Origin of the sequence: Kitasatospora sp. NPDC058478 (assembly GCF_042720345.1) — a bacterium.
GTDB lineage: Bacteria > Actinomycetota > Actinomycetes > Streptomycetales > Streptomycetaceae > Kitasatospora.
On record NZ_JBHXML010000018.1, the window covers coordinates 57,672 to 115,205 of the forward strand.

Sequence of the window (57,534 nt, forward strand, 5' to 3'; positions counted from 1 at the left end):
CGTGGCCGTCGGGCGGTAGGAGGGAGGCGAAGTCGCAGTCGGCGGGATCGAAGATCTCGTGGGCACGCTGGTAGGCGAGGTAGCAGGGAGCGGCGGGTCCGGCGGTGGTCATCCGGTCGAGGAACTCGCCGAAGGGCAGCTCCCGTTCGTACCGTCGTTGGTCCTGGGGGAAGAGCACGCCGGTGGCGGGGAGGTCCATCAGGGCCGTCACCCGGCGCTCGGGGTTCCGCTTCGTGAGCTCCGCCGGGTTCCAGGCCGTGCCGGCAGGCCAGTCATCCATCAGACCGGAACAGACCAGCGGACCGGAACGGGCGGCGACGCTCCGGCGGAGGGCGCCCACATCAGCCACACGCGCGCGTTCGACGGGCCGGACCGTGAGCCCGGCCGCCCGAAGGATCGGTGCCACCTCACCCGCCATCCCGGACGGGACGCCGGTCGGCTCGTGCCCAGCCGATGACTGTCCCGCGCCGGACCGTTCGATTGGGGTCATGACACCCCAGGGTCTGGGAGATCGAGAGTTGTGCATAGACCCGTTCACGCCGAGATTGCTGTCGGGTGTCCGGCTTTCGGCCACCCTTGACGCCACCCGCCCCACGGAACGGTGTTGGTACGATCATTGCTACAACAGCTCCAGGATCTCGCTCATCTCCTGGGCGGTGGGAATCCACTGCCCCGCTGCCGCATTGGCCCGCACCTGGTCCGGATTCGTGGCCCCTGCTATCACCGAAGTGCAACCCGGGAACGCGGCGAGGCAACCGATCGCGATCTCCAGGAGACTGCGACCGTTCTTCGCGCCCCAGGCGGTCAGCGCCTCCACGGTGTCGAGCCGTGCCTCCGTCACCTGGTACGCGCTCTCCTTGATGCGGGTTCCCTCCGGGAGGGCCCTGCCGCGCCGTACCTTGCCCGTCAACAGTCCGTTCGCCAGCGGGAAATAGGGCAGTACCCCGAGGCCGAAACGGCGTGCGGCCGGGAGGACCTCGTTCTCGACATCCCGGTTGAGCAGTGACCAGTGGTTCTGGGCGGATACGAAGGGCTCGAATCCCTGGGAACGGGCCGTACACGCGGCCTCGGCGATCTGCCAGCCGGCGAAATTGGAGCTCCCGACATAGCGGACCTTCCCTTCCCGGACCAGCTCGGTCAGGGCGGCGAGGGTCTCCTCCACCGGAGTGTGCGGGTCGGGTGTGTGGATCTGATAGAGATCGATGTAGTCCGTACGGAGACGCCTGAGGGACGCTTCGACGGCGCGGCGGATGTACGCACGCCCACCCTTGGCGCCGGCTGCGGGGCCGTACGCCATCGCCAGTTTCTGATGGCCGAACTTTGTTGCCAGGACGACGTTCTCGCGCTGTCCCCGGAGGCATTCGCCGAGCACGGACTCGGAGTCCCCGTAGACGTCGGCCGTGTCGAACAGCGTCACCCCGGCGTCCAGCGCCGCGGTGACCATCGGGCGGGCGCGGTCCAGCCCCACGGACCTTCCCAACTCGTTGCATCCCAGGCCGACTGCGGAGACCCGCGTACACCGAGGCCGCCGCCGCGCGCGCGGTCACCCGGGCGGTCCTGCCCGGGGGCGAGTCCTGCTGGCTGGCCACCGGTCACGCCGAGGTCCGCACCATCCTGTCCGACCGCCGCTTCAGCGCGGACGCACGTTACCCGGCCTTCCCGATGCGGGTCCCGGGCCGCCGGGAGCTCATTGCCACCGACCCCAGCTTCCTGCGACTGGACGACCCGGAGACGCCCGGCTGCGCCGGGCGTGCTCCGGGGACTTCCTGGTCAAGCGGGTGGCGGCGATGCGGCCGGACATCCAGCGGATCGTGGACGAGGCGCTGGACCGTATGACCGAGGGCCGGGCGGAGGCCGACCTGGTCGCAGACTTCGCGCTGCCGGTACCCTCGCTGGTCATCTGCCGGCTTCTCGGCGTGCCGTACGACGACAGGGACCACTTCCAGAACCTGAGCCGGACGCTGCTCAACACTCTGGAGGAACTCACCGCAGCCCAGGAAGAGATCTTGGAGTACATGCGCGGCCTGGCAGCGCGCAAGCTGGAGCAGCCGGAGGACGACATCCTCAGCCGGCTCGCCGCGCGCGACAACCTGACCCTGGACGACGTGGCCAACACCGGGGCCCTGCTGCTGGTTGCCGGGCACGAGTCGACTGCGAACATGATCTCGCTCTCGACTGCCCTGCTGCTGGATCAGCCTGAGCAGGCCGCCAGGCTAGCCGACCCGGCCGCGGTGCCTGGCGCGGTGGAGGAGCTGCTGCGTCTCCTGACGATCGTGCACACCGGGCTTCCCCGAGTGGCGTTGGAGGATGTGGAGCTGGGCGATACGACGATCAGGGCCGGGGAGGCCGTAATGGCGCTGCTCTCCACCGCCAACCGGGACAAGGCGTGTTCGGCGGCGCCGGCTCCCGCTCTGTCGACGAGCTAGACCTGGACCGGGAGGCCCGAAGGCACATGGCCTTCAGCTTCGGCGTGCACCAGTGCCTCGGCCAGCCGCCGGCCCGCGCCGAGCTGCAGATCATCCTGGCCACCCTGTTCAGGCGACTGCCCGGGCTACGACTGGCGATCCCCCGCAGCGAACTGGCGTTCTGTACGGAGTCGTTCATCTACGGCATGCGATCACTGCCCGTCACCTGGTGACTCACCCAGTCCGGATTCGAGCCCTGGCGCGCACAGCACCGCTCACCCGGCGGGCCCCGGCATGAGGGCGAAGGCAGGCTGGAAGGACGAAGGGGCCCCGGCCTGTTCGGTGACGCGGGCGTCGCCCCTTGTGGCCTGTCAGAGCCGCGTGGGCCTGGTGCAGCGACTCCGCCGAACGGTCGACCCCAATGAGGCAGTCCTGCGGTGCTTCTCGGCTGACAGCCCGAAGCGCCGGCCCCGTAACACACCCGAGATCAACAACCTGGTCGAATTCCTGCGGGCCGGCCAGCTCCTCAAGACGCGCATGGAGACCCGCCGCAACGGCGTACAGGTGATCCTCATCGAGCCGGGCGCCGTCGCGACCCCTTTCTGGCAGCGGGCCCAGGACGACCTGCCTGCCCTCCGCGCCGCCGATGCCGGTGCCTACGACCGTGTCGCGAGACTCCTCACCCGCATCCAGCGCTCGGCCGGTGGCCCGCACCATCGCCAGGGCTCTGAGCGTCCGGCGCCCGCGCGCAGGTACACCGTCGGCATTGACGCCCACCTGGGCACCGCCCTGCAACACGCCACGCCCCTGTGGCTCAGCGACCACCTCAAGAGCTGCCTGTTCGCCCTCCACACCCCGGCCGCCGCTGTCCCCACCCCGGTCGGGCAGGCGAGCGATGTCTGACTGTGCATCAGAATCCTAAGGCACCTCACGAACACCGTTGCGGCCCGTAGGCCTCGGCACCCACGTGACCGCACACCGCCGTGATCGTTGCACCAGGCCGGGGACCTGCTGACCCGGTTCCCCGGAAGCCCCTCGACGAGGTACCTGACCGGCGGAACGGGCAGGCTCGGCGTCCGGCGATCTCTCGAGCACGCCGGTCTCCGTGATGCCACCGCGCCGCTGGTCTCATCCGAACCCGTCGAGAAGCCTGCAACTCGGGTTCAAACGCCTCGGCCCCTGAGGAGGCCTCGTTCTCTCGCGGTCGTACCGCTGCCGGTTGCACGATCCGGCGCTTTCTGGCGATGCGTCAGAATGGCTCGATGCCCGGCGGCGTTGCCGGGCAGATCACCGGAGGTACGGCTTCATGACCCGCTACAGCATCGACCCCGAACGGCTCGAGCTGCTCGCCAGCTGGGGAACGGGCGAGGGTGATCTCGCCACCCGTATCGCCGCCGTCCCGGCCGGTACGGACACGGCCGCGCTGATGCGCCTGGCCCGCGCCCTCACGCACCTGTCCGAGGCCGCGTGGCGCACCTACACCCACCCGGCCAGCGCCGCCTCCTCCATGGAGCCCAACTCCGAGGGCTGGCGTCGCGCGGAGGAACGCAAGGCATTCGACGAGGTTCCCGGTGCCATCGCCCGGCCCAACCTCCCCCAGGACGGCATGCTCGACGTCTCCTACAGCCCGCTGGTCGAGTCCGCGCACCGCGCCGGCCGCGCCCTGCACGCCCTCGACTACGCGGACCTCACCGACGCCGTCCTCGCCGAGGTCGCCACCGAGCTCGCCGCCGTGGAGAACGCCGAACTCGGCGACCTCGCCGGCCGCGCCCGTCAGGCCGTCCTCCTCAGCCGCGAAGGTGCTTCCCCTGTCCAGGTCGCCGCCGCCGACCGCCTCCTCGAACAGGATCCCTTCGGCCCCGCGGCACTGTTCACCGACATCGATCCCACCGCTGCGGCCGTCGCCGCAGCTCACTGGCTCGCGGCAGCAGCCGAGGTCACCGCCGAAGCCACCGGGCACTCCCCCACCACCGTGCTCTTCGAAGCCGACAACATCGAAGCCCTCCCCCACGAAACCCCCACCCTCGTCCTCCAGCTCCTCGAAACCGGCGCCTCCCCGTACGACGCGGTCACCGGCCTCGTGCGCCATGCCCTCCACATCGCCGACGGACTCCTCCCCGACCCCGCCGGCCTGCGCCGACAACTCGAAGACCTCGACGACGACCTCGCCCAGCACACCGGCCCGGACACCGACCCCGAGGACACCGGCCTGCGCCTGACCCCGCTCGACCCCAAACGCCCCGCCCCCGACCTGCTCGAAGACCTCCTCGCCGGCATCCACGGCTGCTGGCTCTTCCACGACGAATACGACGAACTCGACGACGAAGACGACTTCGGCGATGACAAGGACTGGGACGACGACGAACAGGCCGGCCAGCAGCAGGACCGCAGCCGCAGCGACTTCGCCCAACTCGTTCGCGAAGCCGCAGCCGCCCACCGCAACCGGCTCATCTGAATCGCCTGCCGCAACCACCCATCGCGGATCAGGGCACCCTGACCTCGGCGGCCCGCCCACTTCAGCCCAGGGCCGCGCACGGCCGGCCAACCCGACAGGCCGTTCACGCTGCGTAGCCGCGTCGGGGGCAGGAAACAGCCCCCTGCCGCCCGCGCGTGCCTCCAGATCAAGGCCCCAGGCAGTCACGTACGGTGACGGCTTCCGCGCGCCGCGGTCCAGCGATCGGTCCAGCCCGCCTCAAGACTCAGCTTCTCCGTGCAGCCGCCGAAGCCACGGTGAAGGTGCGCGAAGCCGGCCAGGTCGAGGGGGTCAGACCATCCCGCAGCCGATCCGGCACCGCGTCCCTTCGCCGCACTACATCCGTCAGGAACTGCCGTGGCCACCTCGCAACACCCCCGCCGGGTACGTCACTACACGGGGTCAACCTACGGTCATCAGACCACCGCAGTGCTTGGTTGCAGTGCCAAACCACCTGAAAGGTCATTCCTGTGCCGGGCTGGTCCTGGGGTTCCGGTGCCGGGCCGACCGCCGTACCTACCCCGGGTGCTGGACCAGGACTTCCCATAGCGGTTCGTGGTCGCCGCGCACCGAGGTTGCAGTTCTGGATGGCACAGCGGCGCCCGAGCGTGTTCAACGAACATGCTCGCACCCTCGTAAGCGCCCACGCATCTGGCTCGGTGGACGGAGTGCGACCCTCCCGGTGCCGACCTCCGGAGCTTCCCTTCAGAAGCCGAGAGCTCGTCATGTACACCCGGCGCGTACCGGATCGACCTCGGCTCGCGAACCCCGAGCAATCCAACTTGTGTGCCATCACGTGGCACCAGGCATGAGAGGAGTACCCGGCCAACAGCAGAATCGGTACATTTCGATGCTCGACCTCCGCCCCCAGAGCCACCAGGCGGTCGGATTCTCAGCATACTGGAGTAGATAAGGCGAGGTCATGTAGCCCAAGCGGTTCCCGCGAGCCTGCTTCTCACAGCCCATAACCCTGGCATCGGAAGTGCAGAGTTCCTGGATCGCTGCGTCCGGTTTGCCTTATGCCCCATCACGTGGTGGCCCCCACTGGGCAGTTTGCCCGGACGGGGCCTCGGCCAGGTGTGCGATATGTCGTGGGCTCACCTCCGCGTCCCGCTCCGGAAATGACCGTGTTGTCCGAGGTCGGCTCGGTTACGCCAGGAGCAAACAGATTTAACTGATCATGATGGGTCTTCAGGGGTTCTGAAGACCCATCATGATTAAAATGCCGAATCACGGACCCTGGGCCGCGAATCGCCTGGGCAGCCACCTGCCGAGGAGATTGGGCATCGGGAGAACCCGGGTGATGCCGCACAATCAGCAGCCACACTGCCGACCCTTCCGATCCCGCCGGAGGGCTGAGGGCCCCAGCGCACGGCCGTGATCCTTCTCAGCGCCAAAACCTGTACCGGAACTACTTCACGCACAAGGCCATTGCGCTCTCACCGGAAAGGATAGGGGGCGCTGCGAGAGCACGCCGTCTCAGCTGGTTTCGATGACGACCGAGAGATCGGCGGTCGCACGTCCGCGCGTGTAATCGTCACCACTGCCCGTGACCGTCACCTGCTGGCCGGTCTTTACGTGACCGACGTAGTGGACCGCGTACGGGCCACCTTCCTTTGAGGTGATCGTGCGATTAACCTTCTCTTCGCCATCCACCTTCAAGATGATGTCCGAGGTGCTCCCGCCCGCTCCTGCGGTATTATATTCGGCAAAGAAGACGAGAATTCCGGTGTGCTCGGACTTCTCGTTGTAGGCGAGCACGTCGGCCGACTTCAGGACGACATCTTCCAGGGCCACTATTCCTCCAGTGGATTAGATGCGGATACACATTATCGCGAGTGCGAATGTCCGCCTCTTCCACTCTAGATAATTGCAACCCGGCGCGCAAGCCAGTCATCAAAAGAATCGTTTATGCAAGAGAAAAAGATCGTCTTCGAACTTTTATCATTCCGGCCGGGCCGGCCCCTTCGGCGTGCCAGGAGGGGCTCAGTCCTCGCCGGCACCGGGGTCGCGCAGGGGCCGCAGCGTGTACCTCGCCGACTTCACCCACGCCTCCGAAGCCGAGTCCCGCATGGACGACCTGGAACTGTCGGTGGCCGCCGTGCTCACCGCGGAGGCCACCAACGTCGCATGGAGCCGATCGTCCACGACGGCGTCGCAGCCCTCAGCCGCGACCGCCTGTTCTGGACCGAGCTGAACTACCTGCGCTCCCAGACCCTCTTCTCTGAACTGCGAGGTTCTGGTGGCGATCGGGGTGAAGGTGGGCAGGCCGAGGTGGACGACGGCGGATCGGCGGGCGAGTTCGGTGTCGAGCTGGGTGAGCTTGTCCTCGGCGGCGGCGAGGCTGATGCTGAGCCCGTCGACTTCGCCGAGCCAGCCTTCGCGGTGCGCTTCGGCGATCCGCGCGACGAGGTTGACCCGGACCTCTTCGAGGCGTGGCCGCCTGCTGACCAGCTCCGACCCGCACCTGACCGCCGAGGAGATCGCGGTCGGCTACAAGGCGCTCCTGGAAGCGGAGCGCGGATTTCGCGGCCTGAAGACGGTGCTGGAACTGCGGCCGGTCTTCCATCACCTGGAACACCGCATCCGCGCGCACGTACTGCTCTGCTGGCTCGCCCTGCTGCTGATCCGCGTCGCCGAACGCCACACCGGCCAGACCTGGAACCGGATCAGCACCGAACTGGGCCGCGTCCACGAGGTCACCCTCACCGGCGACGCCGGACAGCTGACCCAGACCACCCCGCTCACCAGCGAGCAGGCCACGATCTACCGCGTCTGCGGCATCAAACCACCACCCCGGTCACCGCCGCAGACCCCGCCTGACCAGCCACAACGCAACCGCGTGGGCACACGCCCACCCGGCCACGTCCCGCATGTTCCCGCAGCTCAGACCCCATATCGGACGCCTCCACATGCCTTCCAACTGCGGAAGTCAGGCAGCTTTTCCTTCTTTTTGCGTCCACGCTGATCACAGGCTCACCCGCGGCCTAGTGCTCCTTGACCTGCTCGTTTGTGTAGCGGAACTGCGCGTCACGGTCGGGAGGTTGATCGCCCTCCAGGGTCTTGGCGGTGCCCTGCAGGCTGAACCCGTGCTCCCTCAACAGCTGGCCCACCGTGGGCGCGGTGATGCGATGCCCCTGCCGGGACAGCTCAGCGGCCAAGTGCCGAAGCGCCTTCGTCGTCCAGCGCAGCGGCGACATCGGATCACCGCGCTCATCCGGTTCGACCAGCGCCATCAGCGCCGCGACGAGAGACGGGTCAACGGCCTCGGCCCGCATCCGCCCACCGCCGGGGCGTCGGGCGCGCCCCTCGGGCAGCGGATCGACACCGGCTTCGAGCTCGAAGACGCCCTTGCGGACCGTCGTCTCGCTGACCCCGGCCGTCCGCGCGAGCAGGCGCACACCCCCGTGGCCAAGCAGTCGGGCCTCGGCCGCCAGCGCCAACCGCTGCTGACGCTCGTTCAAATGCGGGAGCAGGACCTCGAACCGTCGCGCCAGCTGACCCCGAACCTCGTCGGATATTCGCACACCACATCAACGAGATCGTATGCTCCGAAGAGGTTCCCGGAGGGACGGGCCGCGGGCGGATTCTCCACCGTCCGAAACAAGTACAGGGGCGAGGCGAGGTCCGGGTGGTGCCTGCGTACGTACAATCCGAGCCCCGGCGTCACCGTCGGGTACCGTGAGGCCCGGGGCGGGCCGGCCGACTCCACCTCCATGCGCCGGTGGGACCCGGCTGCTTTCACCGGCACCGTCCGCGCCACCGGCCCGTAGGTGCGTTCGATCTCGCGACCACGCCGGAGCCCCGCTGCCGTGCGCGCGGTGACGTCCGCGTTCCCCGTTCAAGTCACCGCAGCTCATGGACGAAACAAAGAGGTGTCCGTCGTTCGCGGACACTGCGCGCCGTGAACGGCTCCGTACCCGCACCTCTTGGAGCTTGCATGCGCCTGCGCGCACGCTGGGCCTCGACGGCCCTCCTACTGCTTGCCCCCCTGACCGCCACCGGCGCCGAGGCCGCGGCCGACACCGCGGCGAGCCCTCTGCCGGTCGAGCGTTCCTCGGGGGCGATCCCCGGTGAGTACGTCGTCAGCCTGAAGCCGGCCGTGTCACCGGCCGATGTTCTGAAGCGGATCGGTGTCAAGCCGATGTTCGTCTACCAGAGCGCTCTGGTCGGGTTCGCCGCCAGGCTCTCCCCGGCCCAGCTCACCGCCGTGCGTACTCTTCCCTCGGTCAGGGCCGTCGAGGAGAACGCCACGGTCGGCGCCGACTCCGCGCCGCCGGTAGCGGTACCGGCCCCGCAGGCGCGGTCCGGTGGCCGGGCGGTGCCCGCGGCGAGCTGGGGACTGGACCGGATCGACCAGCGCCACCTTCCGCTGGACGGCCGGTACGACGTCACCGGGACCGGCCGTGGCGTGACCGCGTACATCGTCGACACCGGGATCGACCTCGCCCACAGTGAGTTCGGCGGTCGGGCCACCGCGGGGTACGACGCGATCGGCGACGGCCGGAACGGGCAGGACTGCCACGGCCACGGCACCCACGTCGCGGGCACCGTCGGCGGCGCCACCTACGGAGTGGCACGCGACGTCTCACTCGTGTCCGTCCGGATTCTCGACTGCAAGAGCAGGGGCAGCACGGCCGGTGTCCTCGCCGGCTTCGACTGGGTCGCGGCCAACGCCCGGCAGCCCGCGGTCCTCAACGCCTCCATCGGCGGCGGCGCCTCCGCGTCGGTCGACGAGGCCGTCAGCGCCGTCGCGGACCGGGGCGTCCTGCCTGTCGTCTCGGCCGGCAACAAGGCCAAGGACGCCTGCGACGCCTCACCCGCCCGCGCGGCGAAGGCGTTCACGGTCGGAGCCACCGACCGCGACGACCAGCAAGCCCGCTTCAGCAACTTCGGCGCTTGCCTGAACACCTTCGCCCCCGGCGTCGACATCGTCTCCGCCCGCCTCGGCGGCGGATCCGTCGCCATGAGCGGCACCTCCATGGCCACCCCGCACGTCACCGGAGCAGCCGCCCTCCTCAAGGAGCGCTACCCAACCGGCAGTCCGCAGGACATCAGCGGCCGGCTCACCGACACCTCCACCCAGGATGTCGTCAACCTCATCAGCCCCGGCTCACCCAACCGCCTCCTCTACACCGACGGGCTGTGAGCACCCCCGCGCGTCGGTGACCGCGCGCACGCACCCGACTGCCCTGAAGCGAATCGCCGTTCGCCGGTTCGCACGGCGCGGATACGCCGCACGTAAGCGACTGTTGAGGAGTCACCAGATCCGGTGACGTATCACCGAAATACGGGACACCCTCGGTGATCTGAGGATAATTCGAGGGCAATCACCCTTCGACTGAACGGAGAACGCTCATGGGCGCCAAGGATGAACCCCAGGACAAGGCCGCGCAGGGCAACCAGGACGAGGAGGCCCGAAACGGCCAGGCCGAGGAGACGGACGACACCGGGGAGTTCGGCGCGGACTCCATCGGCGACCTGGCTGACTGATGACCGTCGAGGCAGTACCGGGGGTGTGCTGAGCCCGGTCCAGCAGTGACGAGGGCGTTGCCCCAGGACCGTACGTACCCGGGGCGACGCCCTCATCACTGGGGGCCTGTGGAGTGTTGGAAGAGCCTTTCAGGTGACCAGCATGGAGTCGCCGAAGTAGTTGAAGCGGTAGCCGCGGGGGACGAGTTCGTGCCAGTAGGTGTCCATGAGGAAGTCCCGGCCGGTGAGGGCGGCGGCCAGGACGAGTTCGGAGGAACGGGGCTCGTGGAGGTTGGTCATGAAGGCGTCGCAGGCCCGGACACGGTGTCCCGGGGTGATACGCAGGCGAGTGAGGCCGGTCGCGGCGGGGACACGCCCGTCGGCGCCGGTCGCGGTCTCCAGCGTGCGCAGTGCGGAGGTGCCGACCACCAGGATCCGGCCGCCGCTCGCACGGCGCTCATTGATCAGGTCGGCGGCCTCTTCGGTGATCTCGTAGCGTTCGGCCGGCGGGAAGCCGGAATCGGCGCCGAGACAGGTCGTACCGTCGAGACAGGTTGCGTCGTCGAGGCAGCTCGCGTCGGTGCGGCCCTCGGCCGCCGGGTCACCGGCGTCACCCCGCGCGACCATCGGCGGAACATCCGGCGCACCTCGCGGCCCGTTCGGGCCGCGAGGAACAGGGTGACCTCTGCGACGGCGACCCCCCGCTCGCGCACCTCGTTCAGCTTGTTCTTTAACCACTGGAGCGGTCTTCGCTGCCAGAGGTGTCACCAGCCTCTGCTGATTTCGCTCAACTTCCTTGATTTCAAGGTAGGTTGCTCCGGCCATGGGGAGTCCGCTGCCCGAATCCGGTGGCACGGCCCAGCGGCCGGTGACTACGGTCTCGGCATGACCAGCCAGAGCGAGCACCCAGCCCGGCCCGATCTCGCCGCCATGCTCACCGGCCAGACCGCCGCCTGCGCCCCGGCGCGGGAGGCCCTCCTGGCCGGCGGCAAGCTGCGGTTCTCTGGCGGGGTCGCGCCCGACTGGATGGTGCGCGGCATCGCCGCCACCCGGCTGGGCTGGGCACGCAAGGTCGGCCTGGTCACCCTCGGCCTCGACGAGTCGGTCGAGATCCTCTCCCGGCACCGGGACGTATCGTTGCGTACCGGCCTCCTCGACGCGCCGGACCGGTCCTGGTTCTTCACCCTCTACCTCGACGCCACCGGCACCGAACTGCTGGCCTGCAGCGCCGTCAAGAACCAGCCCCCGACCCGGAAGGCCACCCGGCGGCCGAGCGCGTAGCTGCCGCTGCTCCTTCCTGCGCATTGTCAATGCAGGTCAGGGTCCCGTGTCTTACGAGCCTTGCCGTGGTGGTTTGATCCGGTCGCGTTCGATGATGGTCTCGGGGCGCCGGACGGTTTTGCCCACGTCGTAGCGGGTGGCTGGCCGCTGGTTCTTCGAGCCGAGCGGCCTGCCGGGGCCAGGTCGGGTGGGTTTGGGCGCACGGGCCGGGCATGGCAAGGTCGGGCGGAGGTTCCTGAACCCCCGGCGGACCCGGGCAGGTGTGAGTTTGTTCGGTTCGACCGGTCTCTCCCAGGGCCGGCGGATGTCCTCGGCGAGCGGCCGGGCGAGGCGGAGCTGGGTGTGCGCGACGATGATCAGCCACGTCCACCGGTCCGCCGCCTGCGGGGTGCGGAGCTTGGGGCGGGTCCAGCCGAGGGTCTGCTTGATCATCCGGAACGTGTGCTCCAGGTCGAATCTCCGCAGGAACGCCTGCCAGCGCAGATCGACGTCGCCGGTGCTCATGCCGGTGGCGGAGGACCACAGCCACAGCGGGAGCGGATCCCCGCCGCCGGGCAGGCGGTCGACCTCCAGGCGGATCAACGTCCCCTCGATGATGGGTAGTTCGCCGTCGTGGTCGATCCACGCGGAGCGAGTAGTGAGCCGGGGGTGGAGACGGTCCCAGGCCATCGCCTTCGCGGTGCCGTAGCGGTCGGTGACCTGGACGGTGGCCGTGTCGGGTTCGCCCCAGGTCTCGGGTTTGGCGAAGCGGAACTCCTTGCCGTGCTTCGGCGGCCGCCCGCCCTGGGGATAGGCCCGGGCGTACTCCAGCTGCGTGGGTGTCGGCAGGCGCATCACGCGGTCCGAGCGCATCCGCCCCAGGGCCTCGACGGGCAGTCCGTCGAGAAGGTGGGCCATGCGTGGGGCGTCGTAGCCGGCGTCGAAGACGACCAGGACGTCCGGATCGCCCTCGCGCCACTGTCCGCCGGCGACCAGGTCCTCGACCACACGGCGAACCTGGCGGGCGGTGACCTTGGCGACGTCGTCCTCGGGACCGAGCCGCACCGCGTCCAGCAGCTGGCACCACGAGGTACGGCCCGATTCGAGAGCGGCGACGAACGAGTACGGCCAGCCCGGGATCATCAGGTGCTGGTCCCGGCCACGGCCGTAGGTGTGGCAGAACAGCCTGTCCGGGCTGCACTCGGCGTCCGGCCGCAGCCAGTTGCTCACGTCCACGGCCAGGACGAGCCGGTTGTCGGCTGCCTTCGGCTGGGGCAGCGCGGCCAGCGTCCGCCGCAGCCGCACCGGGTCGAGGCGGCCACGGTTCAGCGCGTCGTACATCGCGCCGTGCCCGCGGCGGTGCTCGGCCAGCAGCGTCAGGGCCACCGGCGCTGTCACCGGCCCGTCCGCGCACAACAACGCGTCCGCAAGCTCGAACAGCTCATCCCGCCGCGCGGTCAGACACGCGAAGAAGTCCTCCCGGAAGTGTGACGCTTCAGCGAACGGCTCCCGCCGGACATCGTGGTGCAGCAGACTCATTCCCCCACAGCCTTCGTCGAGTTCAGGTGCGTCCTTGGTCGGAGCACATGATCAGACGAAGGCCGTGCCCACGTCCGGTGAACACCCGGATGAGCGATCCCGTTCGAGCCATCGTTCGAGGTCGGAGCATAAAGAACAAGCTGAGCGACCAGGAGATCAGAGCGCTCCTTGCGTATGAATGGCGTTCCCGACTGACCGCTGCGTGGTTGGTCGGCGTGGCTCGGCGGGTTGAGTGGCGTGAACGCATCGGCGGCCTTCTGCTGGCCAGTGAACTCACCTATGCAGGTCAGGGTTACTGCCTTGCGCTCGCCCGGTTCGGCAGCCAAGATGATGCGGACATCCTTGTGTCCTATTTAGACCGGTATCTTCCGCAGTTGGAATGCCGGTATGACCAGGGACCCGCCCTTGGAGCTCTCATGAGGCTGGATTCCCAGCTGGGCACAAGTCACTCCGCGCGATTCGTTGCTCCGGACGGCCTCTGGGAACGGTGGGTCGGTGCGCTTCCGCATACGCGCGGGACCGCGACCGCGTGGGCGGACAGCTCCCGAGCAGCGATCGACGCATGGTGCGGGCCTTGGGACGCTTGACCTGTCGCTCATGACGCGGAGAACGGTGTCGGCCGTCAGCTGTCGGTGGCGCGTCCCGCGATCTGGTTGAAGGTGGGCATCCCGAGATCGACCGCCGAAGCCGCGCGGGCTGTGGCGGCGTCCATCTGGACGAGCTTGTCGTTGGCGCCGGCGAGGCTGGTTTCGAGGCCTTCGACTTCGCCGAGCCAGCCTTCCCGCTTGGCCTCGGCGATGCGGTCGATAAGATTGTCGCGGATGTTGAGATCGGCGAGTTTGAGACCGTCCGCCACCACCGGACGGCCTTCACCCCGCCCTTCCCGCTCCAGGACACCCAGGCCTACACCATGGCCGGCGAGCACATGATCGTCACCGCGTTCCGCGGCACCGAACCCGCACAGCTCCGCGACTGGCTCACCGACGCCACCACCCCGCCGTGGCGCGGCCCCGCCCGCACCGGTTACGTCCACTACGGCTTCGCCGAGGCACTCGACACCGTCTTCCCCGCCGTCCGGGAGACCATCGCCGAACTGCGCACCGACGGACAGACCCTCTGGTTCACCGGCCACAGCCTCGGCGGCGCCCTGGCCGTGCTCGCCGCCGCCCGCCTCCACCTGGAGGACCCGCGCCTCCTGGCCGACGGCGTCATCACCTTCGGCCAACCCCGCACCTGCGACCGCCTCCTGGCCGCCGCCTACGACAAGGCCTTCACCAACCGCGCCTACCGCTTCGTCAACAACAACGACGTCGTCCCCCAACTGCCCCCGGAGCCGGCCTTCACCCACACCGGCACCCTGCGCCACATCGACGCCGCCGGACGGATCCACGAAAGCACCGGCCTCCTCCCGAGCCTGGCCAACCGCACCAAGGGCCTGACCACCGCTGCCTTCACCCCCACCGGCGAGGGGGTGCGCGACCACTTCATCACCAACTACCTCACCGCCCTCGAGAAGATCCTCACCTGACCAAGCCCCCGCGCACTGCGGCGCCCTCCTGCTGGCCGGAACCCGATCCCGCGGGGTTGTGCGGATACTGCGACGCCTCCCACGATGACACCGCGGCTCGGGCGTCCGGCCCAGGACCTGCCTCGCGGTCCTCAGGCGGCCGGGGAGGCGGCTCGGCGCACTGCGATCGGCGACGGCACGGGAGGACACGGGTGATACCGCACGTACAGCTGCCGGGGCACGCGGCCGGCTGGACCCCGAAAGACCGCGCGGCGCTCGCTGCCGACATCGGCGGCCACTGCCGGCTCAAGGGGTTCTTCTTCGTCCACGGCCACGGCATCCCCGCCGACCTGATCGGGGACGTCTACGCGGAGACCCGGCGCTTCTACCGGCTGCCCCTGACGGAGAAGAGCCGCTACGACGCCACCGAGCAGTCCCAGTTCCTTGGGTATCGCAGGCTCGGCAGGGAGCGAAGCCGCACCCACGCCGGTACCGAGGCGTGCGAGCAGTACCGGGTCGGCAACACCACCGACGAACTCCCCCTGCCCGCCGCGGTGGACCTCTATCACGAGCACTTCCCGAAGTCCCTTGAACTCTTACGGCACTTGACCCACCTGGGCGACGGGATCCTCGCCACCTGCGCCCTGGACCTGGGCCTGGAGGAGAACTCGTTCACGCCCTACCTGGCGGGCGGCCCGCTGCACCGCCTGGGCCTCAACCACTACGGCGCGAGCCGCCCCGCCGCCATCGGCTCCACGGCCGGCCACGCGATGTCGCCGCACACCGACCTGTCCCTGCTGACCGTCCTGGACCAGGACGAACCGGGCCTGGAGGTCCGGGACCGCGACGGCCGGTGGCTGGAGGTCCCCACCGTTCCCGGCGCCCTGTTCCTCTTCCTCGGCGACTACGTGCAGCGATGGTCGAACGGACGGCACCGGGCGGCACCGCACCGGGTCCGCGCGGTGCGCCGCGACCGGATGTCGATCCAGTACAAGCACCGGCCGGACTACGCAGTCGTGGTCCGGCCACTGGACGCGCTCACCGGTCCGACCGATCCACCCGTGTTCGCACCGTTCAACACCGGCCCCGAGTACCTGGCCGTGCTGAGGTCGATCCTCGGCAGGTGACCTTGCCGGTGAAGCTGGGCAGGAGTGCCGGAGCGGATCGGCAGACCCGGGCCGAGACCCGGAGAGCACGCCGTGCCGTCGGGACGGGGGCGGTGCTACAGGCCGTCGGTGAACAGGAGCAGGTTGGGGGTGCCCTCGCGCACGTCGGTCAGGACGCCGGCGGTGGCGGTGCGCTTGAGGAAGGCTGCGGTCTCGGCAGGGTCCGCGTTCGGGTGCTGCGCGGTGTAGAGGGCGGCGGCGCCGGTGACGTGGGGTGCGGCCATGGAGGTGCCGCTGAGGGTGGTGCTGCCGCCGCCGAGTCCGGCGGACTCGGTGGACTGGCCGGGGGCGTGGAGGGTGACGCAGGGGCCCCAGTTGGAGAAGCCGCTCTCCTGGTCCTGCCGGTTGGTGGCGGCGACGGTGACGACCCGGTCGGCGGAGGCGGGGGAGGCGGTGCACGCGTCGGCGGCGTCGTTGCCGGCGGAGACGACGGGCAGGACGCCCTTGTCGAAGAGGGCGGTTGCGGCGTCGTTGAGGGCCCGGGAGCGTTCCTCGCCGATGGAGGCGTTGAGGACGGCGGGGCGTTGGGCGTTGTGGGCGACCCAGTCCAGGCCGGCGATCGTCTGGGCCTTGTCGCCGTTGCCGGTGCAGTCCAGGACGCGCACCGCGACCAGGCTCGCCTGCGGGGCGACGCCGTAGGTGCGGCCGGCGACGGTGCCGGCGACGTGGGTGCCGTGGCCGTGGCAGTCCAGGCCGTTCCTGCCGTCGCCGACGGCGTCGAAACCGAAAACGGCCCGGCCGCCGAACTCCGGGTGGCCGTAGTCGATGCCGGTGTCGAGGATGTAGGCGGTCGCGCCGGCGCCGTGGCCGCGGGTGGTGAACTCGCCGTCCAGGGGCAGGAATCTCTGGTCGATCCGGTCCAGGCCCCAGGTGGCGGCCGGTGCCCGGGTGGCGCGGCCGGCCCGGCCCTCGGGCTGGACGGCGGATTCGGGGGCGGGTTCGGGGACGCTGATGGCGGTGTTCTCCTCGACGGCCTCGACGGCGGGGCTGGTGCGCACGGCCCGTAGCAGGAGCGGGTCGAGGGTGGCGGCGAAGCCGTTCAGCGCGTCGGTGTAGGTGAACCTCGGGGTGATACCGAGCGCCCGCAGGACCTCGCCGGGGGCGCGGCCGTGCTTGAGGGTGACGATGTACTGCCCGGGCACGGCCCTGGCGGAGTGTTCCACGACCACAGCAGCAGGTGGCTCGGCGGCGGCGTGCGAGGCGGGGGTGATGACGGGCATGAGGGCCAGCAGTAGAGCCGCTGACGCCCGGCGCAGGGACAGGTGCACGGACTACTCCGATCGGTCGGATCGCCGGGCCCAGCGGCCCCGGGACACCCGGATCATCGCCGGTGCGCAGTCCGCATCCGTGCCGACCTGCCGGGCACGGGAAGCGGACAACCCGCACGGGGCAGGCTCCGAAGCGAAGTGCGATGAGTCCCTCCCCGGACGGTGCCTCGGCTGCTGCGAGGGTCCGTTCCGCCGGACTTCTGCGAAGTGCCCGTGACGGGCGGCTCTGCACTGACGGGTGCCTTCTCCCGGGTGTCAGGACCGAGGAACGGTGGAGTACGGGCAATCCGCCCAGAACGGATATCTTGGGCGGCGGGCGTTCCGGGGATGGTCGAGCCTGAAGGGCCGGCTGCCTCCGAGCAAGCCGACATAGGTGCAGGTCCAGGACGCACCGAACATTCGGTCCATGGCCCTGCCCGGATCAGAGGAGATCCCGGCGGTCCGATCCGCTAGTCTGCCATCGGTCAGTCGGCTGTCCCTCTGCGGACACGGTCGCCACCCTTCTCCAGGTGTCGCCCGGAGCGCCAGCCCACCGCCTGACCAGGGCGTTTGTTCAATCTGCCCGAAGCCCTGCGTCAGGGTTTTCGGCAAGGTTTTCTACAAGCCCCGCTCCTGGACCCAGAAGTCCCCGCCCCCGGTGCTGCCGACGGCCGGATACGCGGGACGCGCCCGGGTCAGACTTCCACCCACTGGGTGAAGTTGAGCAGGACCGCGGCGGGCGTGCGGTCGTGGTTCACCGTGAGCCGGCCGGAGCGCAGGTTCTCCTCGGTCCGGCGGAGGTTCTGCTGCCACATGTCGTGCCAGCTCAGTGGACTTCCGGTATGCCGGACCTTGTCGGCATCCGTGTTGCGAATGGCGAACGGAGCCTGCTGGGGCGCTCGGACGACGCGCATTCCGCGGGCCTTGGCCCGGTCCATCAGGTCGAGGTCCTGGCAGCCCATCGGAAGCAGCCGCTCGTCGTACCCGCCGAGTGCGTCGAAATGCGCGCGGGGCAGTCCGATGCGGCCGTACGACCCGTTGCCGCCGTCCGGTCTGCCGTCGGGGTTGGGACTGAAGCCCCAGATCAGCAGGTCCGGGTCCGCCGTCCAGTGGGTGCGCCAGGTGGGGATGGTGTCGCCGATGTGGTTGTCGGCGTCGAGGTTGACGAGGTGGGTGCCGGTGGCGGCGAGGTGGGCGAGGTTCTTGGCTTTGGAGGCGTGGAAGTGGGGTTCGGTGCGCTGGTGGAGGTAGCGCAGTGTGCCGTTGTCGATGTGGGGCTGGAACTGGCGTACCCAGGTGTCGAGTTCGTCGTCGGAGTGGTAGTTGACGAGGACGATCTCGCTGTTCCCGTCCTCGGCGACGCGCCGCAGGTTGTCGGGGAGGGTCTCGCGCAGCTGCCAGAGGCGGTTCTTGCACGTCGTGCAGTAGGAGAGCCGCCCCGGCGGGGACGAGGTGACCGGCATCAGAACGCGGCCTCCTCGGTGAAGTTCAGCAGCACCTTCACCGGGGACCGGCCGGGGTTGGCGATGAGTCTGCCGAGGCGGAGGTTCTCCTCCGACCTCTGCTTGTTCAGGTTCCTCGCGTCCCACCACTCCAGGGCGATCCCGGAGTACCGCATGGTCTCCCGGTGGCTGTTGCGGATCGCGGCGCTCCCCGGCTGCGGGCGGCGAACGGTGGGCAGACCGGCGGCTTCGGCCCGGTCCATCAGGTCCCGGTCCTCGTGGGCCGACGGCAGGAGCTGCTCGTCGTACCCGCCGAGCGCGAGGAACCGGGTGCGTGGCAGTCCGATCCGTCCGTAGGTTCCGTTGCCGCTGTCCGGGCGCAGCCGCGCCGCCTCTTCGGCGGAGCGTTTCGGGCGGTTCCTGTCGGGGCTGAAACCGTGGATCAGCAGGTCCGGGTCCGCCGTCCAGTGGGTGCGCCAGGTGGGGATGGTGTCGCCGATGTGGTTGTCGGCGTCGAGGTTGACGAGGTGGGTGCCGGTGGCGGCGAGGTGGGCGAGGTTCTTGGCTTTGGAGGCGTGGAAGTGGGGTTCGGTGCGCTGGTGGAGGTAGCGCAGTGTGCCGTTGTCGATGTGGGGCTGGAACTGGCGTACCCAGGTGTCGAGTTCGTCGTCGGAGTGGTAGTTGACGAGAACGATCTCGCTGTTCCCGTCCTCGGCGACGCGCCGCAGGTTGTCGGGGAGGGTCTCGCGCAGCTGCCAGAGGCGGTTCTTGCACGTCGTGCAGTAGGAGAGCCTTCCCGTGGATTCCGGCATCGTGCCTCCTGATGCGTCCTGCGGCTCAGCGGTACATGAACTGTTCGGCCAGGCCCCGGGGAACGGCCCCGTCCTGGAGGGCGAGATCCAGCAGGCGCTCTCCTACCTGGTCGAGCGACTCGGTGCGGGGGCGGGTCGGCAGGTCCCGGACCGGGCCGGCCTTGAGCGCCCGGCCGATCTGCTCCGCCAGGTCCTCCGGCGCAGTGCTCCGCACCAGCTCGCAGGCGTGGTGGGCGGCGAACTGTTCGATCCGGCCCCGCTGGTCGTCGAAGTTCCGTTGGGCGGGATTGGCGAGAACCCTGGCGCCTCCCGCCGTGGCCTCGTGCAACGAGCCGTAGCCACCGCGGCAGATCACCACGTCCGCCGCGGACAGGATGTCCGGCAGGTTCCGTGCTCCGCGCAGCACGGTGAGGCGGTGCGGGAATTCCACGGGGATCTTCACCCAGGGGCGGAACATCGGCCCGAGCACCAGCATGACCGACAGCCCCGGTTCGGTGACCCGGGACAGCGCGGCCAGAGCGAGATCGAAGTGCTCGCGCGCCTCGGCCCCGTTGCCGCGCCCCCCGCCGGACATCACCACCACCATCCGCTCCTCGGAGGAGACGCCCAGCTTCTCCCGGGTCTCCGCCGGATCGGCTGCTGCGGTCCGGAAGACCGGTCCCGTCCAGATCGCGTCGATTCCGGCCGCTTCGAGCCGGTCCCTGAACTCCGGGTGCGCGGCCGGGTCGTCGGGAACGAAGACGAGGTCCATCCGCGGCAGCGGGCAGTCCGGTCGGGCCAGGTAGTCGGCGAGGTCCCGGCGCGGTCGCAGACAGATCGCCTGGCGGGCGCCGAGCAGCGCCGCCGCCCGTTCGACCGTCGGCCACACCAGGGTGTCGTGGACGACCACCCGGGGTCGCAGGCCCGCCAGTGCCGCGTGCGTCATCGCCGTGATGGCGGTCAGCATGTCGGGATGGGCCGGTTCGCTGCGGTACCGCCCTGCCCTTCCCATCGACGGCACCTCGATCACCGGTACTTCGCCACAGACCTCGTCCACGGCGGGGCCGGAACCGAGGATGACCGGGTCCAGCCCGGTTTGCCCCGCCCGCAGATGCCGGGCCAGCGCGGTCTGGCGGGCCAGGTGACCGGCTCCGATGCCGTTGATGGCGTGAAGCACGATACGGGCTGCCGCTCGCGGTTCCCGTGGCCCGGGAACACCGTCCGCTTCCGGCCCGGGCGAGGATGAGATGCCGACCATGGCCGCCAGCATGGCAGAAAGTTCGGCCGCCGACCCATGACTCTCAGTTGTTCAAAGGTTACTGGCCGTTCCGTCGACGAGATCCGGCCATGAGGACCGACAGTGCGTTGAACCCCGCGGAGAACGGGCACCGTTGACGGCGGAGTAGGCCAACTGATCACGGCCGGCCGTCGTCACGGCCGGGGCGCCGGAGGACCGTTCTGTGCCATCGCTCGTACCGCACCTCCTGGCCGGCGTGCCGTTCGCCGCCCTCGCCGGCTTCAGCAGGGCCGTGCACCTGGTCCACCGGCGGGTGGGCCGCCGCTACCGGCCCGTCACGGCCCCGTGCCACCAGCCACTCGCCGTCGTCTCGCCCGTCTACCGCGAGGATCCAGTGCTCTTCCGGCGGGCGCTGGAATCGTGGCTGGCCGACGACGTGTCCGAGATCGTCTGCGTCATCCACCAGGACGACCTCGCCTGCCTCGACGTGGCACGCCGCTGTCCCGTCCGCGTCCTGACCACCGACCGGGCGGACAAGCGGGAGGCGCTGCGGCAGGGGTGGCAGGTCGTGTCCGCCGACCTGGTCGCACTGGTCGACTCCGACGTCGTCTGGGCGCCCGGCGTGGCTGCCTCGGTCCGCGCCCCGTTCACCGACCCCGAGGTGGGCGGCGTGGCGACTTCCCAGAGCGCCCTCGACCCCCACAGCATCTGGGAGTTCGCGGGGGACCGCTTCAAGGGGGAGGGCCGGCTCCCCGCGTTCACGGTCGCGGGCCGGGCCCAGATGTGCCTCATCGGACGCACCGCGGTCTACCGGCGATCCGTACTCGTGGAGGCCGCCGACGCCTTCGTCGACGAGACCTTCCTCGGCCGCCGGTGCGTCGTCGGGGACGACACCCGGCTCACCGAGCTGACGCTGCGCGCCGGCTACCGCACCGTCTTCCAGGGCAACGCCACGGTGCGGTCACGGTATCCGGGAACCGGCCGGGAATTCCTCGGCCAGCGACTGAGGAACGCCCGCAACTTCTGGCGGGTGAGACTCACCGCCCTGGTCACGGGCTGGGTCTGGCGTCACCCCTACCTGGCCTTCGGCACCCTTGCCGACGTCATCGCCCGCAGCGGGTTCTGGCTGTGCGAGGCCTACCTCGTCGTGCTGGCCGTCAACGGGCATGTGCTCGTGCCGGCGATCGCCGCGGGCTGGTGTGTCCAGCACCGGGCCCGCGCGGCACGTAGGTTCGTTCGCCGGCGGGCCCTTCCGCGGTGGCACGTGCCTGCCCAGCTCGCCATCGACCTCGCCCTGAAGAACCTCGACCTCCTCGGCCTGCTCACCATGCGACGCCAGGCGTGGCTCACCCGCCGGGAACCTACCGGGGCGACGGCCCCGACGTCGAAGCCGTCCGCTCCACGTGAGGTCGGCCCGCAGCCGGCCGAGGGCCCGAATCCTGTTCCTTGACGGGGCACCAGCAGGGCCCGAGCGGCGGGTTGTTCGCCCGTGCGGGTGAACCGGTGCACCCCCGGGTCGGCTGGCCGTTGACCGGACCATCGAGACGGCAAACTTCACGCCGCCCTGCCGCCTCCGCAACACACCGACCCGCTCTCGTGTCTGCCCACCCTGCCGGGCGGCAAGAATGGGCCACGCCGGTGCGTTGTGGCGCCGCGACAGTCCTGGAGGTACGAATCCGTGACCCGGCACAGCATCGACCCCGACCGGCGTGAGCTCATCGCTGCGTGGGGAACGGGCGAGGGCGACCTCGCCACCCACGTCGCCGGCCTCCCCACCGACACGGCCACCAGTACGCTCCTGAGCCTGGCCCGCTCCCTCACCCAACTGTCCGACGCCGCCTGGCACACCTACACCCACCCCGCCAGCACCGCCGGTTCCCTGGGGCCCAACAGCGAGGGCTGGCGCCGCGAGGAGGAACGCAAGACCTTCGCCGAGGTCGCCGACGCGATCACCAAACCGCCCCTCCCCAGCGGCGGCACGATGATGATCTCCTACAGCCGCCTGCTGGAGTCCGCGAACCGCGTCGGACGCGCCCTGCACGACCTCGACGACCCGGACCTCACCGCGGCCGTGCTCGCCGAGGCAACCGCCGAACTCGCCGCCGTCGAGAGCGCGGAGCTCGGCGACCTCACCGGCCGCGCACAGCAAGCCGTCCTCCTCAGCCGCGAGGACGCCTCCCCCGTCCAGGTCGCCGCCGCCGACCGCCTCCTGGAGCAGGACCCCTTGGGCCCCACCGAGCTCTTCTCCACCATCGACCCCACCGCGGCCGCCGTGGCGGCCGCCCACTGGCTCGCCGCCGCGGCCGAGGTCGCCGCCGAGACCTCGGGACACGACTCCACCCAGGTCGTCCTGGAGGCCGACAACATCGAGGCACTCCCCCACGAGACCCCCACCCTCGTCCTCGGCCTCATCGAGGACGGTGCCACCCCGCACGATGCCGTCACCGGCCTCGTCCGCCACGCCATGCACATCACCGACGGCCTGCTCCCCGACCCCACCGCCCTGCGCGAACAACTCGACGACCTGGAAGAGACCGTCGCCGAATACACCGGCGAGGACGAACCCGACCTCGCCGACATCGCCCTGCGCCTCACCCCGCTCGACCCCAAGCGCCCCGCCCGCGACCTCCTCGAAGACCTCCTCACCGGCATCCACGCCTGCTGGCTCCTCCACAGCGAATACGAGGACCTCGACACGGACGAAGACCTCGGCGACGCCGAGGACTGGGACGACGACCAGGCCGAGGAACACCAGAGGCGCAGCCGTGAACGCTTCGCCCAGCTCGTCCGCGAAACCGCCGCCCACCACCACGACCGCCTCATCTGACCTGCGGCCCCACGGGCGGGACACGCCACCGACCGGCGACCGGCCGCTTCTCCCTTCGCCGCCGGCCAAGGGAGAACCACAAGTCACATGTTCAGGTGGGGGCTCTCACCGAGAGTACGCAGGTCACAGGTCTGGTTCTGCATTGGTGATCGCATGGTGGTCGCACCCGGCCACCCGCACGTGCGACCTGTAGCCTCCACGGCTGATCAAGGAACCGGGACTACGGGAGGCCGAGGAAGTGCGCAGTTCAGGACGACGTGGACGTGGACGGGTCTACCGCCGGTGCGGGTGCCGTGACACGGATCGGCGCCAGCTCGGGGCCGGGTGCCCGGGTCTTGCCGAGGAGGGGCACGGTACGTGGACGTTCGCCGTCGACATCCCCTCCCTCAGCGGACGGCGGCGCACCGTGCGCCGGGGAGGGTTCGAGGACGCGTGGACGGCGGAGGGCGCGTTGCGGCGCTTCCTCGAAGGCCGCCGGCTGGGGTTCGACGCCGACCCGCACGAGACGGTGGCCGCCTACCTCACCCGGTGGCTCAAGAGCATGGAGTTCCTGCTCAAGCCCACCACCTACGCCCGCTACCGCACCTACGTACACGGCGAACTCATCCCCGTCTTCGGAGAGATACGCCTGGAGGAACTCGCCCACGACCACATCGCCGCCTACGCCCACCAGCAGCTCGAAGCCGGCCGCGGACGCCAGGCCGTCTACCACTGCCTCGCCACCCTCTCCAGCGCCCTGGGGACTGCCGTGCGCACCCACCGGCTCCCGTTCAACGCCGCCCAGCCCATGCCGATCCGCAGACCCCGCGCGGACGAACGCGTCCCCTGGAGCGCCGAGCAGGCCGTCGCCTTCCTCGCCCACTGCCGCGAGGAGGACCCCGCCTTCGCCGATGTCATCGAGGTGATCATCGGCACCGGCCTGCGCAAGGGCGAGGCACTCGGCCTCCAGCGCGCGTGCGTACGGATCGACGACCGCGTCATGTTCATCCGCCACACGCTCTCCGCGATCGACAACCACGAACTCGTCCTGACCGCGCCCAAGACGAAGAAGAGCCGCAACTGGGTACCCCTGTCCGAGCGCGTCGCCACAGCCCTCCAACGCGCCATCGCCAGGAACACCTCCACCGACAACGACCACGTCTTCCAGGACGCCGACGGCAAGCCCCTCCACCCCGCGGCGGTCCGCCGGCGATTCCACGAACTGCGCAAGCAGGCCGGACTGCCCCACGTCACCATCCACGACCTGCGCCACCTCGCCGCCACCCTCGCCCTGGAGGGCAACGTCTCCATGGCCGTCATCTCCAAGACGCTGCGGCACTCCACACTCTCCACCACCGCGAACATCTACAGCCACCTGACCTGGGACGTCGCCATGGCCGCCGTCCACACCATCGAAGCCAGACTCCGCCTCGTCGAAGCCCGCTCCCGAGCCGGCACCGACGCCATCGCCCAGAACAGCCCCGCGCCGAACCCGCTGTTCAGCCACGCAGCCTGACACCTGCACGACCGAAGCCACCGAAGGCCCACCGATGCCACTCGAACTGCCCGGCATCACGATCTGTAACTGACACACACCCAGCCACACGGCCCGTCACAACAACTGGTGCCACGGGCCCCACAGCCATGCCCAATTCGGAACCACGCCCGCTTCAACGACGGACAAGGTCTCAATCGCCCGATGAACACGCTCAGTCACTACAGTCGAGCGAACAAAAGGCGCACAACGGGCATGCAGGAATGCGGCGATACGCCGAAAACACCCCCCGAGGCGACGTGAACGAGCGTTCACGACCACACTGCGACCACCAAAACAAAAAGGCCGCCCCTACCATGCGGTAGGAACGACCTCCGACCTGCGAAAACGCCGGTCGGGACGACAGGATTTGAACCTGCGACCCCTTGACCCCCAGTCAAGTGCGCTACCAAGCTGCGCCACGTCCCGTGGTCTCGGTGCCCGGTAGCGGGGCCTGGGGGGCTCTGCTGTGGGCTTCTCGACCTTGTCTCCGGTTGTCCCGGCGACGTGGAAAACAATACAGCACGTGGAGGGGTGCTCGCTGCCGGGTTGGGGGGTGGGTGGGTCTGGGCAGGTCGGGGCGGGTCAGGGGGTGGGGTGGCGGGCGTCGTAGGCGAGGAAGGCGGGGCGGCGGGCGGCGAGGAGGACGACGGCGGCGACGCAGGCGAGGCCGCCGGTGATCACGGAGGTGGCGGGGTTGGTGAGGGCGGCGACGGCGCCGGACTCGAAGTCGCCGAGGCGGGGGCCGCCGGCGACGACGACGATGAAGATGCCCTGGAGGCGTCCGCGCATCTCGTCGGGGGCGGCGACCTGCATCATCGTGTTGCGGAAGATCATGCTGACGGTGTCGGCGCAGCCGGCGACCGCGAGCAGGAGGAGGCCGAGCCAGAGGTTGTGGAGCGCGCCGAAGGCGGCGATGGCGAGGCCCCAGGCGGCGACGGCGACGAGGACGGCGGCGCCCTGGCGGTGGATGCGGCCGACCCAGCCGGAGAAGAGGGCGCCGGTGAGGGCGCCGACGGCGGGGGCGGCGACCAGGAGGCCGACGGTGCGGGCGTCGCCGCCGTAGAAGGTGACCGCGATGGCGGGGAAGAGGGCGCGCGGCATGCCGAAGATCATCGCGGCCAGGTCGGCGAGGAAGCTGGTGCGCAGGTTGGGCTGCTCGCGCAGGAAGCGGAGGCCGTCGAGGACGGAGGCGCGGCCCTTGCGGTCGCCGAGCGGGCGCATGGCGGGCAGGCGCCACATCGCGTAGAGGGTGCCGGCGAAGGCGACGGTGTCGACCAGGTAGGCGGCTTGGGTGCCGTAGGCGCCGATGAGGACGCCGCCGAGCATGGGTCCGACGGTGAGGCCGAGGTTCATGCTGACGGTGTTCAGCGCGTTCGCCGCGGGGAGCTGGTGGCTGGGGACCAGCCGGGGGATCATCGCGGAGCGGGCGGGCGAGCTGAGGGCGAAGAAGCCGGCCTGGGCGGCGACGGCGGCGTAGAGGACGGCGACCTGGCCGAGGCCGGCCAGTGCCTGCACGGCGAGGACGGCGGAGACTGCGGCGAGCCCGGCCGAACCGATCAGGCCGAGCTTGCGCCGGTCGACGGTGTCGGCGATCGCGCCGCCGTACAGGCCGAAGGCGACGATCGGGAAGAAGGAGAAGAGGCCGACCAGGCCGGTCGCGAAGGCGGAGCCGGTCTCGTCGTAGACCTGGACGGAGACGGCGACGGCCGTCATCTGCTGGCCTATGGAGGAGACCGCCTGCCCGAACCAGACCCGGCGGTAGTCGGGGTGGTCGCGCAGTGGGCTGAGGTCGGCGAAGGCCCGCCTGTACCAGGGGAGGGTCTCGGTTCCGGCCGACGGAGCGGAGACGTCGGAGGGTGGCTCCTCCGCCGGAGCAGCGGCAGGGGCGGCATCGGACGTCGGGACAGGGGCAGGCGTCGGAGCGGGATCGGACGCCGGGGCGGGATTGGCAGGATGATTGGTCGACACAACCCTCCATGGTCCGCCCCGGCCTCCCCGCTCCCCGCACCGGGGCCGGACAGCGGCCCGTCCTACCTGGTCAGGACCTGCTTCTCCCCTGCCTCCACCGCGAAGTCGAGCCGGTTGCCCGGCGGCGGGAACGGGCAGATGAAGTGGTCGGCGAAGGCGCACGGCGGCAGGTAGGCCCGGTTGAGGTCGAGGACGGTGCGGCCGTCCGCGTCCGGGGCGGGGAGGGTGATGAAGCGGAAGCGGTAGGTGCCGATGCCGCTGGTCGCGTCCGCGATGACGCCGGTGAGGCGGTCGCCGGAGCGGCTGACGGTCAGCTCGCGGTGCTCGCCGGCGACGGTGAAGGCGATCTGCCCGGTGACGGCGAGCGGGCGCTCCTTGCCGTCCGCATTGGGGACGAGCACGGACTGGGCGCCGTCCTCCTCGAACGGGGTGAAGACGGCGGGGACGGCCCACTCCGGCGAGTACGGGTAGGCGGAGATGCCCGCGAAGGCCGTCCGGCGCGGCGAGGCCGGATCGAAGACCCGCAGGGCGAGCTCGCCCTCGCGCTCGATCGGGACGAGCAGGAGGTCGCCGAGGGTGGCGGTGTCGGCGGCCGGATCGGTGTCGGGACGGAGCAGCGCTTCGCCGTCGACCGGCCCGTCGGCGCCGCCGACGGTGATGCCGTCCGCGGCCGCCGCCCGGACCCGGACGCCCTCGGCGTCGGCCCACCAGCTCCCGGGCAGGCCGACGATCTCGACGGGTCCGGGCTCCAACCAGTGCGTGCCGGTGAGTGCGAGCTGGCCGTGTGGCGAGCTCACCGACGCCGCCCGGCCATCGCTCCAGCGCTTCCAGTCCTCCGCGGCCGTAGCCGTCATCGGTACACCCTCCCACTTCGGTCCTCGGGCGGCCCGCTGTTCGGGCCGTCCACCTCGGTCACCCACCACAACGCCGCGCACCCGGACGGATCATTCCCGCCTGCCGGAACCGCCACAGGGCGGCAACATGGCGTCACGACGGCAACACCACGGACACGACGCCCGCCAGGACGACGGCCGGCCCGCTCGGCCGACACCCGGCCGCCGACACCCTGCCGCCGGCACCCAGCACCCGACGCGCCCACTCGCCCACGCGCCCACCCCGTCAGCTGCCGGCGCCCAGCGGCCGGAACAGCCCCTCCTGCACCACCGACACCACCAGCCGCCCGCTCCGGTCGAAGATCTGCCCGCGCGCGAGGCCGCGCCCGCCGTGGGCGATCGGGGACTCCTGCTGGTACAGCAGCCAGTCGTCCGTACGGAACGGGCGGTGGAACCACATCGCGTGGTCGAGCGAGGCCATGTCGAAGTGCCGGGTGCCCCAGAGCGGCTCGACGGGGGCGCGGACGGCGTCGAGCAGCGTCATGTCGCTGGCGTAGGTGAGGGCACAGACGTGGATCAGCGGGTCGTCCGGCAGCGGGCCGTCCGTCCGCAGCCAGACTCCGCTGCGCGCCTCGACCCCGGCCAGCTCCTCCTTCGTCCAGCGCAGCCGGTCGACGTAGCGGATGTCGAAGGGCTGGCGGCGGCTGATGAACGGGGGGAGTTCGCCGAGCCGGGAACCGACCTCCTCCAGCGCGCTGGGCAGGTCCTCGGGCGCGGGGACGTCCGGTATGGGGTGCTGGTGCTCGATGCCGCCCTCTTCGGGGCGGTGGAAGTCGGCGGTGAGGGCGAAGATCGACCGGCCGCCCTGGATGGCGAGCACCCGGCGCGTGGTGAAGGAGCGGCCGTCGCGGATCCGGTCGACCTGGTAGACGATCGGCACGCCGGGCACCCCGGGGCGCAGGAAGTAGGCGTGCAGCGAGTGGACCGGGCGGTCGCCGTCCACCGTGCGCCCGGCCGCGACCAGCGCCTGCCCGGCGACCTGGCCGCCGAACGTCCGCTGCAGCGCCTCCTCGGGGCTGCGCCCGCGGAAGATGTTCAGTTCGATCTGCTCCAGGTCGAGCAGGTCGACAAGGTCGTCGACGGGGGTACCCATGCGTGCGCTTCCTCTCCAGGCCCACGGCCCCGGCGGAGGTCTTCCGCCCGGCTCCGGCGCCCGTCCTGATCGAATTCTCCAACCCACTGGAATTCTCCGGCGACCGGGGTCATTCCCGCTCACCGGGCCGAAGGAGCCGATTCACTCGAACGAGTAAGCGAGCAGTAGGGGAAGAGCGGAAGAGCGGTCACCAGGCGGACGGACGAACGCCCACCCGGACTCAGGCCTCCCCCGCCTCTCCCGCCGCCAGCCCCGACTGCCGCACGGTGATGTTGAGCCGGCCGACCAGACCCAGCGCCGGATCCGCCGTGCCGGGCAGCGTGCGCACCACACCGTGGTACGCGAACCGGGCCGGGCCGCCGAACACCAGCAGGTCACCGCTGCGCAGTTCCAGGTCGGTCCACGGGCGGGTCCGGGTCTCGGTGTTCCCGAGCCGGAACACACAGGCGTCGCCGAGCGAGAGTGAGACCACGGGCGCGTCGGTCCGCTCGTCGCGGTCCTGGTGGAGGCCCATCTTCGCGCCGTGCGGGTAGTGGTTGACGATCGCGATGTCGGGTTCGTACGACGCGGCGCCGGCGATCTGACGGGCGTCCGTCCCGTAGGCGTCGGCGACGGCCCGGCGGGCGAGGCGGTCGAGTTCGGGCGGGAACGGCTTGACGGGCGTGCCGTCCTCCGCGTCCTTCCGGTAACCGTACGGATACCAGTGCCATCCGAGGCTGACCATTCGTACGGACATCATCCCGCCGGTGGGCATCCGCACGGCGTGCAGGCCGGCCGGTGGGCGGGCCCACTCCCGGCAGGCGGCCACCAGGCGCAGTTGGGCATCGGCGTCCAGCCAGCCGGGGAGGAGGACGGCACCGGGGGCGGGCTCGGCGCGCCCGCGTGCGGCAGCGGACCCCGACCGGCCGCCCGGGACGGCACCGGGCAGGTCACCGAACAGTTCGCCCTGGATCACCCCACCATCCTCCCGCACCGCCACGGCCGAAGCCCAGCCGGCCTCAGGAACCCGGCCGGCCTCGGGAGCCCGGACCGCTACCGGGGGTCGGGCTGCCGCCGGAGGTCGGACCGCCACCGGAGCCCGGACCGCCACTGGGGGTCGGCGATCCGCCGATCAGCCCCAGCTCCCGCGCGCAGTCCGGCCACGCCTCCCAGCCCTGCCGTCGGAGGATCTCCTCGCCGACGGTCGTCTGCTCCCGGCGGCTCGCGTGGTCCGGCCGGTCGGCGAAGCGCAAGCCGCCGGCGACCTCCCAGGTGGGCGGCCAGATCTGCAGGCCGCCGTAGTAGCCGTTGCCGGTGTCGGCCTGCCAGTCGCCGCCGCTCTCGCACTCGGCGAGGCCGTCCCACACGACGTCCGCGACCCGGGCCGCCGCACCGGCCCGCTCCCAGGGGATCGCCGCCGCCCCCGCCAGCAGCACCACGGCGACGCCCAGTCGAAGCACGACCCGGCACATACGCTCGTCACAGGGAAGCGGCACAGCAGCCGACCCTAGGCCGGTCTCCTCACGGCCCTCCCCAACGACACTCCGAACGCGCCGAACACACCAGAAACGCCGGGAACACCGGAAGCACCGGAAACGCCAACGGCCGCTCCCCCGCGCAGCGGAGAAGCGGCCGTGGTGTCAGCACACCGCCGGGGCCGGGAGGCCCGCTGAACCGACCTCAGGCCGGGGACGTCGGACAGCCGACATCAGGCGGCAGACCCCGGAGAGCCGGTGTCAAACGCTCAGACACTCAGTTGCTCAGAGGCCCAGGTGCTCAGGTGCTCAGACGCTCAGGGTCTGGCCCGGGAGGATCAGGTCGGGGTTGCCACCGATGACCTTGGCGTTGTTCTTGTACAGGTCGTGCCAGTCCAGGCCCTGCGCGGCGGCGATCGAGCTCAGGGTGTCACCGGACTTGACGGTGTAGCTGTCGCCCTTGGCCGGCTTGGCGTCGTTCGAGCCGGTCCAGCCCTTGGCGCCCTTGGCGGCGTCGTTCTTCGGCGCGGCCTTCGGCGCGACGTCAGCCTTCGGCGCAGCGGCGGCCTTCGGAGCAGCGGCCTTCGGCGCGACATCGGCCTTCGGCGCAGCGGCGGCCTTCGGGGCCTGGGTCTGCGCCGGCTTGGCGGCCGGGGCAGCCGGCTTGGCGGCGGTCGAACCGGCAGTCGAGCCGGTGGTCGAACCGGCCGAGGTGTCGACGGCGGCCGGGGTGCCGCCCTTGGTCAGGCCGGCCTTGACGGAGCACACGGGCCAGGCGCCCGGGCCCTGCGAGGCGAGGACCTTCTCGGCGACGGCGATCTGCTGCGCCTTGGTGGCCTGGTTGGCCTGCGAGGCGTAGGCGGTGCCGCCGAAGGCGGCCCAGGTGCTGGAGGTGAACTGCAGTCCGCCGTAGAAACCGTTGCCGGTGTTGATGGCCCAGTTGCCGCCGCTCTCGCACTGGGCGACGGAGTCCCAGGTGGAGACGGAGGCGGCGGAGGCCGAGGTGGCCGTGACGAGGCCGGCCACCGGCAGGGCCGCGACAGCGGCGCCCGCCACGACAGCCATCCGGACGCGGTTGCGCTTGGTGGCCGTGGAGGTGGTGGCAGCGGCGGTCTCGTGACGGAAGGTCATGGGGTTCCTCTCGAAAGCCCCGGGCGGGCATGCGGAACCAGGCCCTGGAGAGGGCCGCGTTCACTTGCCGCGTCCGTCGGGCGACCGTGCACGTGTCGGACGTGCCGCTTGCCGCCCCGGCCACCCAGCCGCTCACCGGCGACCTTTTCGAGCGATCGCGTCGGCGGGCACCTGCCGCATCCGGCGGGGAGCCGGAGGGGCGGTGCGTCGGGGGTGAACCCGGGTGGCGCTCGTTGCGCCGCCAATGAAGCTACGAGCCGGTCGGCGGGGAAACCAAAACTCCACCGGTCTGCCCAGCTCAGCCAAGGGTTACCGGCGGTAGTACCCGCACAATTCTGCCCGAAATGCCCGTTTTAGCCGTCGATTCGTAGATCAAACATCACGGTGGCGTGACTCACCTCACGGTTTCATTCCGGCAGGCCTGCCACCGACATCGACACATTGCGACCACGAGAACACGCGGCGCGGTCGGATCAGAGGCAATTCCCGTCAGCCTCGTCGACCACCCGTGACGCCTGACACAAGGGCCCGTTGGTCATGGCGACCTCCCCGTATCCGCCCCCGACCGCCAACCGCACCCACCAGAGGAGAACCCGTGCCGCGCATGCTCGACGTCAGCGACGAGGTCCGGTCCGAGATCGGCGACGACGAGGCGGACCGCCTCCTCGGCGGCGACCGCGCACCCGACAGCTACGAATGCACCTCCTGCCGCACCTCCGGCGACACCCACGCGGAGCCCACCAGCACCGTCCTGTTCGTCGGCGAGGAGACCGCCGTACTCGCCTTCGCCCACGCCCGCTGCATCCCGTCCCAGGTGGTGCCGGTGGCCGAGGAGCAGTTGGTCGGCGCCGTCCGCAGCATCAGCCAGGCCCAGACCGGCGCCCCGGCCGCGCCCGCGCACCCGCTGGTGCCCATTCCCGCGCCGACCCCGGCGACCGTCCCCACCGCCCAGCCCAGCGCACCGGGCCAGGCCGCCATCCTCGGCATCACCTGCGGGCTGGTGCTGCACGGCAAGGTCGGGCACGCCTCGCTGGTCGTCGAGCCGACCGGCCCGGTCGGGCGCCCCGGCAGCACCTCGGGCGAGGACGAGTTCCTCGACCTGCTCCAGGACGCCGGCTTCCAGGCCATCACCGACCTCGACGAGACCCCGGACCAACTGGGCGGCTGGTCGGTCCTGGTGGCGATGGGCAAGCTGCACGCGATCCTGCAGCCCGCTGCCGCCGGCGGCAGCACCGGCTGGTGGCAGGCGCACCAGCCGCTCCAGGTCACCGATGCCTGGCGGATGGCCGCGAGTCAGCTCTCCGAGGTCACCATGTACGCCGTCCCGGCCGGGATGGTGGGCCGTCAGCCGCGCGAGGACCTGCTCCGCCAGGCGCTGGAGCGGGCGGTGGCACTGGGCCAGGTGGTCGCCGCCTCCCTCCCCCTCGCCGGCACCTGAGCCCCTCGGCACCCGGGCCCGCCGACACCCGCCCTGTCGGCACCCAGCCCCAGCCGCGCGCCCGACCCAGGCGCGCGCCCGCCCCCGCCCCCTCAGCACCCAGCCCCAACCGCGCCCCGACCCGTCGGCACCCGGGCTCCACGCCCGGGCTCCGCACCCCGGCTCCGCACCCGCCGGAGCACCCGCCGGAGCACCCGCCGGAAGGCGGCCTCTCCCTCAGCACAAGCCGCCTTCCGGCCGGTCCCCGGCACCCCGCATCCCCGTGACCCCTCACTCGTTGGCCCCTGTGTGTACAGCTACGACGTCTCCGCGTCCCCCGGCCGGTCCACCACCGCCCCCCGCTCGATCCCCGGCATGCGCCCGTCGTACGACGCGGAGCACCCGCACTCGACGACGCCGATCTACGACGAGCTGTACTCCGAGTACCGGCGGCTGTTCCGCGCGCTCCCGGGCGACCGCTCGGGCGAGGAGGACCTGAAGTTCACCGGCTTCGCGGTCCGCGACGGCTACCCGGTGCTCGGCGAACCGCGCCCGTACCCGCCCCAGCACCAGGCCTTCCACAGCTACGGGGGGCAGCCGCCCGGCCTGCCGCAGTTCATGCCGAGCCAGCAGCACGGCCACTCCGCAGGGCACGCCACCGGCCACTCCGGCCACGGCGCCACCAGCCACACTGGCCACACCGGCCAAACCCACCACAGCACCACCGGCCACACCCACCACAGCGCGATGGGCCACACCGGCCACAGCGCCCCTCAGCCTCAGCCGCACCCCCACTCCGAGCCCGCCGCCCCGACCAGCGACGGCTTCGGCCAGGCCGCCCCGGCGGCCACCGCCCCTCAGCACACCCCGCCCCCGCCGCCCCAGTTCACCAACGGCCAGGGCTGGGTGGCCGCCGGCTACCTCGGCCCGATCCCGCACTCGATGCCCGCGCCGCCCCCGGCCCCCGCCCCGGCGATGGGCACCGCCACCGGCGTCGCCACCGCCGCGCCCACCGGCGGACGCCACCGCCAGATGCTCTCCCTCCCCCCGGGCCGCAACGGCGACCACCACTGAACCGCCCGCCTGCGCACCACTCACACGACCCGCACGACCCCGCACACACGACGAGGGCCCCGCCACCACCGTGACGGGGCCCTCGCCCACACCTACTGCCGGCACCCACCGACTACTGCCGGTGGATCACGACGTCCTACTTCCGCTTGCGCTTCTCCCGGACCCGCACCGAGATCGAGATCGGCGTCCCGACGAAGCCGAACTCCTCACGCAGCCGGCGCTCGATGAAGCGCCGGTAACCGGCCTCCAGGAAGCCCGAGGCGAACAGCACGAACCGCGGCGGACGGATGCCCGCCTGGGTGCCGAACAGGACGCGCGGCTGCTTGCCACCGCGGATCGGGTGCGGGTGGGCGGCCACCAGCTCGCCGAGGAAGGCGTTCAGCCGCGCGGTCGGGATGCGGGTCTCCCAGCCCTCCAGCGCGGTCTCGATCGCCGGGACGAGCCTCTCCATGTGCCGGCCGGTCTTGGCCGAGACGTTGACCCGGGGGGCCCACTGCACCTGGACGAGGTCGCGCTCGATCTCGCGCTCCAGGTAGAAGCGGCGCTCCTCGTCCATCTGGTCCCACTTGTTGTAGGCGATGACGACGGCGCGCCCGGCCTCGACGGCCATCGAGATGATCCGGGTGTCCTGCTCGGCGAGGGTCTCGCTGGCGTCGACCAGGACGACCGCGACCTCGGCCTTCTCCAGCGCGGAGGAGGTGCGCAGCGAGGCGTAGAAGTCGGCGCCGGCGGTCAGGTGGACCCGGCGGCGGATGCCGGCGGTGTCGACGAACTTCCAGGTCTTGCCAGCGAGTTCGATCATCTCGTCGACCGGGTCGCGGGTGGTGCCGGCCAGCTCGTTGACGACCACCCGCTCCTCGCCGGCGACCTTGTTCAGCAGGCTGGACTTGCCGACGTTCGGGCGGCCGATCAGCGCGATGCGACGCGGGCCGCCGGGGGCGGCGTCGCCGAAGGTCTGCGGCGGGGCCTCGGGCAGCGCGTCCATGACGGCGTCGAGCAGGTCGCCCGAGCCGCGGCCGTGCAGCGCGGAGACGGGGTGCGGCTCGCCCAGGCCCAGCGACCACAGGTAGGCGGCCTCGGCCTCGGTGGAGGGGCCGTCGACCTTGTTGGCGCACAGCACGGTCGGCTTGCCGGCCCGGCGGATGAGCTTGATCAGGGCTTCGTCGGTGTCGGTGGCGCCGACGGTGGCGTCGACCACGAACAGCACCGCGTCGGCCTGCTCGATGCCGAGCTCGGCCTGCGCGGCCACCATCGCGTCGAGGCCGAGGACGTCGATCTCCCAGCCGCCGGTGTCGACGACCTTGAAGCGGCGGCCGTTCCAGCTGGCCTCGTAGGTGACCCGGTCGCGGGTGACGCCCGGCTTGTCCTCGACGACGGCCTCGCGGCGGCCGATGATGCGGTTCACCAGGGTCGACTTGCCGACGTTCGGGCGGCCGACGATGGCCAGCACCGGCAGCGGTACGTGCTCGGCGCCGTCGAAGCCGTCCACGCCGTCGACGTCGAAGCCTTCCTCGGCGGCGATGGCCATGAACTCGGCGTAGTCGGCGGCGTCCAGTCCACCGTGGCCGGTGTCGGAGTGCTCTGCGGTCATGTTCGTCTGTTCCGTTTCCCGGCGCGGCCCTTCCCAGGGGCGCGCCGTGCGTACCTGCCCCGCTCGGGGCAGCGCGATGGTTGTCTCCGCGGCACCTCGGCGGCACCGCAGCTCATTCGGCCGTTCCGACCATTCCGGTCGTTCCGGTTGTTCAGACCATTTCGGTCGTTCCGGCCGTTCAGACCATTGTGGCCGTCCAGACCGGTCAGTTCTTCAGACCGGTCCGTCCATTCAGACCGACGACATCCCGGCCCGCTCCTCCACCAGCGCGGCGATCCGGTCGATCACCTGCTCCAGGGTGAGCTCGCTGGTGTCCACCAGGACGGCGTCCGCGGCCTGGGCCAGCGGGGCCGTCTTCCGGGAGGAGTCGGCGGCGTCCCGGCGGGCGAGGTCGGCGGCCATCGCGGTGATGGTCGCCTCGTCGACGCCCTTGGCGCGCAGCTCGGCCGCCCGGCGCTCGGCCCGGGCCTGCTCGGAGGCGGTCAGGAACACCTTGGCGGTGGCGTTCGGGAACACCACCGTCCCCATGTCCCGGCCCTCGGCGACGATGCCGCGCTCGGCGACCTCGGCGCAGCCGCGCTGCAGCTCCACCAGCCGGGACCGCACCGCCGGCACCGCGGAAACGGCGCTGACCTGCGCCGTCACCTCGGGGCCGCGGATCGGTCCGGAGACGTCCTGGCCGTCCACCGTGATGGTGGGACCGTCCGCGTCCGTGCCCGACACGATCACCGGCTTGCCGCACGCGACGGCCACCGCCTCCGGGTCGGCCACGTCGACGTCGTTGGCCAGCATCCACCAGGTCATCGCCCGGTACATGGCGCCGGTGTCCAGGAAGCTCAGGCCCAGCCGGGCCGCCACCGCCCGCGAGACGGTCGACTTGCCCGAACCGGAGGGTCCGTCGATCGCGACGACGACCGGGGCGTGCGCTCGGTCGGCAGTGTCCACGGGGCCGAACCTCTCTCTGGGCGTGAAAGCCGGGGCCTGGGGAGGCAGACGGCAGGGGATTGTCTCCCTCAAGGTTAATGGACCGCCGCCCTACCCACTCCGCCACCCGATCAGCCCAGTACCAGCCCCCTGCCAGCCCCCCTCGGCCCCGGGATCAGCCCCGGTACCGGCGCCGATATCAGCCCCGGGCTTCAGCCCCGGCTCCAGGCCCGGTATCAGCCCTGGTCGGGGCCCAGGACCTGCAGGACGGCGTTGCCCAGCCGGGGCCGCAGGTACTCCCCGTCCCACTCGATGCCGAGGATGCCGGCGGTGAAGGCCATCGGGATCTCGCGGCCGAGGAGGTCCCAGACGAACGGCACCTTGGAGACGTGCGAGGGGAAGTCGTTCACCGCGAAGGAGTCCCGGTGGTACGGGTTGGCGTCCGCCTCCCGCCAGCCGAAGGACTGGCGCAGCCGTGGCCCGTCGGGGGTCTGGGTGTGCGCGAGGAAGGCGGTGAGCCAGCCGGTCACCCGTGGGCCGCCGGACATCGACCGCCACTTGAAGAGCGAGCGCCAGAACTCGTCGTCGACCGCCCCGCCCGCCGCGGTCGCCGCGATCTCGTCGAGCACCGGGCGCAGTTCGGCGAACCACGGCGCCAGCCAGTCGAAGCGCTCCGCCAGCCCGGCGACCCGCGCCACCAGCAGCGCCCAGTCCTCGGCCGTGCCCTCCAGCCGGATCCGCGGGATGCCGCAGCGGGTCTCCCAGCGGAAGGCGTAGTAGGGGCTGACCACGTCCATCAGCGCCACCAGCGCGCAGGAGGCGTCGTCGGGCGTGGTCGTCGAGAACGCCGGCTGGAACAGCTCCACCAGCTCGGCCCCGACCGCCGCCGCCAGCGGCTCCCGCACCAGCCGGATCGACCGCGACCAGTCCGGCCCGGGCGCCGCCAGGGTGTCGTGGCGGACCACGATCGCTTCCCGGCGCCCCTCGGCGCCGCCGAACAGCGCCCGGTACCTCGGCGCGTACATCCGCGCGTGCACGGCCACCTCGTGCACCACCGCGTACCAGAGCACGTCCGGCGACAGGCTGAGCGGCAGGTGCTCCGCGAACGCGGCGTGGACCGCCCGCACCAGCAGGCTGCAGGTCGGCTCCGGCTCGGCGGGCTCCGGGTCCGGCGGCGTCGGCCGGGGCAGTTCGACCAGCGCTTCGACGCTGCGGTGGTGGATCCGGAAGTCCCCACCCACCACCGCCCGCAGGAACCGCTCGTTCCCCAGGTCCACCGGCCGGCCGTAGGACCCGTGCCGGGTCTCGCCCAGCGGCAACTCGATGATCACCCCTGCTCCCCCCTCAACCGAACCCCTCACCCGAAGCCCTCAACCGAACCGCTCGGCCGAACCCCTCACCCGAAGTCCCGGAAGCCGACCGGCCCCCGCAGCCCGATCAGTCCCGGACGCTCCACCCGCTCGCCCGCAGCGCCACCGTGAGCGGCTTGACCGCCCCCGGCGCCACCGACAGCTGGACGAAGCCCACCTGCTGGCCGGTCGAGTGCTCGATGACGACGTCCTCGATGTTGACCCCGGCCGCGCCGACCTCGCCGAACAGCCGGCCCAGCTCGCCGGGCTGGTCACCGAGCACCACGGCCACCGTCTCGTACCGGGTGGGCGGCGCGCCGTGCTTGCCGGGGATGCGGGCCTGGCCGGTGTTGCCGCGCCGCATGACCGCCTCGATCCCGGCCGCGCCCGCCCGGCGCTCGCCCTCCTCGGGGGCGTCCAGGGCGCGCAGCGCGGTGACGGTCTCCCCGAGGTCGGAGGCGACCTCCTCCAGGATGTCGGCGACCGCGCCGGCGTTGGCGGAGAGGATGTCGACCCACATGCCGGGGTTGGAGGCGGCGATCCTGGTGACGTCCCGGACGCCCTGCCCGGAGAGCCTTATGGCGGTCTCGTCGGCGTGCTCCAGCCGGGCGGCGACCAGCGAGGACACCAGCTGCGGGGCGTGCGAGACCAGGGCGACGGCCCGGTCGTGCGCGGCCGCGTCCATCACGATCGGCATCGCACCGCAGAGCGCGACCAGTTCCAGGGCGGCGTTGAGCGTCTCCGTGTCGGTGTCGTCGGTGGGGGTGAGCACCCAGGGGCGGCCCTCGAACAGGTCGGCGCGGGCGGCCAGCGGGCCGGAGCGCTCGCGGCCGGCCATCGGGTGGCTGCCGATGTAGTGGACGGTGTCGCAGCCGAGCGCGGCGACCTCGATGCACGGGCCGGCCTTGACGCTGGCGACGTCGGTGTACCAGCGGGCCAGGTTGCGGCGCTGGCAGTCGGCGAGCACCTTGCCGACGAGGGCGGGCGGCACGGCGATGATCGCCAGGTCGACCGGGCCGTCGGCCGGCTCGGTGATGCCGGCGCCGAGGGAGGCGGCGGTCCGGGCGGCGTCCGGGTCGGCGTCCTCCAGATGGACGGTCAGCCCGCGGCCGGCCAGGGCGAGCGCGGCGGAGGTGCCGATCAGTCCGGTACCGACGACGACGGCAGTGCGCATGGCGGGTCGCGCTCCTTCTCGAATTCTCGGGCTTCGCGTTCTGGGCTTCGCGTTCCGGGTCTCCCGGGCGGCCCGGCCTCGCGGGACTTCCCGGGCCACCCGGCCTCGCGGGACTTCGCGGTTCTCGGTCCGGTCGGCGCCCCGGCACGGGCCGGGAGCACCCGCGCCCCATCCTCTCGCATCCGCCCCACCCACGCCCCCACCGCCCACCCGTTGGGCAACCACGGCGGCCCCGCCCCCGTCCCACACCATGCGGACGCACGGTGGGCACGGCGGGCACCACAGGCACCACGAACGCGCCAGACCCGCCAGACCCGCCAACGGGCACACACGCCGCACCCCGCGAAATCCGGCGACGCCCGCACCGAAGCGGGGCAGACTGGCCGCCCGGGCACGGCGCGGGCGACACGCGGAACACGGCACGCGAACGAAGGGGTTGCGCATGGACGATCAGCACAGCGGCGACGATCAGCAGAACGGCGAGGACCGCCACGTCAGCGAGGCCGGGCCCCCGAAGCCCCCCGCCGTCCCCGCCCACCCGTCGGTCCTGGACTCCGTCGTGGTCTACGCCGAGGGCGCGGTGTGCCGCCGCCGGGCCAGCGTCCCGCTCCCGGCCGACGGCCGGCTGCGGCTGACCGGCCTGCCCTCCTCCCTGGACGGCCGCTCGCTGCGCGCCCGGGTGCTCGACGGCCCGAGCGGGACGGCGGTCACCGAGGCCCGGCTGGAGCTGCTCGCCGAGTTCCACGAGCCGACCGAACTCCCCAGGCTCCGCCGCGAGTTGGACGAGGCCATGGAGCGCCAGGGCGCACTCAACGAGCGCCGCCGACTGGTCCTGACCGCGATCGCCGAGACCTCCGCCCTGCGCGCCGTACCGCCACAGCGGCGGCGCGAGGAGCCGCTGCGGCGAACGCCCGCCGACGCCTGGCTGGAGCTGGCCGACTTCGTCGACAAGCGCCTGACCCGGCTCCAGCAGCGCGCCGAGGAGCTCACCCGGGAAGTCGAACTCGCTGACCACGAACGCGAGTTGGCCGCCGACCGACTGGACCGCGCGTCCACCGCCGGCCCCGCCCACCCGGTCGGGACCGCCGCCACCGTCCTGCTCACCCTCACCACCGCACCGGCCTCGGCACTCACCGCACAGCCCGCCCCGGAACCCGCCCGGGAGCCCGTCGCCCCAGCCCCAGCCCCAGCCCCCGCCCCCGCCCCAGCCCCCGAGGAGCCCCCCGCCCGGCTCGACATCGAGCTGGAGTACGGCGTCCCCGCCGCCCGCTGGGTGCCCGCCTACCGCCTCTCCTACCGCCACGGCGCCGACACCGGCCGGCTCGTCCTGCGCGCCTCCGTCGCCCAGCAGACCGGCGAGGACTGGACCGGCGTCCGGCTCGCCCTCTCCACCGCCGACCTCGACCGCCGCACCGACCTGCCCCGGCTCCGCTCGCTGCGGATCGGCCGCAGCCAGCCCGCCCCGCCGCCGTCCGGCTGGCGCGAGCCCCCGGCCGGCCTGGCCGACCTCTTCACCGGCTACGACGACGCCGGCGCCGGAGCCCGCTCGGCCCCGCGCCGCAAGGCCCCGCTCGCCGCCTCGGCGCCCGGCCCGTACGGATCCGCCGCCCGGCTCAACCGCCTCGGCGGCGCCCGGCCCGCCGGTCCCCGGCCTGCCGACGCCGGCCTCGTGGCCGACGCCGCCCGGCTGGCCGCCCCCGCCGGGCGCGGCGGCACCCTGGACATCGACGAACCCGTCCCGGCGCCCCCGCCCGCCCCGGGCGGCTTCGCCGGATACGGCGGTGCGCCCGCCGCCGCCCCGATGCCCCAAGCCCCCCTGCCGCAAGCCTCGATGTACCAAGCCTCGATGCCCCAGGCCTCCGCGCCGCCGCCCGCCCCCGTGGCGCCGGGCGGCGCGCCCCCGCCGGACCTGCACCCGCTCGCCCGCCGCTCCCGCCGAAGCGGCGGCGGCACCGAGGCCCCCGGCGCCGGCTTCGCCCCGGACGCCTCCCTGCTCGACTACCCCGGCCTCGTCCTGGCCGGCCCCGACGCACCCGCCACCCACCGCGGCACCCTGCACCCCCAGGCCGAGCAAGCCGAGCAGGCCGACCACTACGGGCCGGCGGCGATGGTCCCGGGCGGCACCGGCGGCGAGCGGGTACGCCACCTGGCGCTCCCCCGGCACGCCGTCCCGCCCCGCGAGTCGGCGGGCTCCTTCGACCACCGCTTCGACTCCGCCGCCCCCGCCGACATCCCGTCCGACGGCACCTGGCACACCGTCACGATCGACGAGATCCCGGTGTCCGTCCGCCCGGAGTACGTCACCGTCCCCGCCGTCGAGGAGAAGGTGTACGCCACCCTGGTGCTCGCCAACCGGACCGACCGCGCCGTGCTGGCCGGCCCGGTCGAGGTCACCGTCGACGACGAGTTCCTGCTCACCGCCGCCCTGCCCACCCTCGCCCCGGGCGGGCTGCGGAGCCTGGGCATCGGGGTCACCGAGAGCATCGAGGTGGCGCGCCGCACCGAGCTGCACGAGTCCACCGCGGGCATGCTGAGCAGCAGCACCGTGCTCGACCACCGGGTGCACGTCCAGCTGGCGAACCGGCTCGGCCGCACCGTCACCGTGGAGGTCCGCGAGCGCGTGCCGGTCACCTCCGACGCCGAGATCCGGATCGAGGAGCGGGCCGACTGGCAGGCCCCGGCGGTCTCCACGCCGGACTGCCCGCCCAGCACCCGGCTCTGGCGGGTCGAGCTGCCGCCCGGCGGCCGCACCGACCTGGACGGCGGCTACCAGATCAAGATCCCGGCCGGAAAGGCCATCGTCGGTGGAAACCGGAGGAACTGAACGATGACCGGAACGACCATCCCCCTCCCCGTCACCGCCGCCACCTGCCTGGAGGACCGCAGCCAGGTCGAACGCACCGCCACCGTCGACCTCGCCGCGGGCGTCCAGCGGCTGCGCCTGGGCCCGCTCACCGCGCTCGCCGTCGACCGCACCCTGCGCGTCGAGACCACCGCCCCCGGCACCCGCGTGCTGGACGCCCGGATCGTCCGCGACTGGATCCCCCGCGCCCCGCTGCCGCCCGGCCCGGAGGACTCCCGGCTGCGCCACCGGCTGCACGAGCTGGAGACCGCGAGCCGCCTCGCCGACCAGACCCGCGCCCGCCTGGAGGCCCGGCTGGCGCTGCTCGCCCAGCTCTCCGCCGACCTGCTGCGCGAGATCGGCGAGGGCGCCGGGATCGGCGAGCTCGAACGCACCCGCTGGGCCCGCGAACTGGACCGGGTGGACGCCGAACGCGAGCGCCACGGCGAGGAGCTGCGGACTACCCACTCCCGGCTGCGCCGCCTGGACCAGGAGCGCTCGCAGGCCCTGATCGCCCTCGACCAGGCCGAGGAGGAACCGGCCGAACTGGTCGCCCACCTGGAGCTCACCGTCGAGGCGGCGCAGCCCGGCCCGAGCGGGCTGGCCGTCACCCACCTGGTGCCGTGCGCCCTCTGGCGCCCCTCGTACCGGGCCACCCTGGACGGCGGGAGCCTGCGGCTGGAGTCGGAGGCGGTGGTCTGGCAGCGCACCGGCGAGGACTGGACCGGCGTCCGGCTCACCTTCTCCACCGCCCGCTCGGCCCTCGCCACCGACCCGCCCGCCGTCGCCGAGGACGTCCTGATGCTGCGCGAGCGCACCGCGGAGGAGCGCCGCACGGTCGAGGTGGAGCTGCGCGAGGAGGCGATCAGCGCGCTCGGCCCGACCACCGGGGTGCCGGGGGTGGACGACGGCGGGGAGGTCCGGGTGCTGCCCGCGCCCGCCCCGGCCACCGTGCCCTCCGACGGCCGGGCGCACCGGGTGCCGCTCGGCGCCTTCACCGGGCAGGCGAGCAGCGAGTACGCGTGCGCGCCGGAGCTGTCCCCGCTGGTGACCCAGGTGGTCCGGTTCCGCAACGCGGCCGGGCACCCGCTGCTGGCGGGTCCGGTCGAACTGGTCCGCGGCAGCGGCTTCACCGGTCGGGGCGAGCTGGGCTTCACCGCCGCCGGGGCCGACGCCGAGCTGGCGTTCGGCAGCTCGGACGGCTACCGGGTGGTCCGCGAGGCCGAGGAGCGCCAGGCCACCGCCGGGCTCACCGGCCGCCAGACGACCACCCGGACGGTGCGGCTGCACCTCTCCCGCTTCTCCGGCCCGGAGGAGCGGGACGAGCAGGTCGTCGCGGTCCGCGAGCGGGTGCCGGTCTCCGAGGTGTCGGCGGTGGAGGTGCGGCTGCGCAAGGAGGAGTGCTCCCCGTCGCCGGACGCCTTCGACGCCGAGGGCATCCTCCGCTGGGACGTCCCGCTCGGGCCCGGCGCCCGTCGGACGGTCACGCTCGTCTACGAGGTCTCCGCCACCGCCAAGGTCGCCGGGCTCTGAGGAGCCCGGCCTCCGCCGCCGTCCGAACACCGGTCCGCTCGTGACGACCGCTCAGGACCAAACCGGGTAGAACAGGAACATGATCCTCCACCTCGCACCCCTGGACGACTGGCTGTCCGACCCCGGTCGGCCGTACACCACCGCGTCGCTGCTCACCGACGGGTTCATCCACTGCTCGGCGGACGAACAGACGGCGCTCGCGGTGGCCAACGCCTTCTTCGCCGACACTCCCGACCCACTGATGGCGCTGCTGATCGAGGAGTCACAGGTGGAACCGATGGTCAAGTGGGAGGCCCCGCACGGCGCACCGCCGCCCGGGGCCACCCCCGGCCTGCTGTTCCCGCACGTCTACGGACGGCTCAACCGCTCCGCCGTCAAGGGCCTGCTGAAGGTCGAACGCGGCCCGGACGGCCGCTGGGCCGCCCTCACCCCCTGGAGCTGACGCCCAACCCCCGACGGCCCACCCCCGACGGCCGACCCCGACGGCCCACCCGGCCCGGTGCACAACCAGCCCCGGTCACAACCAGCCGGTCGGCCAGCTCACAACCAGCCCCGCTCCCGGGCCGCCATACCGGCCTGGAAGCGGGTGGTGGCGCCCAGCGAGCGCATCAGGCTCTGCAACCGGCGCTGCGTGGTGCGGGCGCTCCAGCCCAGCGACCGGGCGATCGACTCGTCGGTGAGGCCGGCCGCCAGCAGGCCCAGCAGCTTGCGGTGGTCGGCCTCCGGCTCCAGCGTCGCGTCCCCGGTGCCGATCGCGGCCTGCAACTGGACGGCGCGCTCCCACTCCGCCTCGAACAGCGTGTCCAGCGCCTGGAGCAGCGCGGAGGGGTGGATGACGTACGCGGCGTCGAGGACGCTGTCGCCCACGCTGATCGGGATGATCGCCATCCGGTCGTCCGAAATGATCATCTTCATCGGCAGCGACGGCCGGACCCGGGCCTCCTCGCCGTCCGCGACCCCGGCCAGGATGTTCCGCTCCAGCCGGCCCGGCCAGGCCACCGCGTCCCGGTCGTAGACGGTCCGCAGCCGCAGACCCTCCCGCAACCGCCGCCGCTGCAACGGGATCGGGGTCACCGGATCCTGGATGTACGGCGGGCGGTCGAAGCCGCGGACCTGGTACTGGCTGGTCTCGGTGATGTGCTCCAGCCGCTGCGCGATCGCCTCGCCACCGGTCAGCACCTCCACCGAGTGCGCCGGATCGGTGTACCGCGAAGCCTCCCGGAAGGCGTCCATCAGGCGGTGCATCTCGGCCCGGGCGTGCCGCAGTTCGGACTCTCGGTGGCCGATCAGGGTGCCGATCGCGACATCGGGGGCGACCGGCAGGTAGCGCTGCCGGTCCACCGGCGCCCGGGTCGCCATGCCCTGCTGCGCCAGGCGGTCCAGGGCGCGCACGCTCTGCTGGAGCGTCAGGCCGCAGCCCTCGGCCAGTTCCTCCGCGGTGGACTGCGGATTGGCCACCAGCGCCGCGTAGACCTGTCCGTCCGGCTCGGCCAGTCCCAGTGCGCTGAGTGGTGCATCCGACACGACGCCGTCTCCCCCGTTCGCCCCCCCACCGGCGCCGGCCTTGGCGCAGTCCCGCCACTGGGCGGGTGGTGGTCCGGTGGCAATCCTCTGCCACAGATCATGGCACTGACAAGGCCGTGACCAGGGGTTGCGGCCCGCCTCGCACCCCGCCCACCCCCGCCGGACGACCGAGGGCCTCCCCGCCTTTCGACGGGGAGGCCCTCTACAGAAGCCCGAATATACCGACCGGTCTACAGACTCCGGCGGGAATATACCGACCGGTCTATATAGCCCGACCGGAATATACCGACCGGTCTACAGACCGACCTCGCGCATCAGCTGACCGACCTCGGGGTTGGTCAGACGGCGCAGCCAGCCCGACTTCTGGTCGCCCAGCGCGATCGGGCCGAAGTGCGTGCGCACCAGCTTCTCGACCGGGAAGCCGGCCTCGGACAGCATCCGGCGGACGATGTGCTTGCGACCCTCGTGCAGGGTCACCTCGACCAGGTAGTTCTTGCCGACGTTGGAGATCACCTTGAAGCTGTCGGCGCGCGCGAAGCCGTCCTCCAGCTCGATGCCCTGCGCCAGCTGCTTGCCCAGGTCGCGCGGGATCGGGCCCTGGATGGCGGCCAGGTAGGTCTTGGTCACGCCGTACCGGGGGTGGGTGAGACGGTGGGCCAGCTCGCCGTGGTTGGTGAGCAGGATGATGCCCTCGGTCTCGGTGTCCAGACGGCCGACGTGGAACAGCCGGGTCTCCCGGTTGGTCACGTAGTCGCCGAGGCACTGGCGCCCGTCCGGGTCCTCCATGGTGGAGACCACGCCGGCCGGCTTGTTGAGCGCGAAGAACAGGTACGACTGGGTGGCGACGGTCAGGCCGTCCACCTTGATCTCGTCGTTCTGCGGGTCGACCCGCTTGCCCTGCTCGGTGACGAGCTTGCCGTTGACCTGGACCCGGCCCTGCTCGATCAGCTCCTCGCAGGCGCGGCGGCTGCCGATGCCCGCCCGGGCCAGCACCTTCTGCAGGCGCTCGCCCTCGGGCTCGCCGAAGGTCTTGGGCAGCTTGACGGCCGGCTTGTCGTGCCGGGCGAGGACGGCGTCCTCGATCTTGGCCTGCAGCTCGCGCGAGCGCTGCGGCTGGCGGCGCGGGTCGCCCGGGGCGCCCTGGCCCTCACGGCGCGGGCGCGGGGCCGGGCTGGGGCGACGCCCGGAGAAGCCGCCGCGGGCGGGGGTGGCGTTGGGGCCGCCGCCGTACTCGGGGCGGTCGTAGCGCCGCTCCTCGGGCCGCAGCGGGCGGTCCGGGTACCGGTTGTCGTCACGCCGGTCGTCCCGGCGGCTGTCACGCCCGTACGAGCCGGAGCCCGAGCCGGAGCCGCCGCGCGAGCCGGAGCCCGAGCCGGACCCGCCGCCGTACGAGCCGCCGCGCGAGCCCGAACCGGACCCGCCGCCGTACGAACCCCCGCGCGAGCCGGAGCCCGAGCCGGACCCGCCGCCGTACGAGCCGCTCCGCGAACCCGAGCCGGACCCGCCGCCGTACGAACCCCCACGCGAGCCGGAGCCCGAGCCGGAGCCGCTGCGACCGCTGCCGCTGCCGCTGCCGCCGTAGGAGCCGCCGCCCCGGCCCCCGCCCTGTCCGCTGCGACCGCTGCCGCCGCCGCTGCCGTTCCTGCCGTTGCCACTGCTACGCATCAAAGTGTCCGTACGTCGTTACCGTCTGGGATGTGCGGTCGTTTCGGCCGACCTCACCGCCCCCTACCGATCAGGCGCAGCCCGACCGGCCTCGCCACTGCCGTCCACGGCCTTCACGGCAGCGGCGGCGACCGCCTCCGCGATCATCGTGCCCTCCAGGGACTCCGCTTCCACGTCGTCGACCTCGGGCAGGAAGGGAGCAAGCTCCGGCAGCTCGTCCAGGCCGCGGAGCCCCATCCGTTCCAGGAAGTAGTTCGTCGTCCGATACAGGATCGCACCTGTTTCGGGCTCGGATCCGGCCTCTTCCACCAGTCCTCGCTGTACCAGGGTACGCATCACGCCGTCACAGTTCACACCGCGGACGGCGGAAACCCTCGATCTGGACACCGGCTGCCGGTAGGAGACGACCGCCAGGGTCTCCAGTGCGGCCTGCGTGAGCCGGGTCTGCTGGCCGTCCAGCAGGAAGCGGTCGACGGCCGGAGCGCAGGTGTCCCGGCTGTAGAACCGCCACCCGCCGGCGATCAGCCGCAGGTCGAATCCGCGGCCCTGGGCGGTGTATTCGGCGGCCAGTTCGCGCAGCGCCGCGGCCACCTGCGCCCGGGGCCGCTCCAGCACGCCGGCCAGCCGCTCCTCCCCGGCAGGCTCGTCGACGACCATCAGGATCGCCTCCAGCTCGGCCTTCAGTCCGGCCCCGGCCACCTCCTCGCCCTCGGCCGAATCAGCACCCTCGGCCCGGTCAGCACCCTCGGCCGGATCGGCGACGCCGACCAGATCAGCGACGCCGGAAGTCGACGGGGCCGACTTCTGGTGGACGACCCGGGCCTCGCCCTCCGACGAGACACCCACGGACGCCGCCACCGGCTTCACCGGCCCCGCCGCCGGCCCCGCCGCCGGCCCCGCCGCCGGCCCCGCCGCCGGCTCCGACAGCAGCTCCGGCTCCGGCAGCAGCTCGAAGGCCGGCTCCAGCCACTCCCCGTCCCGCGGCCGCCCCGGCAGCCCGAGCGGGCGCCGCACCGGCCGCCCGCCGCCCCCGCCGCTCCCACTCAGGCTCCCGCTCCCACTCGGGCTCCCGCTCCCACCACTCATCGGCTCTCCTCCCGCTCCCGCTCGCCCACCGGCCGGTCGAACTCGTCCGTCACCTCGACCGCGCCCCGGTCCGCCTCCGCCACCCAGCGCACCAGCAGTTCACCCAGCGCCTCCGGCTGCTCGAAGGCCAGCACCCGCTCCCGGTACAGCTCCAGCAGCGCCAGGAAACGGGCGACGACCACCAGCTCGTCCGGCGCGTCCGCGACCAGCCGCTGGAACGACGCCTCGCCGAGCTCGGTGAGCAGCCCGACCACCAGCCCGGCCTGCTCGCGCACGCTGACCGGCGGGCTGTGGATGTGGTCGACGTACACGACGGGCTTCGGCTTGGGTTCCATGGCCCTGGCCGCCAGCTCCGCGAGCCGCTCCGGGCCGATGGTGATGACCACCTCGGGCAGCAGCCCGGCATGCCGGGGCTCCAGCCCGACGGTGCGCGGGCGTCGGGCCAGCTCGGCGGCCCAGCGCTCGCCGAAGAGAGCCGCCGCCCGCTTGTACGCCCGGTACTGCAGCAACCGGGCGAACAGCAGGTCGCGGGCCTCCAGCAGCGCCAGGTCCTCCTCGTCCTCGACCTCGGCGGCGGGCAGCAGCCGGGCGGCCTTGAGGTCGAGCAGGGTCGCGGCGACGACCAGGAACTCGGTCGCCGCGTCCAGGTCCCAGTCCGGGCCCATCGCCCGGATGTGTGCCATGAACTCGTCGGTGACGGTGGCCAGCGCCACTTCGGTGACGTCGAGCTTGTGCTTCGCGATCAGGCTGAGCAGCAGGTCGAAGGGGCCTTCGAAGTTGTCCAGCCGCACCCGGAAACCGCCCCGCGGCTGTTCCTCGGTCGCGTTCACGGCGGTGGTGGGTGGTTCGGCGGTGCTCGGCATGACGATCCATCTTCACCCGGCCCGGCCGCCCGCCCCGCCCCCGGGGCCGTCGACACGCCGTCGACACCGCAGGACGCCGACACGCCACACCAGGGATGCCGCGCCGGGGATGCCACACCGGGACCGCCGCACCGGAGGCACCGCACCGGCAGCACCAGAGGCACTGCCGACGCCCGGGAAGGGGCCTAGCGGCCGCGCAACCGCCGGACCAGGATGGAGGCCTCACCGCGCTGCTCCAGGTCCGCCAGGACGACCGCGATGGCCTCCCGGACGATCCGCCCGCGGTCCACGGCCAGGCCGTGCTCACCGCGCAGCACCAGCCGGGCGTGCTCCAGGTCCATGAGCTCCTCGGCGGACACGTACACGGTGATCTTCTCGTCGTGCCGCTCGCGCCCGCTGGGGCGGCGCGGCGCGCGGCCGCGCGGCCGGGCGCGCCCGGTGCCGCCGGCCTGCTCCTCGGCGGCGCCGGGGTGCTGGCGGCCGGCCGGCACGGCGCCCTGGGGCCCGGCTGACGAGGCGGAGCGCTGGGCGGGCGGCTGGGCGCCCGCCGGTGCGCCGGCGGCCGACTGCTGGTCCTGGGACGGCTGCCGCCCGGCCTCGCCGGTGCGCTGGGCGTCCTCGGCGCCTTCGGCGCCGTCCGTGCCGTGGACGGTCCGCGCGGTCTCCGCTCTGGCTGCCTCGGCGGCCGGACGCGGCGCGAGGGAGGGCGACAGCGCCATCCCGCCGGTGGTCCGGAACAGCTCGTCGGCCCCCGGGAGACTCACTCGGCGGGGCGGCACCGGTCGAGCACCTCCCTGGCGAGCTGGCGGTAGGCGGCGGCACCGACCGAGTTGGTCGCGTACGTGGTGATGGGCTCGCCGGCGACGGTGGTCTCCGGGAAGCGCACGGTCCGCCCGATGACGGTGTGGAAGACGTGCTCGCCGAACGCCTCGACGACGCGCGCCAGCACCTCGCGGCTGTGCACGGTGCGCGAGTCGTACATGGTCGCGAGGATGCCGTCCAGGCGCAGCTCGGGGTTGAGCCGCTCGCACACCTTCTCGATGGTCTCGGTCAGCAGTGCGACGCCGCGCAGCGCGAAGAACTCGCACTCCAGCGGGACGATGACGCTGTGAGCGGCGGTCAGCGCATTGACCGTCAGCAGGCCCAGCGAGGGCTGGCAGTCGATGATGACGAAGTCGTAGTCGGGCAGCAGCGGCTTCAGCGCGCGGGCCAGCGCGGACTCCCGGGCCACCTCGCTGACCAGCTGCACCTCGGCGGCGGAGAGGTCGATGTTGGACGGCAGCAGGTCCATGCCCGGCACGGCCGTCTTGAGCAGCACTTCATCGGCCGTCAGGCCCCGCTCCATGAGCAGGTTGTAGACGGTGACGTCGAGCTCCATCGGGTTGACGCCGAGGCCGACCGAGAGCGCGCCCTGCGGGTCGAAGTCGACGAGCAGCACCCGGCGGCCGTACTCGGCCAGCGCGGCGCCCAGGTTGATGGTCGACGTGGTCTTGCCGACGCCGCCCTTCTGGTTGCACATGGCGATGATCTGCGCGGGGCCGTGCTCGGCGACCGGGGCGGGGATCGGGAAGTACGGCAGCGGGCGGCCGGTCGGGCCGACCCGCTCGCGGCGCTGGCGCGCGGCGTCGGGGGCCAGCGTGGCGGCGTACTCCGGGTCCGGCTCGTACTCGGCGTCCGGGTCGTCGTAGGCACCGTAGGCGAACTCGCCGTAGGCCAGGCCGTAGGCCGCCAAGTCGGCGTCGTGATCGGTCACCGTGGTCACCTGCGCTGTGTTCTGGCGTGCTTCGAAGGTACGGAGTGCGACCGAGCCGACCTCGGCCGAGCCCACGGAGGGCTGCCGGGCCCCGGGCTCCTCACTCGGCTGGCCGGCGGTGCGCTCCGCCAGTCCTGGCTGACCACCCCCGGGAGCAAATGTCGACTCATTCACAAGTCGTCTTACCTCCTTGGGCATCCAGGACTCTATGTCGATTCGTCAGCGTGGCAGCATGCCGACGGTTTGCGACTCTAGGCCGTTCAAGGCGTTCGCAGCAACACAATCCACGGTAGTGGGCCGGATGTGTCGACTATCGGGCGGGCCGATGTCAAGGGATGAGTAGGCCGTTGACCCTAACGTTTCTGCGGTGGGGTGACACGACCGACAGAAATTGACGACAGAGCGACCCGCCCGCTCAACCACCCGTTCACGGGCACGGCGAAGCCCCCGGCCCGAGGGGATCGGGTCGGGGGCGAACGACCGCCGGGCGGCCTACCGGATCACTGGATCGCCAGATCAGCGGATCGCCGGATCAGCAGATCACTGGATCACCGGATCAGGCGAGCACGCTCTCCAGCGAGACCGACTCCAGGCCGAAGGCCTCGGCCACGGCCGGGAAGGTGATCTGGCCCTCGTGCACGTTCAGGCCCTTGGCGAGCGCCGGGTCACGGCGCAGCGCCTCCTTCCAACCGCGGTTGGCCAGCTCGACGACGTACGGCATCGTCGCGTTGGTCAGCGCGTAGGTGGAGGTGTTCGGGACGGCGCCCGGCATGTTGGCCACACAGTAGAAGACCGAGTTGTGGACCTGGAAGGTCGGCTCGGCGTGCGTGGTGGCGTGCGAGTCCTCGAAGCAGCCGCCCTGGTCGATGGCGATGTCGACGAGCACGGAGCCCGGCTTCATGCGGGAGACCAGCTCGTTGGTGACGAGCTTCGGGGCCTTGGCGCCCGGGATCAGCACCGCGCCGATGACCAGGTCGGCCTCGATGACGGCCTTCTCCAGCTCGAAGGTGTTGGAGACGATGGCCTTGATCTTCGTGCCGAAGATGCGGTCGGCCTCGCGCAGCTTGTTGATGTCGCGGTCGAGCAGGGTCACGTCGTAGCCCATGCCGATGGCGATGGTGGCCGCGTGCCAGCCGGAGACGCCACCGCCGATGACGACGGCCTTGGCCGGGTGGGTGCCGGGCACGCCGCCGGGCAGCACGCCGCGGCCGCCGGCCGGGCGCATCAGGTGGTACGAGCCGACCTGCGGGGCGAGACGGCCCGCGACCTCGGACATCGGGGCGAGCAGCGGCAGCGCGCCGTTGCCGAGCTGCACGGTCTCGTACGCGATGGCGGTGGTGCCCGAGGCGATCAGCGCGTCGGTGCCGGCGCGGTCGGCCGCCAGGTGCAGGTACGTGAAGAGGGTCTGGCCCTTGCGCAGCCGGTGGTACTCGGAGGCGATGGGCTCCTTGACCTTCAGCAGCAGGTCGGCCGTGGCCCACACCTCGTCGGCGGTGGGGAGGATGGTGGCGCCGGCGGCCACGTACTCCTCGTTGGGGATCGAGGAGCCGACACCGGCGTTGTCCTCGATGTAGACCGAGTGTCCGTTGCGGACCAGCTCATGCACGCCGGCGGGCGTGATGGCCACGCGGTACTCGTGGTTCTTGACCTCGCGGGGGATGCCGACCTTCACGGCTAAACACGTCCTCTTGCCATGGGGGTCCCTACCGGAGAAGACCGGCGGGCGACGCGCACGTGGGGAAGCCTCCGGGGCGGGGATCGCTGCGCGACTGAGTTCGAGTGTAATGAAGCCCAGTCGGCGTGTCAGCCTTCCAAAGTGAATAAATCTGCCGAACACATTGGCAGGTTCGTAGGCTTCCCTTGCGATCTTCCCACCAAAGGTGTGTTAACCGGGCATCTTCGACAATACCTCCGAAATACCCCTCACCACCCGGCGTCGACGCGTTCCCGCAGGTCCGCGAGGGCGGCCCCGACGGCCTCCCGGCCGCGCTCGTCGCCGAGCCTGCGCAGCACCGCCAGCGCGGCCCGGTACTCGCGGTCCGCCTCGTCGAAACGGCGCTGCGCGGTGTGCGCCTCGGCCACCCGGGCGAGCAGCCGGGCCTCGGCGGCGGGCTCCCCCATCGACTGCCGCAGGCCGAGCGCCCGCCCGTACCAGTCGGCGGCGCGCACCGCGTCGCCGAGCGCGCGGTGGCAGCCGGCGGCGCCCTCCAGGGCCCGGGCGCAGAGCGGTTCGTCCCCGGCCGTGCGGGCGTGCTCCAGGGCGGCCCGGTAGTGCGCGACGGCCTGCTCCCAGCGGCCCGCGGCGGCCTGCAGGTCGCCCAGGTTGAGCAGCGCGGCCGAGGCCCGGCGGGGTCGGCCGTGCCGCTCGGCGACGGTCAGCACCAGTTCGTGCAGCCGGTAGAGGTCGGCGGGGGCGGCGCCGGTGAGCGGCAGGGTCCGCAGCAGCGCGGTGACCAGCCGGCCCGCCGAACCGTCCAGGTCGCCCTGGCCGATCGCGTCGGCCACCGCCCCGAGCAGCAGGTCCCGCTCGCCGAGCAGCCACTCCCGGGCGTGCGCCGCCGAGCCCAGCCGCAGGGCGGCGGGCAGCGGGTCCGGCCCGGGGCCGCCCGACGGGTCCAGCAGGGCGCGGGCCGACTCGGTGAGCCGGACCAGCCGCTCCAGCAGCCGGGCCCGGGCGAGCTCGGTCTCGGCGGGCCGGTCCTCCTGCTCGCGCAGCCGGACCAGCCTCGGGTAGAGACGGCCGGGCACCCGGTAGCGCGGGCTGCCGTCGGCGGCCGGCGCCTCCTGGCCGAGCAGCTCCCGTTCGGCCAGTGCGGCGAGCGTCACAGCCGCCTCCGGTGCCGGGCAGCCGACCAGGGCGGAGGCGGTGCGCGGGTCGGCGGTCTGCGCCGGGGCCAGGGTGAGGGTGCGCAGCATCCGCGCCTGGGCGGCCGGGAGGGTGCCGTACAGCAGGGTGAACGCGCCGATCAGCGGGTCGCTGTCGGGGACGGGCACCGGCTCGGCCGGCTCCGGGCCGGGCTTCACCCAGGCCGCTTGCTCCCCGGCCGTCTCGGCGGCGGCGGGCTCCGGCGCCGGGCCCTCGGCCGGCTTCTCCCCCGACGGCGAGGTCGTCGCGGCCTTCCCGGCCTTCCCGGGCGTGGACGCCTGGGCAGCCTTCAGCCCCTGAACGGGCTTCGCGGCCTTCCCCGAGGCCGTGCCCTGTACGGGCTTCGCGGCCTTCCCCGACGCCGCCCCCGGTACCGGCTTCGCCGCCTTCCCGGGCGTCGGCGCCTGGGCGGTCTTCGGCCCCTGGACGGGCTTCTCCGCCTTCTCCCCCTCCCCCTTCGGCGCCGCCGACCGCGCCGACTCCTCGCCCACCACCCGGGTGAGCTCGCGCGCCGCCTCGGTGACGGCCGCCTTCGGGTCGCCGCGCAGCCACCCGGCCATCAGCCGAAGCGCGGCCGGCCGGGCCGCGCAGGCCTCGGCCAGGTCGGCGCCGCCGACCGGGTCGCAGGAGATCCGGGTGCCGCCGACCAGGTCGGCGAGCAGTTCGCCGGAGGCCTGCCGGTCGAGCCCGCCGAGGATCACCGGGTCGATGTCCTCGATGCCGGTGAGCGGCCCGGCGGTGGTGGCGAGCACCAGGCAGCCGGGTTCGTCGGCGAGCAGCGGCCACAGCTGCCCGGCGTCCCGGACGTCGTCCAGCACCAGCAGCACCCGGCGGCCCACGAGCGCCTCGCGCAGCGCGACGCAGGCGGGCTCGTCCCGCCCGTCCCCGGTGGCGCCGGGCAGCGGCACTGGGGCCTCGGGGTCGAGTTGCTCCAGCAGCAGCCGGGCGGCCCGGGCGGGCGTCACCCGGCCGCCGTCGGGGGCGGACAGGCGCGCGAAGAGCACGCCGTCGGGGTGGTCCGCAGCGGCGGTGCGGGCGAAGCGGACCGCCAGCGTGGTGCGGCCGGAGCCGGGGCGGCCGGCCAGCACCAGCACCGGGCTGCGGCCGGTGGCCGGGCGCGCGGCGGCCGCCCGCAGCGCGGCCAGCTCGGTGCGCCGCCCGACGAACAGTGCGGGCCCGGCCGGCAGCCGGTCGAGGCCCGGAACGGCCCCGACGGGCGCGTCGGGGCCGGGGTCCATCGTCGCCGTCTTCCTCGCCACCCGTGCCACTCCCGACGTCATCCGGCCTCAGCGGAGGCGGCCCGGGACGGGCGCCCTGTCTGCGAAGCGTAGTTCGACCGTCCGGCTCAGCCGAGGTGACATCCGGTCGTACGAACCGGTAAATCACCCTCGCGGATCAACAGCAGGGTGCTCAGGAGGCGTACGGGCCGTTCGCTCACCCCTCGAAGGGCCGGGCCGGCCAGGGCGAGTCCGCCGGGCGCAGCCCGTCCAGCCCGTCCGGTCCGGTGAGCGCGGCGTGCACGGCGAGCGTGCCGGTGATCAGGGTCGGGTTGTGCAGCCGCCCGGCGTGGATCAGCCGGATCAGGTCGGACACCGGCACCCAGGCGACCTCGATCTCCTGCTCCTCGCCCTGCGCCGCGTAGCGCTCGCCCTCGGCCTCCGCGAGGTCGGTGGCGAGGAACATCCGCAGCGCCTCGTCGGTGCCGCCGGGGGAGGTGTAGTAGTCGGCGAGGATGCGCCAGGTGTCGGCCTTGCAGTGCGCCTCCTCGTACAGCTCGCGCTGCGCGGCGTGCCACGGGTTCTCGCCGGGCACGTCGAGCAGGCCGGCGGGCAGCTCCCACAGGCGCTGGCGGACGGGGTGGCGGTACTGCCGCAGGACCAGCACCCGCTGCTTGTCGTCCAGGGCGAGCACGGAGACCGAGCCGGGGTGGGTCTGGTAGTCGCGGCGGGCCCAGCTGCCGTCGGGCATCCGGACCTCTTCGCTGCGCACGCCGGTGACCTTGCCCTGGAACGGCGTCCGGCTCTCCCGGACCTCCCACTCCTCGGCCACGTCGGCGATCCCCTGGTCGCGCTGCTCGTCCATCGCTCTCCCCTTTTCGTCAGTGCGACACAATCTAACGCCGAACGGCGGCCCCGCGGGAATCGCGGGGCCGCCGTCCGGTGAACGACCGACGACTTACTCGGCCGCGGTGGTCTTGATCTCGATGGCGGCCTTGACCAGGCCCGCGAACAGCGGGTGCGGGCGGGTCGGGCGGGACTTCAGCTCCGGGTGGGCCTGGGTGGCCACCAGGTACGGGTGCACCTCGCGCGGGTACTCGACGTACTCGACCAGGTCGCCCTTCGGGGAGAGGCCGGAGAACTGCAGGCCGGTCTTCTCCAGGTCCGCGCGGTAGGCGTTGTTGACCTCGTAGCGGTGGCGGTGGCGCTCCTCGACGTACTGCTCGCCGCCGTAGACCTCACGGACGATCGAGCCCTCGGCGAGCTTGGCCGGGTACAGGCCCAGGCGCATGGTGCCGCCCAGGTCGCCCTTGCCGTCGACGATGGCCAGCTGCTCGGCCATCGTGGAGACGACCGGGTGCTTGGCGGCGGCGTCGAACTCGGTGGAGTTGGCCTCGGGCAGGCCGGCCAGGTTGCGGGCCGCCTCGATGACCACGCACTGCAGACCCAGGCACAGGCCGAGCAGCGGGACGCGGTTCTCGCGGGCGAAGGTGATGGCGCCGACCTTGCCGTTGACGCCGCGGTCGCCGAAGCCGCCGGGGATGCAGATCGCGTCCACGTCGCCGAGCTGCGCCCGGGCGCCCTCGGGGGTCTCGCAGTCGTCCGAGGTCACCCACTTGATCTCGACCCGGGCGTTGTTGGCGAAGCCGCCGGCGCGCAGCGCCTCGGTCACCGACAGGTAGGCGTCGGGCAGGTCGATGTACTTGCCGACCAGGGCGACCTTGACGATGTGCTGCGGCTCGTGGACACGGCGCAGCAGGTCGTCCCAGGTGGTCCAGTCCACGTCGCGGAACGGCAGGTCGAGCCGGCGCACCACGTAGGCGTCCAGGCCCTCGCCGTGCAGGACCTTGGGGATGTCGTAGATCGACTTGGCGTCGATCGCCGCCACCACGGCCTCCTCGTCCACGTCGCACATCAGCGAGATCTTTCGCTTGATGGCCTGCGGGACCTCGCGGTCGGCGCGCAGCACGATCGCGTCGGGCTGGATGCCGATGTTGCGCAGCGCGGCGACGGAGTGCTGGGTGGGCTTGGTCTTCAGCTCGCCCGAGGGGCCGATGTACGGCAGCAGGGAGACGTGCACGAAGAACACGTTGTCCCGGCCGACCTCGTGGCGGACCTGGCGGACGGCCTCCAGGAACGGCAGCGACTCGATGTCGCCGACGGTCCCGCCGACCTCGGTGATCACCACGTCGACGTCCTCGGTCGCCATCCGGCGGATCCGGGACTTGATCTCGTTGGTGATGTGGGGGATGACCTGGACGGTGTCGCCCAGGTACTCGCCGCGTCGCTCCTTGGCGATGACGGTGGAGTAGACCTGGCCGGTGGTGACGTTCGCCGAACCGTGCAGGTTGGTGTCCAGGAACCGCTCGTAGTGGCCGATGTCCAGGTCGGTCTCGGCGCCGTCGTCCGTGACGAAGACCTCACCGTGCTGGAACGGGTTCATGGTGCCCGGGTCCACGTTGAGGTACGGGTCGAGCTTCTGCATGGTGACGCGCAGGCCGCGGGCCTTGAGGAGCGCGCCGAGGCTGGAGGCGGTGAGGCCCTTGCCGAGCGAAGAGGCGACACCCCCGGTGACGAAGAGGTGCTTGGTCGTCACGGCGCGGCCGTTCGCTGCCTTGCCGGAATGGGGCTGTGCCAAGAGGGGGCTCCCGTGGGTCGCGTGTCGAAGGTGACGTGGGCGGGATGCTCTCGACTCGCCGAACGACGGGAGGCGGTGCGGTGCACGGCACTCGGGGGGTCGTCGATTCGGCTGGTCCGGGGCGTTTGATCCCACCGGTCCACGGGATACCAGGGTATCAGTGACCCGACCCGGACGCCTTCCGGCCCGCTCGCGGCGCCCCGGGGGCGTGCGCGGGGCGCACCACCGGCGCATCATCCGGCGCAGCCGTCACACCGGTCGCACCACGGCCGGACCGGGCCACTTCGGAGCACTCCGTTCGGGCCATGACAGCCCCTCCACTGGGACCAGGTGGAACTGATCCGTCCGGACCATCCTGCCCGGCGTCCTCGCGATGCACGGCATTTCCGCCGAATTGTGGCGCCACACGAGGCTGCGCCCGCGTGCTTCGCCCCTTTCGTCCGTCGTAAGCTGCACGGACGCATCGCCGACAGCACGAGCACGCGGAGGGCGTGGGAGGTCAGGACACTCCCGGTCCCCGATGCGCGACCGGACCTCCCCGTATTCCAGCTCCTCCCCTCCCACCCCAGGGGCTCGACCGAGCCCCGCGCGGACACT

At 72.1% G+C, this 57,534-nt stretch carries 49 protein-coding genes, 1 tRNA gene and 3 pseudogenes (1 of these 53 cut by a window edge); 20 read left to right on the forward strand and 33 right to left on the reverse strand.

The genetic code is table 11. The features are described 5' to 3' along the window. A protein-coding gene (locus ACFWPT_RS12560; protein WP_380371654.1) for a cupin-like domain-containing protein crosses the window boundary here: on the reverse strand, positions 1-349 show its 5' portion. 551 nt of this gene lie to the left of the window's left edge; 349 of the gene's 900 nt are visible here — the first part of the coding sequence; the start codon lies at positions 347-349; the stop codon falls past the left edge of the window. Positions 350-619: 270 nt separating this feature from the next. Then, the gene (locus ACFWPT_RS12565) at positions 620-1,468 is read right to left on the reverse strand and encodes an aldo/keto reductase (RefSeq protein WP_380481582.1); all 849 of its coding nucleotides are present in this window, start codon (positions 1,466-1,468) and stop codon (positions 620-622) included. 319 nt (positions 1,469-1,787) lie between these two features. Between ACFWPT_RS12565 and ACFWPT_RS12570 the strand changes: the two genes are divergently transcribed. The 4 genes from ACFWPT_RS12570 to ACFWPT_RS12585 all read left to right on the forward strand — a co-directional run bounded on the left by ACFWPT_RS12570 (position 1,788) and on the right by ACFWPT_RS12585 (position 4,860). After that, complete coding sequence (locus ACFWPT_RS12570; protein ID WP_380371659.1) at positions 1,788-2,426, forward strand: cytochrome P450; 639 nt, start codon at positions 1,788-1,790, stop codon at positions 2,424-2,426. A 26-nt stretch (positions 2,427-2,452) separates the two neighbouring features. Beyond that, positions 2,453-2,638: a cytochrome P450 gene (locus tag ACFWPT_RS12575; RefSeq protein WP_380371662.1), complete on the forward strand. Its 186-nt coding sequence runs from the start codon at positions 2,453-2,455 to the stop codon at positions 2,636-2,638. A 148-nt stretch (positions 2,639-2,786) separates the two neighbouring features. Then, entirely contained in the window at positions 2,787-3,308 is a 522-nt protein-coding gene (locus ACFWPT_RS12580; protein WP_380371664.1) for a hypothetical protein, read from the forward strand. Positions 3,309-3,711: 403 nt separating this feature from the next. Beyond that, positions 3,712-4,860, forward strand: coding sequence for a hypothetical protein (locus tag ACFWPT_RS12585; RefSeq protein ID WP_380371667.1), 1,149 nt, complete (start codon positions 3,712-3,714; stop codon positions 4,858-4,860). Between the two features lie 799 nt (positions 4,861-5,659). Here ACFWPT_RS12585 and ACFWPT_RS12590 read toward each other — a convergent pair. Together ACFWPT_RS12590 and ACFWPT_RS12595 are read right to left on the reverse strand one after the other, a co-directional pair. Continuing rightward, positions 5,660-5,844, reverse strand: a pseudogene (locus ACFWPT_RS12590) (DUF255 domain-containing protein); the annotation flags it as partial. A gap of 513 nt (positions 5,845-6,357) precedes the next feature. Further along, complete coding sequence (locus tag ACFWPT_RS12595; protein ID WP_380371670.1) at positions 6,358-6,675, reverse strand: hypothetical protein; 318 nt, start codon at positions 6,673-6,675, stop codon at positions 6,358-6,360. A gap of 229 nt (positions 6,676-6,904) precedes the next feature. Between ACFWPT_RS12595 and ACFWPT_RS12600 the strand changes: the two genes are divergently transcribed. Both ACFWPT_RS12600 and ACFWPT_RS12605 read left to right on the forward strand, forming a co-directional pair. Further along, positions 6,905-7,075: a hypothetical protein gene (locus tag ACFWPT_RS12600; RefSeq protein ID WP_380371673.1), complete on the forward strand. Its 171-nt coding sequence runs from the start codon at positions 6,905-6,907 to the stop codon at positions 7,073-7,075. Between the two features lie 120 nt (positions 7,076-7,195). Further along, positions 7,196-7,846, forward strand: coding sequence for a hypothetical protein (locus ACFWPT_RS12605; protein ID WP_380371675.1), 651 nt, complete (start codon positions 7,196-7,198; stop codon positions 7,844-7,846). 22 nt (positions 7,847-7,868) lie between these two features. Here ACFWPT_RS12605 and ACFWPT_RS12610 read toward each other — a convergent pair. Further along, positions 7,869-8,405 (reverse strand): annotated as a pseudogene (locus tag ACFWPT_RS12610) (ISAzo13 family transposase); the annotation flags it as partial. A gap of 413 nt (positions 8,406-8,818) precedes the next feature. Between ACFWPT_RS12610 and ACFWPT_RS12615 the strand changes: the two are divergent. Both ACFWPT_RS12615 and ACFWPT_RS12620 read left to right on the forward strand, forming a co-directional pair. Beyond that, the gene (locus ACFWPT_RS12615; RefSeq protein ID WP_380371678.1) at positions 8,819-10,027 is read left to right on the forward strand and encodes a S8 family serine peptidase; all 1,209 of its coding nucleotides are present in this window, start codon (positions 8,819-8,821) and stop codon (positions 10,025-10,027) included. 209 nt (positions 10,028-10,236) lie between these two features. After that, positions 10,237-10,371: a hypothetical protein gene (locus ACFWPT_RS12620; RefSeq protein ID WP_380371681.1), complete on the forward strand. Its 135-nt coding sequence runs from the start codon at positions 10,237-10,239 to the stop codon at positions 10,369-10,371. 129 nt (positions 10,372-10,500) lie between these two features. On the opposite strand, the gene ACFWPT_RS12625 is transcribed toward ACFWPT_RS12620, so the two are convergent. Next, the gene (locus ACFWPT_RS12625) at positions 10,501-10,977 is read right to left on the reverse strand and encodes an S-adenosylmethionine:tRNA ribosyltransferase-isomerase (RefSeq protein WP_380481585.1); all 477 of its coding nucleotides are present in this window, start codon (positions 10,975-10,977) and stop codon (positions 10,501-10,503) included. A 258-nt stretch (positions 10,978-11,235) separates the two neighbouring features. Here ACFWPT_RS12625 and ACFWPT_RS12630 point away from each other — a divergent pair, with 258 nt between their 5' ends. Further along, positions 11,236-11,631 (forward strand): hypothetical protein, encoded by a 396-nt coding sequence (locus ACFWPT_RS12630; RefSeq protein WP_380371687.1) that lies wholly within the window; start codon positions 11,236-11,238, stop codon positions 11,629-11,631. A 51-nt stretch (positions 11,632-11,682) separates the two neighbouring features. Here ACFWPT_RS12630 and ACFWPT_RS12635 read toward each other — a convergent pair whose 3' ends face one another. Beyond that, complete coding sequence (locus ACFWPT_RS12635; RefSeq protein WP_380481587.1) at positions 11,683-13,149, reverse strand: NF041680 family putative transposase; 1,467 nt, start codon at positions 13,147-13,149, stop codon at positions 11,683-11,685. 89 nt (positions 13,150-13,238) lie between these two features. On the opposite strand from ACFWPT_RS12635, the gene ACFWPT_RS12640 reads away from it, so the two are divergent. After that, entirely contained in the window at positions 13,239-13,736 is a 498-nt protein-coding gene (locus tag ACFWPT_RS12640) for a DUF6000 family protein (RefSeq protein WP_380371692.1), read from the forward strand. A 35-nt stretch (positions 13,737-13,771) separates the two neighbouring features. Here ACFWPT_RS12640 and ACFWPT_RS12645 read toward each other — a convergent pair whose 3' ends face one another. Beyond that, positions 13,772-14,074, reverse strand: a complete 303-nt coding sequence (locus ACFWPT_RS12645) for a hypothetical protein (RefSeq protein ID WP_380371694.1) — start codon at positions 14,072-14,074, stop codon at positions 13,772-13,774. Here ACFWPT_RS12645 and ACFWPT_RS12650 point away from each other — a divergent pair. Both ACFWPT_RS12650 and ACFWPT_RS12655 read left to right on the forward strand, forming a co-directional pair. After that, a pseudogene (locus ACFWPT_RS12650) lies at positions 13,988-14,677 on the forward strand (lipase family protein); the annotation flags it as partial. The gene ACFWPT_RS12645 and the pseudogene ACFWPT_RS12650 overlap by 87 nt on opposite strands. A 191-nt stretch (positions 14,678-14,868) precedes the next feature. Further along, positions 14,869-15,783 carry a 2OG-Fe(II) oxygenase family protein gene (locus ACFWPT_RS12655; RefSeq protein WP_380481589.1) on the forward strand — a complete coding sequence of 305 codons (915 nt, stop codon included), beginning with the start codon at positions 14,869-14,871 and terminating at the stop codon, positions 15,781-15,783. Positions 15,784-15,878: 95 nt separating this feature from the next. Here ACFWPT_RS12655 and ACFWPT_RS12660 read toward each other — a convergent pair whose 3' ends face one another. From ACFWPT_RS12660 to ACFWPT_RS12675, 4 genes are all read right to left on the reverse strand, one after another. Next, the gene (locus tag ACFWPT_RS12660) at positions 15,879-17,090 is read right to left on the reverse strand and encodes a S8 family serine peptidase (protein ID WP_380481591.1); all 1,212 of its coding nucleotides are present in this window, start codon (positions 17,088-17,090) and stop codon (positions 15,879-15,881) included. Positions 17,091-17,764: 674 nt separating this feature from the next. Then, positions 17,765-18,532, reverse strand: coding sequence for a glycosyltransferase (locus tag ACFWPT_RS12665; protein WP_380371702.1), 768 nt, complete (start codon positions 18,530-18,532; stop codon positions 17,765-17,767). Further along, positions 18,532-19,323 (reverse strand): glycosyltransferase, encoded by a 792-nt coding sequence (locus tag ACFWPT_RS12670; RefSeq protein ID WP_380424872.1) that lies wholly within the window; start codon positions 19,321-19,323, stop codon positions 18,532-18,534. The genes ACFWPT_RS12665 and ACFWPT_RS12670 overlap by 1 nt, the downstream gene beginning before the upstream one ends. Before the next feature lie 25 nt (positions 19,324-19,348). Next, positions 19,349-20,479: a glycosyltransferase gene (locus tag ACFWPT_RS12675; RefSeq protein WP_380371708.1), complete on the reverse strand. Its 1,131-nt coding sequence runs from the start codon at positions 20,477-20,479 to the stop codon at positions 19,349-19,351. 283 nt (positions 20,480-20,762) lie between these two features. Here ACFWPT_RS12675 and ACFWPT_RS12680 point away from each other — a divergent pair, with 283 nt between their 5' ends. From ACFWPT_RS12680 to ACFWPT_RS12690, 3 genes are all read left to right on the forward strand, one after another. Further along, the gene (locus ACFWPT_RS12680) at positions 20,763-21,989 is read left to right on the forward strand and encodes a glycosyltransferase (protein ID WP_380371711.1); all 1,227 of its coding nucleotides are present in this window, start codon (positions 20,763-20,765) and stop codon (positions 21,987-21,989) included. A 228-nt stretch (positions 21,990-22,217) separates the two neighbouring features. Further along, entirely contained in the window at positions 22,218-23,366 is a 1,149-nt protein-coding gene (locus tag ACFWPT_RS12685; RefSeq protein WP_380481593.1) for a hypothetical protein, read from the forward strand. A gap of 406 nt (positions 23,367-23,772) precedes the next feature. After that, positions 23,773-24,861, forward strand: coding sequence for a tyrosine-type recombinase/integrase (locus ACFWPT_RS12690; RefSeq protein WP_380481595.1), 1,089 nt, complete (start codon positions 23,773-23,775; stop codon positions 24,859-24,861). Positions 24,862-25,234: 373 nt separating this feature from the next. Here the strand turns inward: ACFWPT_RS12690 and ACFWPT_RS12695 are convergent. From ACFWPT_RS12695 to ACFWPT_RS12725, 7 genes are all read right to left on the reverse strand, one after another. Further along, positions 25,235-25,308, reverse strand: a tRNA-Pro gene (locus ACFWPT_RS12695). Between the two features lie 156 nt (positions 25,309-25,464). Beyond that, positions 25,465-26,850 (reverse strand): MFS transporter, encoded by a 1,386-nt coding sequence (locus tag ACFWPT_RS12700; protein WP_380481597.1) that lies wholly within the window; start codon positions 26,848-26,850, stop codon positions 25,465-25,467. Positions 26,851-26,912: 62 nt separating this feature from the next. Beyond that, the gene (locus tag ACFWPT_RS12705) at positions 26,913-27,704 is read right to left on the reverse strand and encodes a DUF1684 domain-containing protein (RefSeq protein WP_380481599.1); all 792 of its coding nucleotides are present in this window, start codon (positions 27,702-27,704) and stop codon (positions 26,913-26,915) included. A 265-nt stretch (positions 27,705-27,969) separates the two neighbouring features. Then, complete coding sequence (locus tag ACFWPT_RS12710) at positions 27,970-28,836, reverse strand: acyl-CoA thioesterase II (RefSeq protein WP_063349667.1); 867 nt, start codon at positions 28,834-28,836, stop codon at positions 27,970-27,972. Between the two features lie 220 nt (positions 28,837-29,056). Further along, positions 29,057-29,764, reverse strand: a complete 708-nt coding sequence (locus ACFWPT_RS12715; RefSeq protein ID WP_380481620.1) for an alpha-ketoglutarate-dependent dioxygenase AlkB — start codon at positions 29,762-29,764, stop codon at positions 29,057-29,059. A gap of 70 nt (positions 29,765-29,834) precedes the next feature. Further along, positions 29,835-30,275 carry a transglycosylase family protein gene (locus ACFWPT_RS12720; RefSeq protein ID WP_380481601.1) on the reverse strand — a complete coding sequence of 147 codons (441 nt, stop codon included), beginning with the start codon at positions 30,273-30,275 and terminating at the stop codon, positions 29,835-29,837. A 324-nt stretch (positions 30,276-30,599) separates the two neighbouring features. Then, a complete protein-coding gene (locus ACFWPT_RS12725) occupies positions 30,600-31,421 on the reverse strand; it encodes a transglycosylase family protein (RefSeq protein ID WP_380481603.1) in 822 nt (273 codons plus the stop codon). 604 nt (positions 31,422-32,025) lie between these two features. Between ACFWPT_RS12725 and ACFWPT_RS12730 the strand changes: the two genes are divergently transcribed. Together ACFWPT_RS12730 and ACFWPT_RS12735 are read left to right on the forward strand one after the other, a co-directional pair. Continuing rightward, the gene (locus ACFWPT_RS12730) at positions 32,026-32,859 is read left to right on the forward strand and encodes a hypothetical protein (RefSeq protein WP_380481622.1); all 834 of its coding nucleotides are present in this window, start codon (positions 32,026-32,028) and stop codon (positions 32,857-32,859) included. Between the two features lie 288 nt (positions 32,860-33,147). Continuing rightward, complete coding sequence (locus ACFWPT_RS12735; protein WP_380481605.1) at positions 33,148-33,912, forward strand: hypothetical protein; 765 nt, start codon at positions 33,148-33,150, stop codon at positions 33,910-33,912. 136 nt (positions 33,913-34,048) lie between these two features. On the opposite strand, the gene der is transcribed toward ACFWPT_RS12735, so the two are convergent. From der to ACFWPT_RS12755, 4 genes are all read right to left on the reverse strand, one after another. Then, on the reverse strand, positions 34,049-35,503 hold the full coding sequence (der, locus tag ACFWPT_RS12740; protein ID WP_063349663.1) for a ribosome biogenesis GTPase Der: 1,455 nt from the start codon (positions 35,501-35,503) through the stop codon (positions 34,049-34,051). A gap of 231 nt (positions 35,504-35,734) precedes the next feature. Continuing rightward, on the reverse strand, positions 35,735-36,448 hold the full coding sequence (gene cmk, locus ACFWPT_RS12745) for a (d)CMP kinase (RefSeq protein WP_380371734.1): 714 nt from the start codon (positions 36,446-36,448) through the stop codon (positions 35,735-35,737). A 215-nt stretch (positions 36,449-36,663) separates the two neighbouring features. Beyond that, on the reverse strand, positions 36,664-37,758 hold the full coding sequence (locus tag ACFWPT_RS12750; protein WP_380481607.1) for a DUF4419 domain-containing protein: 1,095 nt from the start codon (positions 37,756-37,758) through the stop codon (positions 36,664-36,666). A gap of 106 nt (positions 37,759-37,864) precedes the next feature. Beyond that, complete coding sequence (locus ACFWPT_RS12755) at positions 37,865-38,950, reverse strand: prephenate dehydrogenase (RefSeq protein WP_380371739.1); 1,086 nt, start codon at positions 38,948-38,950, stop codon at positions 37,865-37,867. A 442-nt stretch (positions 38,951-39,392) separates the two neighbouring features. Here ACFWPT_RS12755 and ACFWPT_RS12760 point away from each other — a divergent pair, with 442 nt between their 5' ends. The 3 genes from ACFWPT_RS12760 to ACFWPT_RS12770 all read left to right on the forward strand — a co-directional run bounded on the left by ACFWPT_RS12760 (position 39,393) and on the right by ACFWPT_RS12770 (position 43,767). After that, the gene (locus ACFWPT_RS12760) at positions 39,393-41,774 is read left to right on the forward strand and encodes a DUF4139 domain-containing protein (protein WP_380481609.1); all 2,382 of its coding nucleotides are present in this window, start codon (positions 39,393-39,395) and stop codon (positions 41,772-41,774) included. A 3-nt stretch (positions 41,775-41,777) separates the two neighbouring features. Continuing rightward, the gene (locus tag ACFWPT_RS12765; protein WP_380481611.1) at positions 41,778-43,325 is read left to right on the forward strand and encodes a mucoidy inhibitor MuiA family protein; all 1,548 of its coding nucleotides are present in this window, start codon (positions 41,778-41,780) and stop codon (positions 43,323-43,325) included. Positions 43,326-43,404: 79 nt separating this feature from the next. After that, a complete protein-coding gene (locus ACFWPT_RS12770) occupies positions 43,405-43,767 on the forward strand; it encodes a DUF952 domain-containing protein (RefSeq protein WP_350883713.1) in 363 nt (120 codons plus the stop codon). A gap of 98 nt (positions 43,768-43,865) precedes the next feature. On the opposite strand, the gene ACFWPT_RS12775 is transcribed toward ACFWPT_RS12770, so the two are convergent. From ACFWPT_RS12775 to ACFWPT_RS12820, 10 genes are all read right to left on the reverse strand, one after another. Beyond that, positions 43,866-44,849 (reverse strand): helix-turn-helix domain-containing protein, encoded by a 984-nt coding sequence (locus ACFWPT_RS12775; protein ID WP_159398525.1) that lies wholly within the window; start codon positions 44,847-44,849, stop codon positions 43,866-43,868. Positions 44,850-45,143: 294 nt separating this feature from the next. Continuing rightward, positions 45,144-46,514: a pseudouridine synthase gene (locus ACFWPT_RS12780; protein ID WP_380481613.1), complete on the reverse strand. Its 1,371-nt coding sequence runs from the start codon at positions 46,512-46,514 to the stop codon at positions 45,144-45,146. Between the two features lie 63 nt (positions 46,515-46,577). Then, positions 46,578-47,213: an SMC-Scp complex subunit ScpB gene (scpB, locus tag ACFWPT_RS12785; protein WP_380481624.1), complete on the reverse strand. Its 636-nt coding sequence runs from the start codon at positions 47,211-47,213 to the stop codon at positions 46,578-46,580. 383 nt (positions 47,214-47,596) lie between these two features. Next, positions 47,597-48,463 (reverse strand): ScpA family protein, encoded by an 867-nt coding sequence (locus tag ACFWPT_RS12790; protein ID WP_079135939.1) that lies wholly within the window; start codon positions 48,461-48,463, stop codon positions 47,597-47,599. A gap of 185 nt (positions 48,464-48,648) precedes the next feature. Continuing rightward, positions 48,649-49,227 carry a hypothetical protein gene (locus tag ACFWPT_RS12795; RefSeq protein ID WP_380481615.1) on the reverse strand — a complete coding sequence of 193 codons (579 nt, stop codon included), beginning with the start codon at positions 49,225-49,227 and terminating at the stop codon, positions 48,649-48,651. Next, on the reverse strand, positions 49,224-50,291 hold the full coding sequence (locus tag ACFWPT_RS12800; RefSeq protein WP_208869108.1) for a ParA family protein: 1,068 nt from the start codon (positions 50,289-50,291) through the stop codon (positions 49,224-49,226). The genes ACFWPT_RS12795 and ACFWPT_RS12800 overlap by 4 nt, the downstream gene beginning before the upstream one ends. A 481-nt stretch (positions 50,292-50,772) precedes the next feature. Beyond that, the gene (gene ald / locus ACFWPT_RS12805; RefSeq protein WP_063349655.1) at positions 50,773-51,888 is read right to left on the reverse strand and encodes an alanine dehydrogenase; all 1,116 of its coding nucleotides are present in this window, start codon (positions 51,886-51,888) and stop codon (positions 50,773-50,775) included. 251 nt (positions 51,889-52,139) lie between these two features. Next, positions 52,140-54,341, reverse strand: coding sequence for an AAA family ATPase (locus ACFWPT_RS12810; RefSeq protein WP_380481617.1), 2,202 nt, complete (start codon positions 54,339-54,341; stop codon positions 52,140-52,142). 175 nt (positions 54,342-54,516) lie between these two features. After that, complete coding sequence (locus ACFWPT_RS12815; protein WP_380430272.1) at positions 54,517-55,164, reverse strand: NUDIX domain-containing protein; 648 nt, start codon at positions 55,162-55,164, stop codon at positions 54,517-54,519. A 93-nt stretch (positions 55,165-55,257) separates the two neighbouring features. Continuing rightward, positions 55,258-56,937, reverse strand: a complete 1,680-nt coding sequence (locus ACFWPT_RS12820) for a CTP synthase (RefSeq protein ID WP_079135937.1) — start codon at positions 56,935-56,937, stop codon at positions 55,258-55,260. Between the last annotated feature and the right edge of the window lie 597 nt (positions 56,938-57,534).

Bases quoted from the DNA above. Each gene is read 5' to 3' on its own strand.
- ACFWPT_RS12570 (WP_380371659.1), top strand. From the start codon at position 1,788: ATGCGGCCGGACATCCAGCGGATCGTGGACGAGGCGCTGGACCGTATG.
- ACFWPT_RS12575 (WP_380371662.1), top strand. From the start codon at position 2,453: ATGGCCTTCAGCTTCGGCGTGCACCAGTGCCTCGGCCAGCCGCCGGCC.
- ACFWPT_RS12585 (WP_380371667.1), top strand. From the start codon at position 3,712: ATGACCCGCTACAGCATCGACCCCGAACGGCTCGAGCTGCTCGCCAGC.
- ACFWPT_RS12615 (WP_380371678.1), top strand. From the start codon at position 8,819: ATGCGCCTGCGCGCACGCTGGGCCTCGACGGCCCTCCTACTGCTTGCC.
- ACFWPT_RS12620 (WP_380371681.1), top strand. From the start codon at position 10,237: ATGGGCGCCAAGGATGAACCCCAGGACAAGGCCGCGCAGGGCAACCAG.
- ACFWPT_RS12625 (WP_380481585.1), bottom strand. From the start codon at position 10,977: ATGGTCGCGCGGGGTGACGCCGGTGACCCGGCGGCCGAGGGCCGCACC.
- ACFWPT_RS12630 (WP_380371687.1), top strand. From the start codon at position 11,236: ATGACCAGCCAGAGCGAGCACCCAGCCCGGCCCGATCTCGCCGCCATG.
- ACFWPT_RS12635 (WP_380481587.1), bottom strand. From the start codon at position 13,149: ATGAGTCTGCTGCACCACGATGTCCGGCGGGAGCCGTTCGCTGAAGCG.
- ACFWPT_RS12640 (WP_380371692.1), top strand. From the start codon at position 13,239: ATGAGCGATCCCGTTCGAGCCATCGTTCGAGGTCGGAGCATAAAGAAC.
- ACFWPT_RS12665 (WP_380371702.1), bottom strand. From the start codon at position 18,532: ATGCCGGTCACCTCGTCCCCGCCGGGGCGGCTCTCCTACTGCACGACG.
- ACFWPT_RS12670 (WP_380424872.1), bottom strand. From the start codon at position 19,323: ATGCCGGAATCCACGGGAAGGCTCTCCTACTGCACGACGTGCAAGAAC.
- ACFWPT_RS12705 (WP_380481599.1), bottom strand. From the start codon at position 27,704: ATGACGGCTACGGCCGCGGAGGACTGGAAGCGCTGGAGCGATGGCCGG.
- ACFWPT_RS12710 (WP_063349667.1), bottom strand. From the start codon at position 28,836: ATGGGTACCCCCGTCGACGACCTTGTCGACCTGCTCGACCTGGAGCAG.
- ACFWPT_RS12725 (WP_380481603.1), bottom strand. From the start codon at position 31,421: ATGACCTTCCGTCACGAGACCGCCGCTGCCACCACCTCCACGGCCACC.
- ACFWPT_RS12730 (WP_380481622.1), top strand. From the start codon at position 32,026: ATGCTCGACGTCAGCGACGAGGTCCGGTCCGAGATCGGCGACGACGAG.
- der (WP_063349663.1), bottom strand. From the start codon at position 35,503: ATGACCGCAGAGCACTCCGACACCGGCCACGGTGGACTGGACGCCGCC.
- ACFWPT_RS12755 (WP_380371739.1), bottom strand. From the start codon at position 38,950: ATGCGCACTGCCGTCGTCGTCGGTACCGGACTGATCGGCACCTCCGCC.
- ACFWPT_RS12760 (WP_380481609.1), top strand. From the start codon at position 39,393: ATGGACGATCAGCACAGCGGCGACGATCAGCAGAACGGCGAGGACCGC.
- ACFWPT_RS12765 (WP_380481611.1), top strand. From the start codon at position 41,778: ATGACCGGAACGACCATCCCCCTCCCCGTCACCGCCGCCACCTGCCTG.
- ACFWPT_RS12770 (WP_350883713.1), top strand. From the start codon at position 43,405: ATGATCCTCCACCTCGCACCCCTGGACGACTGGCTGTCCGACCCCGGT.
- ACFWPT_RS12780 (WP_380481613.1), bottom strand. From the start codon at position 46,514: ATGCGTAGCAGTGGCAACGGCAGGAACGGCAGCGGCGGCGGCAGCGGT.
- ACFWPT_RS12790 (WP_079135939.1), bottom strand. From the start codon at position 48,463: ATGCCGAGCACCGCCGAACCACCCACCACCGCCGTGAACGCGACCGAG.
- ACFWPT_RS12815 (WP_380430272.1), bottom strand. From the start codon at position 55,164: ATGGACGAGCAGCGCGACCAGGGGATCGCCGACGTGGCCGAGGAGTGG.